Origin of the sequence: Micromonospora sp. DT31, from assembly GCF_049841795.1 — a bacterium.
GTDB lineage: Bacteria > Actinomycetota > Actinomycetes > Mycobacteriales > Micromonosporaceae > Micromonospora.
On the sequence record NZ_JBNCKZ010000020.1, the window covers coordinates 1 to 52861 of the forward strand.

Annotated in this window: 57 protein-coding genes, 29 tRNA genes and 4 pseudogenes (1 of these 90 cut by a window edge); 60 read left to right on the plus strand and 30 right to left on the minus strand. The window is 69.9% G+C overall.

Going from position 1 to position 52861, the window contains the following annotated elements:
- Positions 1–46 precede the first annotated feature (46 nt).
- From ACLQ2X_RS24290 to ACLQ2X_RS24325, 8 genes are all read right to left on the minus strand, one after another.
- The gene (locus ACLQ2X_RS24290) at positions 47–754 is read right to left on the minus strand and encodes a hypothetical protein (RefSeq protein WP_425683410.1); all 708 of its coding nucleotides are present in this window, start codon (positions 752–754) and stop codon (positions 47–49) included.
- Between the two features lie 16 nt (positions 755–770).
- The gene (locus tag ACLQ2X_RS24295) at positions 771–1991 is read right to left on the minus strand and encodes an MFS transporter (RefSeq protein WP_425683411.1); all 1221 of its coding nucleotides are present in this window, start codon (positions 1989–1991) and stop codon (positions 771–773) included.
- Positions 1991–3409, minus strand: coding sequence for an FAD-dependent oxidoreductase (locus ACLQ2X_RS24300; RefSeq protein ID WP_425683412.1), 1419 nt, complete (start codon positions 3407–3409; stop codon positions 1991–1993). The genes ACLQ2X_RS24295 and ACLQ2X_RS24300 overlap by 1 nt, the downstream gene beginning before the upstream one ends.
- Positions 3410–3484: 75 nt before the next feature.
- Complete coding sequence (locus ACLQ2X_RS24305) at positions 3485–3976, minus strand: GNAT family N-acetyltransferase (RefSeq protein WP_425683413.1); 492 nt, start codon at positions 3974–3976, stop codon at positions 3485–3487.
- Entirely contained in the window at positions 3976–4302 is a 327-nt protein-coding gene (locus ACLQ2X_RS24310) for an ArsR/SmtB family transcription factor (protein ID WP_425683414.1), read from the minus strand. The genes ACLQ2X_RS24305 and ACLQ2X_RS24310 overlap by 1 nt, the downstream gene beginning before the upstream one ends.
- A gap of 14 nt (positions 4303–4316) precedes the next feature.
- Positions 4317–5570: a M28 family metallopeptidase gene (locus tag ACLQ2X_RS24315; RefSeq protein ID WP_425683415.1), complete on the minus strand. Its 1254-nt coding sequence runs from the start codon at positions 5568–5570 to the stop codon at positions 4317–4319.
- A complete protein-coding gene (locus ACLQ2X_RS24320) occupies positions 5567–5827 on the minus strand; it encodes a hypothetical protein (protein WP_425683416.1) in 261 nt (86 codons plus the stop codon). Before ACLQ2X_RS24320 ends, ACLQ2X_RS24315 begins: the two co-directional genes overlap by 4 nt.
- A 15-nt stretch (positions 5828–5842) precedes the next feature.
- Positions 5843–5992 carry a hypothetical protein gene (locus tag ACLQ2X_RS24325; protein WP_425683417.1) on the minus strand — a complete coding sequence of 50 codons (150 nt, stop codon included), beginning with the start codon at positions 5990–5992 and terminating at the stop codon, positions 5843–5845.
- Positions 5993–6077: 85 nt separating this feature from the next.
- Between ACLQ2X_RS24325 and ACLQ2X_RS24330 the strand changes: the two genes are divergently transcribed.
- The 6 genes and pseudogenes from ACLQ2X_RS24330 to ACLQ2X_RS24355 form a co-directional block, all read left to right on the plus strand.
- Positions 6078–6455 carry an ArsR/SmtB family transcription factor gene (locus tag ACLQ2X_RS24330; protein ID WP_425683418.1) on the plus strand — a complete coding sequence of 126 codons (378 nt, stop codon included), beginning with the start codon at positions 6078–6080 and terminating at the stop codon, positions 6453–6455.
- 168 nt (positions 6456–6623) lie between these two features.
- Complete coding sequence (locus tag ACLQ2X_RS24335; protein WP_425683419.1) at positions 6624–7325, plus strand: helix-turn-helix domain-containing protein; 702 nt, start codon at positions 6624–6626, stop codon at positions 7323–7325.
- A 19-nt stretch (positions 7326–7344) separates the two neighbouring features.
- On the plus strand, positions 7345–7974 hold the full coding sequence (locus tag ACLQ2X_RS24340) for an arsenate reductase ArsC (protein WP_425683420.1): 630 nt from the start codon (positions 7345–7347) through the stop codon (positions 7972–7974).
- A 47-nt stretch (positions 7975–8021) separates the two neighbouring features.
- Complete coding sequence (gene arsB, locus ACLQ2X_RS24345) at positions 8022–9125, plus strand: ACR3 family arsenite efflux transporter (protein WP_425683421.1); 1104 nt, start codon at positions 8022–8024, stop codon at positions 9123–9125.
- A gap of 17 nt (positions 9126–9142) precedes the next feature.
- Positions 9143–9550 carry an arsenate reductase ArsC gene (locus tag ACLQ2X_RS24350; protein WP_425683422.1) on the plus strand — a complete coding sequence of 136 codons (408 nt, stop codon included), beginning with the start codon at positions 9143–9145 and terminating at the stop codon, positions 9548–9550.
- A 71-nt stretch (positions 9551–9621) separates the two neighbouring features.
- A pseudogene (locus ACLQ2X_RS24355) lies at positions 9622–10302 on the plus strand (NAD(P)/FAD-dependent oxidoreductase); the annotation flags it as partial.
- A gap of 17 nt (positions 10303–10319) precedes the next feature.
- Here the strand turns inward: ACLQ2X_RS24355 and ACLQ2X_RS24360 are convergent.
- Both ACLQ2X_RS24360 and ACLQ2X_RS24365 read right to left on the minus strand, forming a co-directional pair.
- Positions 10320–10583: pseudogene (locus ACLQ2X_RS24360) on the minus strand (NAD(P)-binding domain-containing protein); the annotation flags it as partial.
- Positions 10584–10628: 45 nt separating this feature from the next.
- A pseudogene (locus ACLQ2X_RS24365) lies at positions 10629–11796 on the minus strand (IS3 family transposase).
- A gap of 348 nt (positions 11797–12144) precedes the next feature.
- Here ACLQ2X_RS24365 and ACLQ2X_RS24370 point away from each other — a divergent pair.
- From ACLQ2X_RS24370 to ACLQ2X_RS24390, 5 genes and pseudogenes are all read left to right on the plus strand, one after another.
- The gene (locus ACLQ2X_RS24370) at positions 12145–12885 is read left to right on the plus strand and encodes a hypothetical protein (protein ID WP_425683423.1); all 741 of its coding nucleotides are present in this window, start codon (positions 12145–12147) and stop codon (positions 12883–12885) included.
- Between the two features lie 59 nt (positions 12886–12944).
- Positions 12945–13367 (plus strand): DUF4913 domain-containing protein, encoded by a 423-nt coding sequence (locus ACLQ2X_RS24375; protein ID WP_425683424.1) that lies wholly within the window; start codon positions 12945–12947, stop codon positions 13365–13367.
- Between the two features lie 238 nt (positions 13368–13605).
- Entirely contained in the window at positions 13606–14631 is a 1026-nt protein-coding gene (locus tag ACLQ2X_RS24380; RefSeq protein ID WP_425683425.1) for a hypothetical protein, read from the plus strand.
- A gap of 234 nt (positions 14632–14865) precedes the next feature.
- Positions 14866–15138 (plus strand): annotated as a pseudogene (locus tag ACLQ2X_RS24385) (XRE family transcriptional regulator); the annotation flags it as partial.
- A gap of 586 nt (positions 15139–15724) precedes the next feature.
- The gene (locus ACLQ2X_RS24390) at positions 15725–16333 is read left to right on the plus strand and encodes a hypothetical protein (RefSeq protein WP_425683426.1); all 609 of its coding nucleotides are present in this window, start codon (positions 15725–15727) and stop codon (positions 16331–16333) included.
- 235 nt (positions 16334–16568) lie between these two features.
- Here ACLQ2X_RS24390 and ACLQ2X_RS24395 read toward each other — a convergent pair whose 3' ends face one another.
- Both ACLQ2X_RS24395 and ACLQ2X_RS24400 read right to left on the minus strand, forming a co-directional pair.
- Positions 16569–16889: a LysR family transcriptional regulator gene (locus ACLQ2X_RS24395; RefSeq protein ID WP_425683427.1), complete on the minus strand. Its 321-nt coding sequence runs from the start codon at positions 16887–16889 to the stop codon at positions 16569–16571.
- Between the two features lie 144 nt (positions 16890–17033).
- Positions 17034–17495, minus strand: coding sequence for a hypothetical protein (locus ACLQ2X_RS24400; RefSeq protein WP_425683428.1), 462 nt, complete (start codon positions 17493–17495; stop codon positions 17034–17036).
- Between the two features lie 242 nt (positions 17496–17737).
- On the opposite strand from ACLQ2X_RS24400, the gene ACLQ2X_RS24405 reads away from it, so the two are divergent.
- From ACLQ2X_RS24405 to ACLQ2X_RS24435, 7 genes are all read left to right on the plus strand, one after another.
- Positions 17738–19693 carry a GTP-binding protein gene (locus ACLQ2X_RS24405; RefSeq protein WP_425683429.1) on the plus strand — a complete coding sequence of 652 codons (1956 nt, stop codon included), beginning with the start codon at positions 17738–17740 and terminating at the stop codon, positions 19691–19693.
- A 142-nt stretch (positions 19694–19835) separates the two neighbouring features.
- Positions 19836–20048, plus strand: coding sequence for a hypothetical protein (locus ACLQ2X_RS24410; protein WP_425683430.1), 213 nt, complete (start codon positions 19836–19838; stop codon positions 20046–20048).
- 130 nt (positions 20049–20178) lie between these two features.
- A complete protein-coding gene (locus tag ACLQ2X_RS24415) occupies positions 20179–20718 on the plus strand; it encodes a hypothetical protein (RefSeq protein WP_425683431.1) in 540 nt (179 codons plus the stop codon).
- Complete coding sequence (locus tag ACLQ2X_RS24420; RefSeq protein WP_425683432.1) at positions 20715–22595, plus strand: ABC transporter ATP-binding protein; 1881 nt, start codon at positions 20715–20717, stop codon at positions 22593–22595. The genes ACLQ2X_RS24415 and ACLQ2X_RS24420 overlap by 4 nt, the downstream gene beginning before the upstream one ends.
- Entirely contained in the window at positions 22555–23010 is a 456-nt protein-coding gene (locus ACLQ2X_RS24425; protein ID WP_425683433.1) for a S26 family signal peptidase, read from the plus strand. The genes ACLQ2X_RS24420 and ACLQ2X_RS24425 overlap by 41 nt, the downstream gene beginning before the upstream one ends.
- A gap of 368 nt (positions 23011–23378) precedes the next feature.
- Complete coding sequence (locus tag ACLQ2X_RS24430; protein WP_425683434.1) at positions 23379–23714, plus strand: hypothetical protein; 336 nt, start codon at positions 23379–23381, stop codon at positions 23712–23714.
- Positions 23715–23880: 166 nt separating this feature from the next.
- Positions 23881–24165 (plus strand): DUF4265 domain-containing protein, encoded by a 285-nt coding sequence (locus ACLQ2X_RS24435; protein WP_425683435.1) that lies wholly within the window; start codon positions 23881–23883, stop codon positions 24163–24165.
- Positions 24166–24525: 360 nt separating this feature from the next.
- Here ACLQ2X_RS24435 and ACLQ2X_RS24440 read toward each other — a convergent pair whose 3' ends face one another.
- The 4 genes from ACLQ2X_RS24440 to ACLQ2X_RS24455 form a co-directional block, all read right to left on the minus strand.
- Positions 24526–26265 (minus strand): PQQ-dependent sugar dehydrogenase, encoded by a 1740-nt coding sequence (locus ACLQ2X_RS24440; protein ID WP_425683436.1) that lies wholly within the window; start codon positions 26263–26265, stop codon positions 24526–24528.
- A 28-nt stretch (positions 26266–26293) separates the two neighbouring features.
- Positions 26294–27247 carry an SMP-30/gluconolactonase/LRE family protein gene (locus ACLQ2X_RS24445; protein WP_425683437.1) on the minus strand — a complete coding sequence of 318 codons (954 nt, stop codon included), beginning with the start codon at positions 27245–27247 and terminating at the stop codon, positions 26294–26296.
- A 570-nt stretch (positions 27248–27817) separates the two neighbouring features.
- Positions 27818–28069, minus strand: a complete 252-nt coding sequence (locus ACLQ2X_RS24450) for a hypothetical protein (RefSeq protein WP_425683438.1) — start codon at positions 28067–28069, stop codon at positions 27818–27820.
- A gap of 58 nt (positions 28070–28127) precedes the next feature.
- Positions 28128–28676 (minus strand): hypothetical protein, encoded by a 549-nt coding sequence (locus ACLQ2X_RS24455; protein ID WP_425683439.1) that lies wholly within the window; start codon positions 28674–28676, stop codon positions 28128–28130.
- A gap of 322 nt (positions 28677–28998) precedes the next feature.
- Here ACLQ2X_RS24455 and ACLQ2X_RS24460 point away from each other — a divergent pair, with 322 nt between their 5' ends.
- Both ACLQ2X_RS24460 and ACLQ2X_RS24465 read left to right on the plus strand, forming a co-directional pair.
- The gene (locus ACLQ2X_RS24460) at positions 28999–29667 is read left to right on the plus strand and encodes a hypothetical protein (RefSeq protein WP_425683440.1); all 669 of its coding nucleotides are present in this window, start codon (positions 28999–29001) and stop codon (positions 29665–29667) included.
- A gap of 346 nt (positions 29668–30013) precedes the next feature.
- Complete coding sequence (locus ACLQ2X_RS24465; protein ID WP_425683441.1) at positions 30014–30355, plus strand: hypothetical protein; 342 nt, start codon at positions 30014–30016, stop codon at positions 30353–30355.
- Positions 30356–30517: 162 nt separating this feature from the next.
- Here ACLQ2X_RS24465 and ACLQ2X_RS24470 read toward each other — a convergent pair whose 3' ends face one another.
- The 3 genes from ACLQ2X_RS24470 to ACLQ2X_RS24480 all read right to left on the minus strand — a co-directional run bounded on the left by ACLQ2X_RS24470 (position 30518) and on the right by ACLQ2X_RS24480 (position 32347).
- A complete protein-coding gene (locus tag ACLQ2X_RS24470) occupies positions 30518–30880 on the minus strand; it encodes a DUF4440 domain-containing protein (protein WP_425683442.1) in 363 nt (120 codons plus the stop codon).
- 209 nt (positions 30881–31089) lie between these two features.
- Positions 31090–31284 carry an IS3 family transposase gene (locus ACLQ2X_RS24475; protein ID WP_425683491.1) on the minus strand — a complete coding sequence of 65 codons (195 nt, stop codon included), beginning with the start codon at positions 31282–31284 and terminating at the stop codon, positions 31090–31092.
- Between the two features lie 94 nt (positions 31285–31378).
- Positions 31379–32347, minus strand: coding sequence for a zinc-binding dehydrogenase (locus tag ACLQ2X_RS24480; protein ID WP_425683443.1), 969 nt, complete (start codon positions 32345–32347; stop codon positions 31379–31381).
- Positions 32348–32647: 300 nt separating this feature from the next.
- Between ACLQ2X_RS24480 and ACLQ2X_RS24485 the strand changes: the two genes are divergently transcribed.
- Positions 32648–33604 carry a LysR family transcriptional regulator gene (locus ACLQ2X_RS24485; protein ID WP_425683444.1) on the plus strand — a complete coding sequence of 319 codons (957 nt, stop codon included), beginning with the start codon at positions 32648–32650 and terminating at the stop codon, positions 33602–33604.
- Here ACLQ2X_RS24485 and ACLQ2X_RS24490 read toward each other — a convergent pair.
- From ACLQ2X_RS24490 to ACLQ2X_RS24525, 8 genes are read right to left on the minus strand one after another with little or no spacing between them, the layout of a single operon-like run.
- The gene (locus tag ACLQ2X_RS24490) at positions 33529–34764 is read right to left on the minus strand and encodes a vWA domain-containing protein (RefSeq protein WP_425683445.1); all 1236 of its coding nucleotides are present in this window, start codon (positions 34762–34764) and stop codon (positions 33529–33531) included. The genes ACLQ2X_RS24485 and ACLQ2X_RS24490 overlap by 76 nt on opposite strands.
- Positions 34761–35522 (minus strand): SRPBCC family protein, encoded by a 762-nt coding sequence (locus ACLQ2X_RS24495; RefSeq protein ID WP_425683446.1) that lies wholly within the window; start codon positions 35520–35522, stop codon positions 34761–34763. Before ACLQ2X_RS24495 ends, ACLQ2X_RS24490 begins: the two co-directional genes overlap by 4 nt.
- A complete protein-coding gene (locus ACLQ2X_RS24500) occupies positions 35519–36388 on the minus strand; it encodes an AAA family ATPase (RefSeq protein ID WP_425683447.1) in 870 nt (289 codons plus the stop codon). The genes ACLQ2X_RS24495 and ACLQ2X_RS24500 overlap by 4 nt, the downstream gene beginning before the upstream one ends.
- Positions 36385–36957: a nucleotidyltransferase family protein gene (locus ACLQ2X_RS24505; protein ID WP_425683448.1), complete on the minus strand. Its 573-nt coding sequence runs from the start codon at positions 36955–36957 to the stop codon at positions 36385–36387. The genes ACLQ2X_RS24500 and ACLQ2X_RS24505 overlap by 4 nt, the downstream gene beginning before the upstream one ends.
- Positions 36958–36965: 8 nt before the next feature.
- A complete protein-coding gene (locus tag ACLQ2X_RS24510) occupies positions 36966–37832 on the minus strand; it encodes an XdhC family protein (protein ID WP_425683449.1) in 867 nt (288 codons plus the stop codon).
- Between the two features lie 11 nt (positions 37833–37843).
- Positions 37844–40234 carry an aerobic carbon-monoxide dehydrogenase large subunit gene (locus ACLQ2X_RS24515; RefSeq protein WP_425683450.1) on the minus strand — a complete coding sequence of 797 codons (2391 nt, stop codon included), beginning with the start codon at positions 40232–40234 and terminating at the stop codon, positions 37844–37846.
- Complete coding sequence (locus tag ACLQ2X_RS24520) at positions 40231–40779, minus strand: (2Fe-2S)-binding protein (RefSeq protein WP_425683451.1); 549 nt, start codon at positions 40777–40779, stop codon at positions 40231–40233. The genes ACLQ2X_RS24515 and ACLQ2X_RS24520 overlap by 4 nt, the downstream gene beginning before the upstream one ends.
- A gap of 2 nt (positions 40780–40781) precedes the next feature.
- Positions 40782–41654, minus strand: a complete 873-nt coding sequence (locus ACLQ2X_RS24525; protein WP_425683452.1) for an FAD binding domain-containing protein — start codon at positions 41652–41654, stop codon at positions 40782–40784.
- 116 nt (positions 41655–41770) lie between these two features.
- Between ACLQ2X_RS24525 and ACLQ2X_RS24530 the strand changes: the two genes are divergently transcribed.
- The 6 genes from ACLQ2X_RS24530 to ACLQ2X_RS24555 all read left to right on the plus strand — a co-directional run bounded on the left by ACLQ2X_RS24530 (position 41771) and on the right by ACLQ2X_RS24555 (position 46369).
- Positions 41771–42844: an XdhC family protein gene (locus ACLQ2X_RS24530; RefSeq protein WP_425683453.1), complete on the plus strand. Its 1074-nt coding sequence runs from the start codon at positions 41771–41773 to the stop codon at positions 42842–42844.
- Between the two features lie 103 nt (positions 42845–42947).
- Entirely contained in the window at positions 42948–43364 is a 417-nt protein-coding gene (locus ACLQ2X_RS24535; protein ID WP_425683454.1) for an SCO4402 family protein, read from the plus strand.
- Between the two features lie 304 nt (positions 43365–43668).
- Positions 43669–44145: a hypothetical protein gene (locus ACLQ2X_RS24540; protein ID WP_425683455.1), complete on the plus strand. Its 477-nt coding sequence runs from the start codon at positions 43669–43671 to the stop codon at positions 44143–44145.
- A gap of 267 nt (positions 44146–44412) precedes the next feature.
- A complete protein-coding gene (locus ACLQ2X_RS24545) occupies positions 44413–44943 on the plus strand; it encodes a hypothetical protein (RefSeq protein WP_425683456.1) in 531 nt (176 codons plus the stop codon).
- A 118-nt stretch (positions 44944–45061) separates the two neighbouring features.
- Positions 45062–45259, plus strand: coding sequence for a ferredoxin (locus ACLQ2X_RS24550; RefSeq protein ID WP_425683457.1), 198 nt, complete (start codon positions 45062–45064; stop codon positions 45257–45259).
- Positions 45260–45772: 513 nt separating this feature from the next.
- Positions 45773–46369, plus strand: a complete 597-nt coding sequence (locus tag ACLQ2X_RS24555) for a VanZ family protein (RefSeq protein WP_425683458.1) — start codon at positions 45773–45775, stop codon at positions 46367–46369.
- 301 nt (positions 46370–46670) lie between these two features.
- On the opposite strand, the gene ACLQ2X_RS24560 is transcribed toward ACLQ2X_RS24555, so the two are convergent.
- A complete protein-coding gene (locus ACLQ2X_RS24560; RefSeq protein ID WP_425683459.1) occupies positions 46671–46928 on the minus strand; it encodes a transcriptional regulator in 258 nt (85 codons plus the stop codon).
- A gap of 213 nt (positions 46929–47141) precedes the next feature.
- On the opposite strand from ACLQ2X_RS24560, the gene ACLQ2X_RS24565 reads away from it, so the two are divergent.
- The 32 genes from ACLQ2X_RS24565 (at position 47142) to ACLQ2X_RS24720 (ending at position 51240) form a co-directional block, all read left to right on the plus strand.
- Positions 47142–47417, plus strand: coding sequence for a hypothetical protein (locus tag ACLQ2X_RS24565; RefSeq protein ID WP_425683460.1), 276 nt, complete (start codon positions 47142–47144; stop codon positions 47415–47417).
- A 305-nt stretch (positions 47418–47722) separates the two neighbouring features.
- Entirely contained in the window at positions 47723–47854 is a 132-nt protein-coding gene (locus tag ACLQ2X_RS24570; protein WP_425683461.1) for a hypothetical protein, read from the plus strand.
- 73 nt (positions 47855–47927) lie between these two features.
- A tRNA-Trp gene (locus ACLQ2X_RS24575) sits at positions 47928–48000 on the plus strand.
- Between the two features lie 109 nt (positions 48001–48109).
- A tRNA-Pro gene (locus ACLQ2X_RS24580) sits at positions 48110–48185 on the plus strand.
- A gap of 1 nt (position 48186) precedes the next feature.
- A tRNA-Ala gene (locus ACLQ2X_RS24585) sits at positions 48187–48259 on the plus strand.
- A 128-nt stretch (positions 48260–48387) separates the two neighbouring features.
- Positions 48388–48461 (plus strand) — tRNA-Glu (locus tag ACLQ2X_RS24590).
- A gap of 89 nt (positions 48462–48550) precedes the next feature.
- A tRNA-Leu gene (locus ACLQ2X_RS24595) sits at positions 48551–48625 on the plus strand.
- Positions 48626–48630: 5 nt separating this feature from the next.
- Positions 48631–48706: transfer RNA gene (locus ACLQ2X_RS24600), tRNA-Thr, on the plus strand.
- Position 48707: 1 nt separating this feature from the next.
- A tRNA-Gly gene (locus ACLQ2X_RS24605) sits at positions 48708–48780 on the plus strand.
- 37 nt (positions 48781–48817) lie between these two features.
- Positions 48818–49261: an HNH endonuclease gene (locus ACLQ2X_RS24610; RefSeq protein ID WP_425683462.1), complete on the plus strand. Its 444-nt coding sequence runs from the start codon at positions 48818–48820 to the stop codon at positions 49259–49261.
- Positions 49262–49297: 36 nt separating this feature from the next.
- Positions 49298–49369, plus strand: a tRNA-Gln gene (locus ACLQ2X_RS24615).
- A gap of 4 nt (positions 49370–49373) precedes the next feature.
- Positions 49374–49451 (plus strand) — tRNA-Leu (locus tag ACLQ2X_RS24620).
- An 80-nt stretch (positions 49452–49531) separates the two neighbouring features.
- A tRNA-Met gene (locus tag ACLQ2X_RS24625) sits at positions 49532–49607 on the plus strand.
- 1 nt (position 49608) lies between these two features.
- Positions 49609–49692: transfer RNA gene (locus tag ACLQ2X_RS24630), tRNA-Leu, on the plus strand.
- Positions 49693–49763: 71 nt separating this feature from the next.
- Positions 49764–49839 (plus strand) — tRNA-Asp (locus tag ACLQ2X_RS24635).
- A 1-nt stretch (position 49840) separates the two neighbouring features.
- Positions 49841–49930 (plus strand) — tRNA-Ser (locus ACLQ2X_RS24640).
- Position 49931: 1 nt separating this feature from the next.
- Positions 49932–50008, plus strand: a tRNA-Val gene (locus tag ACLQ2X_RS24645).
- A 1-nt stretch (position 50009) separates the two neighbouring features.
- A tRNA-Arg gene (locus ACLQ2X_RS24650) sits at positions 50010–50082 on the plus strand.
- Positions 50083–50087: 5 nt separating this feature from the next.
- Positions 50088–50160: transfer RNA gene (locus ACLQ2X_RS24655), tRNA-Pro, on the plus strand.
- A 5-nt stretch (positions 50161–50165) separates the two neighbouring features.
- Positions 50166–50254 (plus strand) — tRNA-Ser (locus ACLQ2X_RS24660).
- A gap of 1 nt (position 50255) precedes the next feature.
- Positions 50256–50331 (plus strand) — tRNA-Lys (locus ACLQ2X_RS24665).
- Between the two features lie 3 nt (positions 50332–50334).
- Positions 50335–50407 (plus strand) — tRNA-Arg (locus tag ACLQ2X_RS24670).
- 9 nt (positions 50408–50416) lie between these two features.
- Positions 50417–50488, plus strand: a tRNA-Lys gene (locus ACLQ2X_RS24675).
- A gap of 2 nt (positions 50489–50490) precedes the next feature.
- Positions 50491–50566: transfer RNA gene (locus ACLQ2X_RS24680), tRNA-Met, on the plus strand.
- A gap of 2 nt (positions 50567–50568) precedes the next feature.
- Positions 50569–50640, plus strand: a tRNA-Val gene (locus ACLQ2X_RS24685).
- Positions 50641–50644: 4 nt separating this feature from the next.
- Positions 50645–50718: transfer RNA gene (locus tag ACLQ2X_RS24690), tRNA-Glu, on the plus strand.
- A 2-nt stretch (positions 50719–50720) separates the two neighbouring features.
- Positions 50721–50793 (plus strand) — tRNA-Asn (locus ACLQ2X_RS24695).
- Between the two features lie 43 nt (positions 50794–50836).
- Positions 50837–50908: transfer RNA gene (locus tag ACLQ2X_RS24700), tRNA-Val, on the plus strand.
- 20 nt (positions 50909–50928) lie between these two features.
- Positions 50929–51002, plus strand: a tRNA-His gene (locus ACLQ2X_RS24705).
- Positions 51003–51090 (plus strand) — tRNA-Tyr (locus ACLQ2X_RS24710).
- 1 nt (position 51091) lies between these two features.
- Positions 51092–51165 (plus strand) — tRNA-Arg (locus ACLQ2X_RS24715).
- Positions 51166–51169: 4 nt separating this feature from the next.
- Positions 51170–51240: transfer RNA gene (locus tag ACLQ2X_RS24720), tRNA-Cys, on the plus strand.
- 83 nt (positions 51241–51323) lie between these two features.
- Here the strand turns inward: ACLQ2X_RS24720 and ACLQ2X_RS24725 are convergent.
- The gene (locus ACLQ2X_RS24725; RefSeq protein WP_425683463.1) at positions 51324–52424 is read right to left on the minus strand and encodes a DUF4185 domain-containing protein; all 1101 of its coding nucleotides are present in this window, start codon (positions 52422–52424) and stop codon (positions 51324–51326) included.
- Between the two features lie 101 nt (positions 52425–52525).
- Between ACLQ2X_RS24725 and ACLQ2X_RS24730 the strand changes: the two genes are divergently transcribed.
- Complete coding sequence (locus ACLQ2X_RS24730) at positions 52526–52732, plus strand: hypothetical protein (protein WP_425683464.1); 207 nt, start codon at positions 52526–52528, stop codon at positions 52730–52732.
- Here ACLQ2X_RS24730 and ACLQ2X_RS24735 read toward each other — a convergent pair.
- Positions 52729–52861 carry the end of a hypothetical protein gene (locus ACLQ2X_RS24735; RefSeq protein ID WP_425683465.1) on the minus strand. It continues 509 nt past the right edge of the window, so only the last 133 of its 642 coding nucleotides appear in the window; its start codon lies beyond the right edge, outside the window; its stop codon occupies positions 52729–52731. The genes ACLQ2X_RS24730 and ACLQ2X_RS24735 overlap by 4 nt on opposite strands.

Genomic DNA, 52861 nt, shown 5'->3' on the forward strand with positions numbered 1-52861 from the left:
GCCCTACCCGCCGCACCCCACCAACGATGAGACGGCACAGATCCTGCTACCGCCAACCACGCACGAGGTCGTTAGTCTCGGGCTCCTTGCGAGGTATAGCAACCATGCCCTTCGCCGTCGTGTATCGATAAGCGATCACGGTGGGCACGACGTCTCGCAGTGGCAGCTCGTACTCGATGAGTAGCTCCCTGGAGGCAGGGTCATAGTGAGCGGCGGCCTTGCCTGTCAGGCCCTCCGGGTATCGCGACTGAGCGAGGACGTGTTGTAGACGCTCAACAAACGCGGGTGGTCCGCCGTTCGACAGAGCCGCCCTAAGTTCGAGGTCAGACTCGGCGGCCCGCTTGTTCCTCCCGGCTAGCAGCTGTGCGTACTCCGCAATCCTCGTGCTGACGGCCTCGGTCCGGAACTCGGCCTCTGCCATCTTCTGGGCGTGTGCCTCCCGCTCCGCCAGGCGCTTCCCGGCGGCTGCCTCCTGCGCCTTCTTGCGAGCGTCGGCAGCTAGGCGTCGTTCCTCAGCACGCTCGCGTTGGGCGGCCTCTCGCGCTGCTTTCGCCGCCGCTTGGTCGGCCAAACGCTTCGCCTGTACTTCATGCCTCAGGCGTGCTGCCTCGGCCTTCTTTGCCGCAGCCTCGGCTTGCTCAGCTTCGCGGCGTGCCTCCGCCTCCTGACGCTTTTGCTCGGCAACCAACTCGCGGTGCCAGCGCGCCTCCGCTTGCGCTTGGAGCTTCTTGGCCTGCTTGCGCGCATCGAGCATCTGAGCAATCAGGCCCTTACCGCATGCCGATGGCGGCCAGGGCGCAGCATGCGGCAATGGCGGTGAGCATGGGTGTGTATCCGGCGGTGGTGTGCAGGAGGGTGGCGGCGGCGGCGAGGGGTGCCGTGGCTTTGGCGATGGTGACGGGGGCGGAGAGTCGGCCGGAAATGGTGGCGTAGGCGGTGGTGCCGTACCGGTCGGTGAGTAGGGCGGGGGTGGCGAGGCTGGTGATGCCGAAGCCGAGTCCGAAGCCGATGACGGTGATGACCGCGCCGGTACGGGTGCCGGCGAGCAGCGGCATGGCGAGCACGGCGGCGGCCTGGGTGGTGAAGACGGCGGCGACGATGGTGGTGACGCGTAGGTGGCGGCGGACGGCGGTGAGGACGAGTCGTCCGGTGACGGACAGGACGCCGAGCAGTCCGGTCAGGGTGGCGGCGACGGTGGCGGGGTGGCCGCGGCTGGTGAGGTAGCCGATGAGGTGCACGGTCATGGTGCTGGTGGCCGCGCCGTGGGCGATCAGGGTCGCGGCGAGGATCCAGAACCGGGTGTCGCGCATCGCGGCCTGGGCGACGGCGCGCCGTTGGGCGTGCTCGGACCGCTCGGTGCGGGCGGGTGCCGTCGTTGTTGCCAGTCGGGGCCGGCGGATGGTGAGGGCGTGCAGCGGCACGGTGACCGCGCCGTGGACGGCGGCGAGGACGAGCAGGGCGCCGCGCCAGCCGAGGTGGGCGGCCAGGAGGCCGGTGAGGGGCATGAAGAGGGTGCTGGCGAATCCGGCGACGATGGTGACGGCGAGCAGGGCGGTGGGGCGTCGGTCGGGGGTGAACCAGGCGACGATGACGGCGAACGCGGGTTCGTAGAGGACCATCGCGCCGGTGATCCCGATCCCAATCATCACCGCGTAGAGCTGTTCGATGGTGTGCACCTGGGACCAGGCCACGAGGAGGGCGGTGGCGGTGATGGAGCCGGTGGTCATGAGGGCGCGTCCGCCGTGGTGGTCGAGCCACCGTCCGACGGGGATCGCCGCGAGGGCACCAGCAAGGACACTCGCGGTGAGTGCGCCGGTGACGGCGGTGGTGGAGGTGCCGAGGGTGGCGGCCATCGGGGTGAGCAGGACGGCGTAGGCGTAGTAGAGGGTGCCGTATCCGATGGTGGAGGTGACGGCGAGGGCGGCGACGATGCGCCGCCCGTGGTGCCCGCCGACGGCTGCGTCGGCGGGCACCGTGAGGGTGGTGGGCATCAGCTGGCGCAGCAGCCGCCGGTCTGCGTGTCAGCGGGTGCGGCGTCGAGGGTGAGCAGGCTCAACGGTGCGGCGAGTAGGCCGCCGGAGATGCCGGTGGCCAGGCCCCGGCCGGAGCTCTGGGCGGCCGGTGCCGGCCCGCAGCAGCTGTCGGCGGTGGTGGACTCGTCCGGGTTGCTGTTGCACACCCCGGTCTCGGGGAGGTCGAGTTGGACGTCGCGGGCGGCCGTCCAGTCGCCGGCGAGGGCGGCGACGACGGAGCGGACCTGCTCGTAGCCGGTGGCCATGAGGAAGGTCGGCGCCCGTCCGTAGGACTTCATTCCGACGGCGTAGTAGCCCGCCTCGGGGTGGGTGAGCTCGTCCACGCCGTGTGGGGGCACGGTGCCGCAGGAGTGCTCGTTGGGGTCGATCAGCGGGGCCAGGGCGCGGGTGGCGCCCATGACTGGGTCCAGGTCGAGGCGCAGTTCGGCGGCGATGGAGTGGTCGGGGCGGAAGCCGGTGGCCGCGACGATGCGGTCCACGGTGGTCTGCTCTTCGCTGCCGTCGGCGTGGCGCACGATCACGCTGACCCGGTCGTCGGTGGGGGTGAGGGCGTGCACGGCGAAACCGGTGAGCAGGCGGATCCGGCCGGCGTCGACGTGCGCGCGTAGCCGGGAGCCTAGGGCACCGCGTGCGGGCAGCGCGTCGGCGTCGCCTCCGCCGTAGGTGCGTGCCGGTGAGGTGGTGCGGATTGCCCAGGTCACCTCGGTGCCCGGGGTGGATTCGGCCAACTCGGCGAGGGAGAGCAGGGTGTTGGCGGCGGAGTGGCCAGCGCCGACGACGAGGGTGTGCCGGCCGGCGAAGCGGTCCCGGTCGGTCCCGAGGACGTCGGGCAGCGCGTGCTCCAGGTACCCGGCGACATCGCGCTCGCCGCGGGCGGGCAGTCCGGAGGATCCGAGGACGTTCGGGGTGCCCCAGGTGCCGGAGGCGTCGATGACCGCGCGGGCGAGCACCTCCTGGCCGTCGGCGAGGCGGATCAGAAACGGGGTCGTGTCGCGGCCGGCGGTGCGCAGCCGGTCCAGGCCGAGGCGGCTGATCGCCTCGACGCGGGCGCCGTAGCGCAGGTGCGGCTTGAGCTGCGGCACCTCCGCGAGGGGCTGGAGGTAGTTGTTGGCCAACTCGGCGCCGGTGGGCAGGACCTCCAGGTCGGGGGCGACCCACCCGGCGTCGTCGAGCAGGCGGCGGGCGGCGGGGTCGATGTTGTAGCGCCAGGGGGAGAAGACCCGCACGTGGCCCCACTGCCGCACGGCGGCGGCGGGGGTGTCGCCGGCTTCCAGGACGAGGAACGGTAGGTCACGCTCGTGCAGGTGCGCGGCGGCGGCCAGGCCGACCGGCCCGGCGCCGATCACCACGACGGGCAGGTCATTCAGGGCGTTCATCAGGTATCTCCTCTGTGTCGAGAGTTGTCGAATCAAACAGGTAGACGGCGGCCGTGCGGCGGGGTCGAGAGTTGGTCAGATGATGACGGGGCTGCGGCGCTCCAGCAGGATCACGTCGCGCCACCGGCCGTGGTGGCGGGCGATGCGCTCGCGCACGCCGATGACCCGGAAACCGGCGCGCTCGTGCAGGCGGAGGCTGGCGGTGTTCTCGCCGAAGACACCCGACTGGATGGTCCAGACACCGGCTGCTTCGGTGGAGGCGATCAGGGCGTCCAGCAGGAGGCGGGCGACGCCGCGGCCACGGGCGGCGGGGTCGACGTAGACGGAGTGCTCGACCACGCCGGCGTAGACCGCGCGGGCGGAGGTGGGCGAGACGGCGACCCACCCGATCACCGTGCCGTCGGCGGCGACGAAACGGTGCGCGGACAGTTTGCCGGCGTCAAATTGCGTCCAGGTCGGCGCCGTGGTCTCGAAGCTGGCGTCGCCGCCGTCGAGGCCGGCCTGGTAGATGGCGAGCACCCGTGCGGCGTCGCCGGCCTTCATGGGGCGAACGGTGATGTCGGCCATCAGCACGCTCCGTTCGGGTGGGGGGCGGGTCGGCCCATGACGACGTCGGCGGCGGAGGGGAAGCAGTCGACGCAGGCGTCGTTGATCCGGTAGTGCCGGGCGGTGCCGACCGCCTCGACGAGGACGAACCGCACCTCGGTAAGGACCTTCAAATGTTGGGAGACGGTGGACTGGGCCAGGCCGACGGCGGCGACGATCTCGCCGACGCTCATCGGTCGGGCGTGACGGGCGAGGTACTCGACGATCTGGACCCGGGTCGGGTCCGCGAGGGCCCGGAACCACGACGCGTACTGCTGCGCGGTGCTCCGGTCGAGCAACTCGTCCACAGCCCACCCCCCTTCTATCGCTTATCGCCGATTGACGATGAAAGTGTAGCGGGCGCGGAAGCGGCGAGGCCGACGGTCGCGACAACGAGGCGGGCGATCGCCTGCAGGGTGTGCGCGTCGACGCGGTCGGGGGTGTCGGCGGGACTGTGGTAGCCGGCCATGCCGGCGCCGATGCCCACCGCGGCGAGCCCCGCGGCGGCGTAGCGGCGGTTGTCGGAGGCGACCGGGCCGGCGGCGAGCGGAAGGCCGGTGTGCCGCCCGGCCTGGTCGAGCAGGGCGAGCAGCGCGTGGGCCGGCCCGCCGGCCTCGACCGCGGCGGCCTGGTCGAGCAGCCCGGCGCCGTCGACGTTGATGACCAGCGGCCGAACGTCGCCGGCGTGCAGCTGCTGGCTGTGGTGGGCCGAGCCCAGCGCACCGACCTCCTCGGCGTCGAGCAGCGCGACCGCCAGCCCGACCCCCGCGGGGCGGGCGGCGGTAAGGATTCGGGCGGCTTCCAGGACCACGGCGACGCCGCTGGCGTTGTCGGACGCGCCGGGCTGACGCAGGCCCGGATGGTCGCCGACGCCGTCGTAGTGGGCGGTCAGCAACACCTCGATCCCACCCGGCGCTGCCGCCGGGCACCTCGCGTGGATGTTGGCGCCGGTCACGTCGCGGCGGCGCAGCGGGGTGTTCGCACTCCACCAACCCGCACTGGTGGCGACGGCTAGGACGGCGCGGTGCGTGCCCGCGTCGAGGGTCAGGATGGGCAGCGGTCCTGGGTCCGGTCCGGCGAGGACCGTGTACTGCCAGCCGTCGGCGTCGACAGCCCGGCTCACCAGCAGACCCGCGGCGCCCGAGGCGTCGCGGGCGGCGTCGAGAGGGTTCCCGCCCGCGGGCACCACCAGCCACCGGCCGGTCGGGTCGCCGCTGCCGGCCACACCCAACGGGCCACGCCTGACCTCAGATCTGTCGGCTGAGGCGGGATGGACCGCGACCTCGCGGCCGAAGGTCAGCCGCGTCGAGGTGTCACCGTCGCCCCAGACGACGGTCGGCGCCGCGTACAGCTCGGGCACGTTGCGGACCGGGAAGTCATCAGTGTCGACCGCCGCGCCGAGGTCGGCGAGGTGCGCGACGAGCCAGGCGCGGGCGGCGGCACCGCCGGCCGTGCCGACCCGCCGGCCGGCGAATTCAGCCGAGGCGAGAGCAGTGACCGTGGCGGCCATCCGCTCTGCCGACACCAGGGGAAGTGTCGCGTCCAAGTGGGCGACCGACTCCGACGGGGCGGTCATCCGCAGCACCCCTGACCCGTCGTGACGGCTTCGGTCTTCGCCTCGGTGCCGCAGCAGGAGCCGGCCGCTTCGGCGGCCTGCTGGCTGCCGCAGCACGGTCCCGCCGTCGGCGACTGCCCGGCGGGCGGAAGGATCGAGCCGACCGCCTGCGCGGGGCTGCCACAGCAGGAACCGGAACCGGTCACGGCCAGGGCGGCGCCCGGATCACCGGCGAACCCGCCCGCCGTCGCGGGGCTGGTCTGGGTGCTCTCGCTCATTACACAACCTTTCGGTTACCGGGCGCCGATCAGGGCGTAGGCGTCGTCACGGACCTGGTCGAAGTGCCGCTGCGCCCGCTGCGCCGCGGTGGACACCCGCGCGCAGGAGTCACAGAACCGCGCCCCCGCCTGGGCTTTCGCCGTGCGTCGTGCTGTGCCGAACATGACGACTCCCTTTCCACGACGTCTGTCTTGACGTCTGTCGAATCAGAGAGTTGCACGCTGCTTAGACACGTGTCAACCTAGAGGCATGTCAAAGCAGGCTGCGTTGCTTCCCGTCATCGACCTCACCGCCGACACGCCGTGCTGCCCGCCGCTGGCGCAGAGCCCGGTGCCGGCGCAGACCGCCGCGGTGCTCGCGCCGGCGTTCAAGGCGCTCGGCGACCCGGTGCGGCTGCAGCTGATGTCGATGATCGCCTCGGCGAAGAGCGGGGAGGCGTGCGTCTGCGACCTGACCCCGGCGTTCGACCTGACCGGGCCGACGATCTCGCACCACCTCAGGACGCTGCGCGAGGCCGGCCTGGTCGACGCCGAACGCCGCGGCACCTGGGTGTACTACCGGGCCCGGCCGGCCATCCTGCGCCAGCTCGCCGGGCTGCTCAGCGTCGAACCGGCCGCCGTGGCCTGAGGCCTGGGCGGCGACCCGGGCGGCCGCAGGCAGCGCTGGCCGAACTGCAGTCCTACCTCAAGACCTGCTGCTGAACCGACCCCCGCGCCGAGGGGGCTGCGGACGCCTCGCGCCCGCCACCCAACCGTCATTTGACACTCCCGCGATCCCTCAGTAATTATTGAGTCAATGATTACTGAGCTTGCTTCCCTGCAAGGGCGCGCCCGGATCCACGCCGCGCTCGGCGACCCGGCGCGCCTGGCGATCGTGGACGCGCTCACCCTCGGCGACGCCTCGCCCGGAGAAATCGCCCACGACCTGCAGATACCGACGAACCTCGTCGCCCACCACGTCAAAGTCCTCACCGACGCCGGCCTCGTCGTCCGTGGGCGCTCCGAGGGCGACCGGCGCCGCACCTACTTGCGGCTGCGTCCCGAAGCCCTCACCGCACTGCACCCCGCGCCCCTGACCGGCGTGGGACGGGTGGTGTTCGTGTGCACCCGTAACTCCGCCCGCTCGCAACTCGCCGCCGCCCTCTGGTCCGAGCGCACCCACACCCCGGCCGCGTGCGCGGGAACACAGCCCGCCGAGCGGGTCCACCCCCGGGCCGTCGCCGTGGCCCACCGGCACGGTCTGGACCTCGACCCCAGCAGCACCAACCGTGTCGCGGACATCGTGCGCGACGACGACCTGGTCATCGCCGTCTGCGACAACGCCCACGAGGAACTCACCGCCCCCGCCCGGCCCCGCCTGCACTGGTCGGTACCCGACCCCGTCCGCCTCGACACCGACGACGCGTTCGAGACGGCATTCGCCGACCTCGCCGCCCGCGTCGACCGCGTCGCCCCCGTCATCACCCCCGCCATGAGCTCGCGAGGACCCCATGACTGACACTCACGCCCACCCGTAGATGTCCATCGACCAACAGCTCGCCCTGCGCACCGCCGCCACCCGCCTCGCCGAGGAGCTCACCGGCGTCTACGGCACCGAAACCATCGAGCGGTTCCTGCACACCAGCTACGACCAGTTCGCCACCGCCGGCAGCATCCCCCACTACCTGCCGCTGCTCGCCGAACGCTTCGCCCGCCAGCGCCTGCAGGCCCTCGCCCGCGTCGAGGGCCACCACCGCGACGGCCGCCCCGTCGCTCTGTTCCTGTGCACCCACAACGCCGGCCGCTCGCAGATGGCGTTGGGCTTCTTCACCCACCTCGCCGGCGACAACGCCGTCGCGTGGTCCGGCGGCAGCGAACCCGGCGCCGAGGTCAACCCCGCCGCGATCGCCGCGATGGCCGAGCGCGGCATCGACATCGCCGCGGAATTCCCCAAGCCGTGGACCGACGAGGTCATCCGCGCCGCCGACGTCGTCATCACCATGGGCTGCGGCGACGCCTGCCCGGTCTTCCCCGGCACCCGATACGAGAACTGGGACCTCGACGACCCCGCCGGACGCGACCTCGCCGACATCCGGCCGATCCGCGACGACATCGAACGCCGCGTCCGGCGCCTCCTCGACGACCTCCACGTCACCCACCCGGCATGACGGACCCGACCCACACCACCAGCGACCGAGAATTGACGGGAGTGCCCGTGAGCACCCGCACCACCCCTGACACCGACCCCGGCGAGAGCGCCGTCGTCGGCCGCCTGTCCCGCCTCGACCAGTTCCTCCCCGTGTGGATCGGCCTGGCCATGGTCGTTGGCCTGCTCCTGGGTCGGCTGATCCCCGGGCTGAACAGCGCCCTGGACGCGGTGCAGATCGGCGGGATCTCGCTACCCATCGCGGTCGGCCTGCTGATCATGATGTACCCGGTGCTCGCGAAGGTCCGCTACGACCGACTCGACACCGTCACCGGCGACCGCCGGCTGCTGATCTCCTCGCTGGTCCTCAACTGGCTCGTCGGCCCCGCCGTGATGTTCGCCCTGGCCTGGATCTTCCTGGCCGACCAACCCGCCTACCGCACCGGCCTGATCATCGTCGGCCTGGCCCGCTGCATCGCCATGGTCATCATCTGGAACGACCTCGCCTGCGGCGACCGGGAAGCCGCCGCCGTCCTGGTCGCCCTCAACTCCATCTTCCAAGTCATCGCCTTCGGCGTACTCGGCTGGTTCTACCTGTCCGTACTGCCCGGCTGGTTGGGGTTGTCGGGGGCGGAGCTGAACATCTCGGCCTGGGACATCGCCCGCAACGTGCTCATCTTCCTCGGCATCCCACTGCTCGCCGGCTACCTCACCCGCCGCCTCGGCGAACGCGCCAAGGGCCGCGCCTGGTACGAGGCCCGCTTCCTGCCCCGCATCGCCCCGGCCGCCCTCTACGGGCTGCTGTTCACCATCGTGATCCTCTTCGCCCTGCAAGGCGACGCCATCACCAGCCGACCCCTGGACGTCGTCCGCATCGCCCTGCCCCTGCTGGTGTACTTCGCCCTCATGTGGGCCGGCTCCTACGCCCTCGGCCGAGCCATCGGCCTCGGCTACGAACGCACCACCACCCTCGCGTTCACCGCCGCCGGCAACAACTTCGAACTCGCCATCGCCGTCGCGATCGGCACCTTCGGCGTCACCTCCGGCCAAGCCCTCGCCGGAGTCGTCGGCCCCCTGATCGAGGTCCCCGTCCTCGTCGGACTCGTCTACGTCTCCCTGTGGGCGCGCCGCCGCTACTTCACGTCCACGCCTTCCACTACGACAACCGCCTAACCGGTAAGGGAACCACCGTGAGTGACAAGCCCAGCGTCCTGTTCGTCTGCGTCCACAACGCCGGCCGCTCCCAGATGGCCGCCGGCTGGCTACGCCACCTCGCCGGCAACACCGTCGAGGTCCGCTCCGCCGGCTCCGCGCCCGCCGACACCATCAATCCCGCCGCCGTGCAGGCCATGCGCGAGGTCGGCATCGACATCACCGACCAGACCCCGAAACTGCTGGAGTACGCCACGGCGGAGTCGTCCGACGTCATCGTGACGATGGGCTGCGGGGACGCCTGCCCGGTCTTCCCCGGCAAACGCTACGAGGACTGGAAGCTCGACGACCCCGCCGGCAGGGGCGTCGACGCCGTCCGCCCGATCCGCGACGACATCCGCACCCGGGTGGAGAAGCTCCTCACCGAGCTGCGCCCGAGCGCCTGACGCCACCCTTGTCACCGCCCGCCGGGGCAGCCATCGGCGGGCGGTTCCACCCCTGTGAGCAGGAGTCCCTCGTGTCCGACCCGCATCCCCTGATCATCATCGGCTCCGGGCCCGCCGGCTACACCGCCGCCGTCTACGCGGCCCGCGCCAACCTCACACCCCTGCTCATCGAAGGCGCCCAGTCCGGTGGCTCCCTGATGACCACCACCGAGGTGGAGAACTTCCCCGGCTTCCCCGACGGCATCACCGGCCCCGAACTGATGGACAACCTGCGCAAGCAGGCCGACCGCTTCGGCGCCCAGTTCCTCACCGACGACGTCACCCGCGTCGACCTCACCGGCGACGTCAAGACCGTGTGGGTCGGCCAGCAGGCCCACCAGGCGCGAGCGGTCATCCTCGCCACCGGATCCGCGTGGCGGCCCCTCGGCGTGCCCGGCGAGACCGAACTGCTCGGCCACGGCGTCTCCTCCTGCGCCACCTGCGACGGGTTCTTCTTCCGCGACCAGGACATCGCCGTTATCGGCGGCGGCGACTCCGCTATGGAGGAAGCCACTTTCCTCACCCGCTTTGCCCGCAGCGTCACCATCATCCACCGCTGCGACACCTTCCGCGCCAGCCGCATCATGGCCGACCGCGCTCTGACCAACAACAAGATCACCATCGAGTGGAACACCATGGTCGAGGAGATCCTCGGCCGCCCGTCGACGTCGTCCGGCATGAACCGTGGCGGGCGTCGGGTGACCCAGGTGACCTCGGCGACCCGCGACACATCGGCCAGGATCTGCGCCCCCGAGTTGCCCCCACCGACGATGACGACCCGCTGCCCGCGGAACTCCAGCGGCGAGGCGTAGTCCACGGTATGCAACTGCCGGCCACCGAACTCCTCCCGACCTGAGACGTCCGGCCGGTACGGGCACTGCCACGTCCCGGTCGCGGAGATGACGTACCGGGCCGACCACGATTCGGAGTCGGTCTGCACCGCCAAGCGCGCACCCGCCGCCCGCACCTCCCGCACCCGGACCGGGCGACGCACCGCGAGGTCGTAGGGGTCTGCTGCACAGATAGGTGACAGTTTTAGTCACGCGGCCTGACTGGCCGGTGGGGTCATGATGGCCTCGTACTCGATAGGGGTCAACCGGGACAGGGATCGTTGGCGTCGTCGGCGGTGGTAGGTCCGTTCGACCCAGGTCACGATCGCGGTCCTGAGCTGCTGGCGGGTCGTCCAGGTTCGGCGGTCGAGGACGTTGCTCTGCAGCAGGCCGAAGAACGACTCCATGGCGGCGTTGTCGCCAGCGGCGCCGACTCTGCCCATCGACCCGGTCATGTGGTGCTGGTGGAGGGCGCGGACGAATTTCCGGCTTCGGAATTGCGACCCGCGGTCGGTGTGCAGCACGCAGCCGGCCACGTCACCACGGCGGGCTACGGCGTTGTGCAGGGCGTTGACGGCCAGCCTCGATTTCATCCGTGAGTCGATGGAGTAGCCGACGATCCGCCTCGACCACACGTCCTTGATCGCGCACAGGTAGAGCTTGCCCTCGCCGGTGCGGTCTTCGGTGATGTCGGCCAGCCACAACCGGTTCGGGCCGTCTGCGGTGAAGTCGCGGCGCACCAGATCGTCGTGTACTGGCGGACCGACCTTGCCGCCCTTGCCCCGACGCTTCTTTCTGCTGAACGCGCTGAACCAGCCATGCCAGAGCAGATTCTCCAGGCGGTGCGCTCGACCATCGGCTGGCCGGCGTCGCGGGCCTCATCGGCCAGGAACCGGTAGCCGAACTCCGGGTCGTCGCGGTGGGCGTCGAACAACGCGTCCGACCGATACACCGCAGCCAGTTCAGCGTCGCCGACCGGCTGGGCGAGCCACCGGTAGTAGGGCTGACGAGCGATGTTCAGTACCCGGCACGTCACCGCCACGGGGATCCCGTCGGCGGCCAACTCGCTCACGAGCGGGTAGAGCCTTTTCCCGGCAGATGCGCCTGCGACAAGTAGGCAGCGGCCCGACGCAGGACCTCGTTCTCCTGCTCCAGCAAGCGGATCCGCTTGCGCGCCTCCCGCAGCTCGGCCGACTCGCTCCGGGTCACACCCGGCTTGGCGCCGACCTCGACGTCGGCCTGGCGCAGCCACTTGAACAACGTCATCGGGTGGACCCCGAAGTCCTTGGCGATCTGCTCGACCGTCACACCCGGGTCACGGTCACGAGCCACCCGCACGACGTCATCACGGAACTCACGAGGGTAGGGCTTGGGCACAGCGACATCCTTCCAGCTCGCCCACAGGGCAAGCCATCTCAGATGTCACCTATTGGTGCAGCAGACCCCTTCAACATCCGGCGGTCCCGCTCTGCCGTGGAGTGGGTGTAGCGGTTCAATGTCGTTGTCGTCTGCTCGTGGCCCATCACCTCGCCACGTCGTTGATCGGTACGCCGTCGGAGGCCACGTTGCCGTGACCACCGTGCTGATTGCCGACGACGCCGACCCTCGCGGTGGTCTTCCTGCCCAGGCGGGACCGCGCCAGCGCCGGCCGGCGATGAACCTGCCGGGGTGGTCGTCCGTCATAGCGGTATGCCACCCAGACCCAGAACACCGGACGAGCGCTGGATGCGGTACGTCGCCGCCGACTTCGACCGGCTACGAGAATCTGGTTCCCAGAGCCGTCCCTCCTCCATCCGCCTCGGCCAGGCCGAACGGTATGTCGACCGGCTCGCCTCGCCGGACGGCAACCTGGAACCGAAGTGGCGTGACTACCTCCGCCGCTTCGTCCACCTTTTCCGGCCAAAGCGGGAGCCGATGGCGACCGCGCCCACGGGTGGCCTGGCCACGAGCAGTCCGGCCATGGAATATCACGGGCCGGCCATGAGCAGCCCGGCCTTGAACAGCCAAGCCAGGGGGCATCCCGGGGCGGCCGCCCAGCCCTTGTCCTGGACGGAGCGGGCTCGGCAGTACGCGCCGCAGATGCTGCAGGAAGCGCGGCAGCTCGACCAACTCGACGCCGCGCTGGTGGCCAACCCGCAGAACGACGCCTTCCGACGGCTGTTCTACGGCGGAAGGCTGGAGCGGACCAAGCACTTCCACGAGGACACCACCAGATCTCTGGAGAAGGCGATCCACAAGGGCGAAGAGCGGGTGGCGCAGCAGGCCTTCGACCAGCCGGTGCCCGCCGGTCCCGCCCCGGCACAGCCGCGCACACCTACCCTGCCGAGTCTCATCGCCGAGGCCGCGAAAGGGGACTTCGAGCGGCAACGCGCCGCACCGCGGAACGGCCGGCAGCCCGATGCTCGGTCGGCACGCCGGCCCCGATCCAGGCAGATGCCCCCGCCAAGAGGACGGGCACGGGGTTGAACCGGTGAGGGCGGCGGTCCGTTGTTCGGACGACACCGTCCATCGCAGGGAGCAGCCCGATGACCCAGGTAGCGAACGACCCCGGCATCCAGACGCCCGAACCGCCGCCGAAGGAGGACCTCCAGCCCCCGTTCATCCTCTACCAGGACGGACAGCGCTACGGCGAGACGCTCGACCGTCTCGCCGTCTGGGTGCACCACCTCCTCATTTCCGTGTACGCCCGGGAGGTCACCTCCGGGGCGCCGTGGTGCTCCCAATGGTGGCGCCACCCGGAGGCGGTGGCTCAGCTGCACGGCCTCTCCATGGCGTGGCAGGAGATGACCGGCGCCGACAGCAACCTGAGCGGCCCGGCCACCTGGCACCGTGACTTCCTGACGCCGGTGATGACGTCGCTGCGCGATCCGTCGGGGCCGTTCGCCGGGTGCAAGCCGGGTTCACATCGCGACAAGCAGCCACCACCGGTCGAACCGCTCGCCTTCTAGCCGGCCTCGCCGCTCGCAGCGGGTACGGCCGGCTCCCGGCGCGCCTTGATACGTCTCCCGGAATCGTGAACCGCCGCCATCGGTGATCCGTCGTTCAGGTGACCTACGGACTCGGATACCTCCGGGCTCTCGGCGGCTGCAAGCCGGACTCGTGTCGGCCGAAGGAGCCGCCGGCGGCAGGGCGGTACCCGGCTTGAGTCGACGTTCGATCCGTCCGCACCCTACCCAAGGAGCAGTCGTGGATCCCAATCAGCCGTACTACGATCCCAACCAGCCGAATTACGATCCGAACCAGTCGAATTCCTACGGATATCAGTCCTACGGGTCCTATCCTGAAACCTCTTATCAGGGTTCCCCGTACACGGTGGCATCAGCTGCATCGGCGCCGACCTACACGGTGGCATCAGTTGCATCGGCGCCGACCTACACGGTCGCATCAGAGCCGTACACGGTCGCATCAGCTGCACTGGCGATGCCGATGGGGAGGGCATCGACGAATCGGGCGATGGCGTTCAACGCGGTGCAGAACCAGGGGGCGCCCGGCACTGCCCTCAAGGCCCATATCTACATCAAGGACAAGAACGGCAACGAGACCGATTATCAGTCGGCGCCGTTCATGAGCGGCACCGAACCGAAGAGCGGCAGCCGGTACTCGACCTGGACAGGGGCCGGGAGCGAGGTCAGGAAATCGAAAAAGGACGCCGAGGTGCACGCCCTGGACTGGGCATACGACAAGATCTCCAGGTTGTCGAACAAGAAGGATATCCGGAGTATCCAGGTGGACCTGGTTGTCAGCAGTGGTACGTGCAACGAGTGCAAGGACAGGCAGCAGAAGTTCGTCAACGACGTGGCCAAGATGCTGCCGATGACAAAGAGTTCGAGGTCCGGGCAGTACCGCATCAAGTTGCAGTCGGCCTATGACAACAACAGGACCTACCCGGCCTCCGGTGGACGGCCGAACGCCCAGGGTGCGGCCACGACGACGTATGGATACGAAGACAGTGAGCTGCGTGTCAATGCGGCGGCTCTGAACGCGGGTACTCCATATCAACAAGCTCAGTACTTCAGCCGGCCGCACGCGCCCGGCAGTCCCTCCGGATTTGTGGCTCCGGGAAGCTCGAGCAGTGAACCGGTTGGCACGGAGCCGAGGACGGACCGGTACTCGCCCGACCTGTCCTCCGGGACGTCCTCCGGGAAGTCCCGGACCCCCTCCCCGCCGAAGTCGTACGCACCGTCGAAGGACGGCGGCGCCCGCCGCAGGTAGAACGAGTCGAGGGCGTGGATGCGGGGCTTTCCCGAGAGCCGGGCCCCGCATCCACGAGGCCGGTTTGGAGCGGGCCTACGACGGGGGCCACGCCGCACGGGACTGCCGCCGCGTGAGTGAACGGCCCGGCGGCCCGCCACGGTGACCGGTACTCCTGCTTGTGGGCAGTGATGATCACCGGCCGACGATCCCCGCGCACCTCGAAGGTGATGCGTTTGCGCAGGTCCTGCCCGGGACGGTGCGAGGCAGGCACGCCGCCACGACTCGGCGGTGATCCCGTCGAGGCCGCGCCGTGCACGCCACCTCATCGAGGTCGCTCGGGCGCATACGGCAAGGACGACAAGGAAGCGGCCGTGAAGACCCTGCGGCAGGCGTACGAGTCGGCGCCGGAGACGATCCGCTTCAACGGGTGCGCCCGCCAGGTCACGTTGGACCTGCTCGATGGCCGGACGCTCCACCCGTAACGATGCCTGTGACCTCGCGGTCAAGGTCGGGCTGCTCTCGTAATCGTAGAAGCCTTACCCATTCCGCTGCGCGACCGACCGTGGCTTCTTGCTCACGGGATGCGGCGGGCGGTGCGGGTATCACCTGGTCGCCGCGTCCCTCTCAGGTTGAGGGCAGGAGGCCGCCCTCATTCGCGAGCGAGGGAGGGTCCGTGCGGCGCGTCTGCCGCTGTGGAGCCGACCTGCCGTGCCGCGCCCGGCACCGGATTCCGATCAATCGTGGCCACTGGCCACGGGAGGGCGAGCAGTGACCAGCGGGCAGGAACAGGCGATCCTCGCGGTGCACGTCCGAGGGCTCGACGACATGTGTGTCGGCTGCCGAGCGTGGTGGGCGCGGCTCACGCCGTACCCGTGCTGGCAGGTGGATATTGGGCGACCAGCCGGCAGGCGCGGGCGATCACCGCGCGGTTCCACATTCACTAAGGCTCAGGGGAAGAAGGGCGGCTACGATTCCATCGAAACCAGCGGAGGTCGATTCTGGGGGCCTAACGCCGCCAAGGCTGGTCTCGCTGGTGTGGCAATCGGCCCAACGAGAGTCAACATTGCCGGCTACGGAGGATACAAATTCTGCTGATGGTAGTGTGGCGGCCATGAGCGACCTGGAGCGGATGAGCCAGGGCTCCTGTGCGGCAGCTCTAAGACGTTACGGATTTGTCGCCAAGAAGCGCGGGCTGTTGACGAAGTCGTTGGATGTCAAGGGGGTGACAGGATGGCTGGGCCTGAATGCCGCTACCTGGGATCTCCCTGCGAGTGTTGCTATCAACCCGGTTGTGGGGGTTAGGCACATTAGGCTTGAGAAGGCGCTGGTCGAATTGGCGGGCTGGCCGGCCCCGGTTGCCTGTCCGACCAAACCGCTGGGCTACCTCATGCCGCAGGGCACCTTTACTCAGTGGGACTTCGTGCGGGGGGCGGACTTGGAAACCGTTGCGGAAGAGCTAGCTGCCGCTGTCGCTGAGTACGGTATGCCGTTCGTGGATCAATGGTCGGACTGGAAGACGCTTTCCAGCGGATTGGCGAATCAGGAGAACAGCCTGTTGTTGCGGGAGCAGCGCAGTGTGGTGCTGCCGGTCGTCGCCATGCTAGACGGCGACGAGGCCGCAGCCAGAGCGATGGTGAGTGAAGAGTTGATCCGTGTGGGCGATGCCCCGGACTTCTACTCGCAGTCCTACCGCGAGTTCGCGAGGAGGTTATTCCCGTAGGACCTTCAGGTCGCGCGGGCGAGGGTCTGCCCAAGCGAGCGACGAAGGAGTCGTGCCGTTCTCCCACGGCCACTTCACCGCCGGCAGGTCGACCACGTCAGCCTGGCCGCCCCGACGGCGGCCAGCGGATGCCCCGCCGGCAGGGCCAGCAGCAGTTCCACGGTGTCGACCGTGCGGTAGGCCAGCGCCGGCTCGTGTACCGGCGGGCGAGCAGCCCGGCCACGTCCGGCGCGGTCTAAGCGCTCTCGGCGACCGCCCCGATGTCGGGGCGGGTGGCCCGGAGCCGGGGAACCAGTGCGTCCACCCGGCCACCGTCGACCGGGTGGACGCCAGCCGCAGCCGTCCGCCGCGACCGCGCACCAGGCCGCGGATGGGAGCGGGCGGCGGCGTTCACATCGGCGAACGGCCGGCTGGCCCCATCCGCGACCTGCGCGCCCACCTCGGTCAGCGTGCAACCGGGGCTGGTGCGGTGCACCAACGGCATGCCAGGCTGCCGTTCCAGGGCGCAGATCTGCTGGCTGAGCGCGGGTTGGGCGATGCGTAGCCGGGCCGCCACGCGGGAAAGTGCAGCACCTCGGCGAGCACCCGCGAAGGAGCGTAGCTGGCGGGTCACGTCCGCGCTGGCCGTCTCTTACACCACCAGCGCGGACGCGACCCAGTCCGGCCATTGCGCGGGCGAGCCGCCGGCTGAGCAACACCCTCACCATTCGCGCCACTCGTCAGTGAGTTCGGTCCGCGCGATGTCGCGGCGGGCGGTGAGAGCTCTGACATCAATGCCCGCATCTGTCAGGACGTCGTCGATGTACTGACAGAGCCCTTCGCGCTCGTCCGTCTCGATCCTTCCGTCCTCCTCGTTGATCGCGTTGAGAGCCATGACGCCCCGCTCGACCGATGCGACGATCTCATCATCGGACGGTGACGGCATCGGCATCGGCGGCATCCCTGGAAGCGCCTCGGGCCCGGACCGCGTGACGCTCCCGGTCCGGGAGAGCGAGCGAACGTCGGCTTCGTAGGCGTCCAGAGCCGCATCGACAGCAGCAATGAAGGACTCTGGCCAGAGGTGTACGGCGTAGGCGTCAACTTCAGCGAGGGCGCCTGCGGCAATGCGGCTCTTTTGGTCCCGTACCTCGCGGGCCCACTCCTCGGTGGGTCGTGTGAGCATGGCGCGCAGCCTAGCGATGGCATCTGACGGCAGGCCGAGTCGACCAGCGTAGGTGACGGCCGCGGTGGCGATATGGCTTGGTATCAAAGTCAGTCGCGACGTCACCGGAGGTGTGCGATTCTGGCGGCGCCCGCCGCTGACACCGGTGGCAGGGCGTACCGCCGCACAACCACGACGAGGAGTGACAATGCGAGCAGCTTCCACGTTCCGGACCCTTGACCGTCCTATCGTGGAGCTCTGCCTTGGCGTTGTTGAACCTCGGAATCGTCGCGCATGTTGACGCCGGAAAGACCAGCCTGACCGAACGCCTGCTCTACGAGGCCGGTGCCGTGTCGCACCTGGGCAGCGTGGACGCCGGCACGACGCGGACCGACTCGATGGAGTTGGAGCGTCGGCGTGGGATCACCATCCGGGCGGCGGTGACGTCCATCCGGATCGGTGACCTGGGCATCAATCTGTTGGACACCCCCGGCCATCCCGATTTCATCGCGGAGGTCGAGCGTTCGCTGGCCGTGTTGGATGCCGCCGTGCTCGTGGTGTCGAGCGTGGAGGGGGTCCAGCCGCAGACCGTCGCGATCTGGCGGGCGCTGCGCCGCATCGGCGTACCGACGATGTTCTTCCTCAACAAGGTGGACCGTCGCGGTGCCGACGTCGGCCGGGTGACGGCCGAGGTGCGCCGGCGGCTCGGCGCGCCTGCGGTCATGCTCACCACGGTCGTCGGCCAGGGTGGGTGCGATGCCCGGGTGCGAGCCGTGGACCTCGACGCCGAACCGGTGCTGGAGGCGGTGGCCGAGGTCGACGACGGGGTGGCGGCGCGGTGGCTGGCCGACGAGCCGGTGCGGGTCCGCTCCGTCCGGCGGGCGATCCGGAACGCGGTGCGCCGCGCCGAACTTGCCCCGGTGGCGTGCGGCTCGGCGATCACCGGAGCCGGGGTACGGCAGCTGTGCGACCTGCTGGCCGATCTGCTGCCACGCGCCGAGGAGCGCGACGGCCCGCTGGCCGGTACGGTCTTCGCTGTCGATCGGGACGTCCACGGCCGACGGGCCTGGCTGCGGGTGTGGTCCGGGAGTCTGCGCGTACGGGATCGGGTGCGGCTCGCCGAAACGCGCCCCCAGACGGTGACCCAGATCGCCGTCACCGAACCGGACGGCGTCGTGGTGCGTCCCACGGTGTCCGCCGGGCAGATCGCCGCGGTACGCGGCGTGTCGGCCCGGATCGGCCAGCACATCGGGGACCCGCCGCGGCGGCACGTCTACCGGTTTCCGCCGCCGACCAGGCAAGCCGTCGTCGAGCCCGTCGATCCCGGGCAGCGCCTGGCGATGTTCGCCGGGCTGGCCGAGTTGGCCGACGAGGACCCGTTGGTGGACCTGCGGCTCGACGAGCAGCAGGCGGAGGCGGTGATCCGCCTGCACGGCGAGGTCCAGAAAGAGGTGCTGGCCGCCCTCATGGCGGACCGGTACGGCGTTCGGGTGCGGTTCTCCGGGACGCTGACGGCGTGCATCGAGCGGGTCGTCGGCAGCGGAACCGCGGAGGAGCAGGCGCATGTGCGCGGCAACCCGTACCTGGCCGGGCTGGGGTTGCGCATCGAGGCCGCCCCGGTCGGGCACGGCGTCGAGTTCCGGCCCGGTGTCGAACTCGGCCGGCTGCCGCCGGCCTTCGTGGTGGCCACCGAGGAGGGCGTGCGGGCCGCGCTCCGACAGGGCCGGCACGGCTGGCCGGTGACCGACTGCACCGTCACCATGACGGCCTCCCGGTACTGGCCGCGGCAGAGCAAGCCGCACCAGAAGTTCGACAAGTCCATCTCGACGGTGGCCGGTGACTTCCGCAATCTCGCCCCGGTGGTGGTTGCCGCGGCGTTGCGCCGGGCCGGTACCCGGGTGTGCCAGCCGATCGAGCGGTTCGACGTCAACCTTCCGCAGCACGCGGTGGAGACCGTGCTGGCGTTGCTCGGCCGATCGGGAGCGGTCATCGACCACACCGCCGTCGCCGGTGGCTACCTCGAGGTGAGCGGCACCCTGCCGTCGGCGCGGGTGCCGCAGGTGGTGGCCACTCTTCCCGACCTCACCGGCGGCGAGGCCGTCCTGACCACCGCCTTCGACCACTACGCGCCGGTCACCGGCGAGGACCCGCCGACGTTACCCCGACGTGGGCCCGATCCGGGGGATCGGGAGGTGTGGTTCCGGGCGGTGCCGCGTTGAGGCGTGTCGGCTGGGCGCTCGGAGCTCACTCGCCTGCTCACGGGCCTTGTGACGGTTCTGTGATGGATCTGTGACGGCCCTGCCTAGCGTGTGACCCGCCCGGACCGGCGCCCCTGCCGGACCGCGCGGAAGGGAATGGAACATGCGCCTGACCCATGTCGTTGACCGGGCCCTACGCCTCGTCCTGCCGTCGACCACTGCCTCGGCTGCCTGCATCACCGAGGTCTACTACCAGTACCAGTACCGCAGCTGCTCCGGCGGCCAGACGAGGTGGCGGCGGAAGTGCGTCGTCCAGCCGAGTTGCAACGTCACCTGCGGCGCCTGGGAAAGGGTCTCCGGCTGCATCCCGGCCTGACCCGGTGGACGGTCGGCCCGACCCGCGGGGGTGGGTCGGCCGTCCTTTTCCAGGACGAGGCGGGGACTGACCCGCTTCGACGACTGTGTGAGTTGCTTCTGTCAGCCGTCCCGGTGAGGAGCCGAATCCGATGACCGCCATGGAAGCCGTTCTGGCCGCCTTCTGTCTGGCGAACCTTCTTCTCACTCTCGCCGTGGTGCGCCGGCTGCGCGTACACACGGAGCGCCTCGACCGGCTGACCGACGGGGAGCCGCCCTTGCTCCAGCCCGGTGACCCGGTCGGCGAGTTCGAGGTCCCGACCGTCGGCGGTTCGCTCGCCGCGGCGACCGACCTCGCCGCGGGCGGCCTGATCGCGGTCGTCAGTCCCGGCTGTGGCTCCTGCGAGGAGGCGGTTCCGGGACTCGTGGCGGCGCTCGCCGAGCCCGGGCGCCCGCCCATGGTCATCGTGGTCGCCGCCGAGCCGGTCGAGGCCGAGGCGATGGTCCGGGCGCTCGGCCCAGACGCGCCGGTCGTCATCGAGGCACCGGTAACGGGTGCGGTGCAGCGGGCCCTGGGTATCCGTGAGTATCCGTCGCTCGTGGCGGTCGCGGACGGCGCGGTCACGGCGCTCGGGCACGACGTCCGCGACCTGCCGGCCGTGCTTGCCGCGATTCCCCGGCCCGTCCGGTGAGCGCACTGCGGGAGGCGGCGGCCTGCGTCTGGGCATCCCTGCGCCTCGCCGCCCGAGGTGGACCGGCCCTACTGATCGGGTACGCGGTCGTCTCGCTTCTGTCGGGTCTGATCCCGGCAGCTCTGGCCCTGCTCACCCGGGCGATGGTGGACCGGTTGACGGCCGGCGTCGGCGTGCTGTGGATCGTCGTCGGGCTCGCCGCCGTCAGCCTCGCCGCCGCGGTGATTCCGCTGTGGACTTCGTATGCCTCCCAGGAGCTGGGCCGGCGGATCACCGTGGCTGCGCACGGCGAACTCTTCGCCGCCGTGAACGCACAACGCGGTATCGCACCCTTCGAGTCACCCGCCTACCTCGACCGCCTCCAGCTCGCCCGGCAGGCCGGCGACTACGCTCCCGGCGAGGTCGTCCAGAGTGTCCTCGCGGTCCTGCGCTCCGTCGTCATCGCCGCGACCCTGGTGTCCTCACTCGTGACGGTCAACATCTTCGTGGCCGCCGTCGTCGTGGTGGCAGCGGTGCCTGCCCTGATCGCCCAGCTCGCAATGGGCCGCAGCCGGGTGGCGATGCTCGCCCTGATCAGCCCGATCCAGCGGCGCCAGGGCTTCTTCGCCGGCCTGCTGACGACGGTGCAGGCGGCGCAGGAGATCCGCCTCCTCGGCACGGGTGAACACTTGCGTCGGCTGATGCTCGCCCAGCAGCGAGCCGCGATCACCCGGCAACGCGCGGTTGACCGGGCGCAGCTGCGGGTCCAGGCGGGGCTGGCCACGCTGGCCGCTCTCATCTCCGGGGGCGTGCTGGTGTGGGCGGTGCTCGCGGCGGGCCGGCAGGTGATGTCCGTGGGCGACGTGCTGTTGCTCGTCGCCGCGGTCGGCGGTACGCAGGCCGCGCTGACATCGGCGGTGGAGGCGATCGCCGCCGGCCACGAAGGGGTGATGCTGCTGCGGCACTACCGATCGATCGTCGCCCAACCGTCGACGCTGCCGGTGGTGGATCCGCCCGCCGAGAGCGTGCCGCACCTGCGCGAGGGCATCGAGCTGCGCGACGTGTGGTTCCGCTACGGTGACGAGCAGCCGTGGGTGTTGCGCGGGGTCAACCTGACACTGCCGGCCAACCGGTCCTGTGCCCTGGTCGGGGTCAACGGCTCCGGCAAGAGCACGCTGGTCAAGCTGCTGTGCCGACTACATGATCCGGTGCGCGGATCGATCCGGTGGGACGGGGTCGACATCCGGGACCTGGATGTCGACGAACTGCGGGCGCGCGTCGGCGTGCTGTTTCAGGACTTCATGCGATATGACCTCACCGCCGGGCAGAACATCGCCCTCGGCGACCTGACCCACGCGGACCCGGCCCGCGTGGCGGCTGCGGCCAAACTCGCCGGCATCGACGGTGCGCTCGCGGGACTCCCTCGGGGCTACGACACGCAGCTCTCGCGCACCTACCTCAGGGAGGAGGACAAGGACGACCCGGACAGCGGCATCGTGCTCTCCGGTGGGCAGTGGCAACGGGTCGCGCTCGCCCGTACGTTGCTGCGCCAGGACGTGGACCTCCTCGTGCTGGACGAACCGAGTTCTGGCCTGGACGCCGCCGCCGAGTACGAGATCCACCAACGGCTGCGTGAGCACCGGCGTGGACGCACGAGCCTGCTCATCTCGCACCGGCTCAGCACCGTCCGGGACGCGGACCTGATCGTCGTGCTCGCGGCGGGCACCGTGGTCGAGTGCGGATCGCACACCGAGTTGATGCGCGGCGGCGGGGTCTATGCCCGCCTGTTCACCGTGCAGGCGCGCGGATACCGCGACGACACGGGAGAGGACGACAATGCTGGTCACGCTGATGCTGATGTCGACGGCCCTGCCGATGATCTGGTGGCTGCGCCGTAGCCTCGTCGTCGTCTCGGTCACCGGCGAGAGCATGGTCCCCACGCTGTTCCACGGCGACTCGCTGCTCGTGCGGCGCGTCCACCGCGGTCGGGTCCGGCGTGACCGCGTCGTCGTGCTCGAACTGCCGAGGCAGCAGCCGGAGGTGGACGACCCGCCGGTGCCCGCGGGAGGCCCGGTCGAGTGGTCCGTCAAGCGGGTCGTCGGCCTTCCGGGCGACCCCACCGAGGCCATCGGTCGCCCCGGCGGCACCGTACCCGCCGGGTTCGTCACGGTCGCCGGTGACAACGCCACGAGGAGCTACGACTCCCGCCACGTCGGGCCCGTTCCCGTCGACCGCCTCCTCGGCGTGGTCGTCGCCCGCATGCCCATGGATCGTCGCGACGATGGCCGTACCGGTCGGCCCGTCCTGTCCTGACCGTCACCGCGCTGCGTCCTTCCGGCCGTGCGTCCCACGGGCCCGGGACTGGTCCGGGCCATCGAGGTTGAAAAGCAGCCGGACCGCCAGCCGTGTACGGCGGCGAAGGCTCCACGGCGGTGCGGCGGTGCGGCGGTGCGGCGGTGATCGCGGCGAGGACGGCGGATGCCTCCCGGTGCAGTTCGGCGCCGAGGTCTCGCAGCGTTGCCCGGTAAGCCAGGAAGCCCCGGTGCCAAGCCGACGAGAGCGATCGTCTCCAACCCGATGATGACCTCGTACGTGGGTCCATGGTGGACTGGTGTCACCGTCTGCGGGATCCCACCACGATCTCCGAGCCGTCGCAGGCCTGAGTCGAGGAGTGCCCAACAGTGGGCGACCGGATTCGCGAACTCCTCGACGCTGCCGTACGGGAACAGCTTGATGCCCACGGGCGGGTCCTGCCGCCGTGGCGGGCGTACCCACAGATCGAGCCGTTCAGAATCGGCTGGCGCATGGGCGACGGCGAGTGGTACCTGATGGTGTGGTGGCACTGGTGGGAGTCCGCGTCGATGGACGAAGGGGAAAGGATCGCCTACTTCCGGGCCGACGAGCCGCCACGCGAGTGGCTGAACTGGGCGGCCGAACAGCTCTGGCCCGGTGGCGACTTCGGTGAGGCGGGCGTACGCCGCCTGGCGGAGCACGGGATCGGCGCCGACGCCGGCTGATCGTCGGCTGCCGTTCATCGAGGTGTACGGGCACCGGTTGGGCATCGATGATCCAGCAGCCCTCCGTACGCAGGATGAGCCGAGAGAAGAAGACGGAGCCCTCGGTGACCGAACTCGCCTATGTGGTGCACGCCGAGCCGGCCGACCCCCGGGACCCCGCCGCAAGGTGTACGTCAGCGTTGCGCACAAGTTGCCCGGTCACGTCGAGGAGTTGTGGGTCACCGACTGCGGCGAAGGACTGGCCCGCATCGACTGCGTGCCGTTCTGGGCCGACGGCCTGGCCCGCCACGACGTGATGGCGCTCGACCCGGCCGGCGGGCCGATCCTGGTGCACGAACAATCCGGCCACAAGGTGCTCCGCACCATGTTCACGGCCACGGCGCCGCCCGGGCTCACCGACAGCCTGGTGGCGGTCGCGGAGTTCGACGCGATACCGCACGCACTGGGGTGATCGGATCGTTGTCTTCGACATCGCGCCCGACGTGGACCCGCAGGACCTGGTCAGTTCCCTCGACATCCTCGCGGCCGAGGGGCACCTGTTCTGGGAATGGGGCACCTGACGACAATGCAGCGCACGCCGGGGGAGGAGCACATGGCGAGAGCCCGCCGAATTTCTTCCTGGTTCGGGTTGTCTTGGAGTGACAAACCTTGATACCGGAACCCCGCCCCTCACTCCCTGATCAACACACCCCTTGACGAACCCCGCCCACACCCAACGGAACGGCGTTGGTATAGCCCGTACCGCTCGGAGGGTGCCCGCGCGACGCGGGCACCCTCCGAGGGCCGGCGGTGCCGGTCTCCCGGCTCGCCCTCAGCTCGTGGGGCCGGACGCCGCCCCACCGAGGGTCACCTTGAGGATCTTCTCGTTGCTGTTGTTCGGGATGCTGTCCTTGTCCCCGCCGGTGCTCGTGGTCAGCCACAGGTTGCCGTCGATGGTCGGTTCGACGGTACGCAGCCGGAAGTACGTCCCGACGAAATACTGCTGGAGGTTGGTGAGTGTGTTGCCGCTGATCTCCGCACGGTACATCCGGTTGCCGCGTAGGCAGGCGATGTAGAGCATGTCCCGGACGATCGCGATGCCGCTGCACGAGGCCTCGGCCACCGGGTACGTCCGGATCGGGGCCCTGAAGTTCGGGTTGGCGCAGTCGCCGGAGGTGCCCTCGCAGGCGGGCCAGCCGTAGTTGCCCCCCTTGACGATGATGTTGGTCTCGTCCATGGCGTTGTTGCCGAACTCCTGCTGGAAGAGCCGGCCCTGGGAGTCGAAGGCGAGTCCCTGCGGGTTGCGGTGGCCGTAGCTCCACACGTAGTTGCCGAAGGGGTTGTCCGCGGGCACGGTGCCGTCGGGGTTGAGCCGCAGCACCTTGCCTCCCAGGTTGTTGGTGTCCTGGGCCACGTCCGGGTCCTGTCCGTCGCCGGCGGCGGCGTAGAGCTTGCCGTCGGGGCCGAAGCGCAGCCGGCCGCCGTTGTGGTACTTGTTGCGCGGGATTCCCGTGACGAGTACCTGCTCGGTGCCGGTCTGCAGCGTGCCGTCGTAGCGGATGCGCACGATCCGGTTGTCGGTCGTGGTGGTGTGGTAGATGTACAGCCAGCGGTCGGTGGTGAAGTTGGCCGAGACGGCCAGCCCGAGCACGCCGCCCTCGCCGTTGGTGCCGGCCACGTTCGGCACGGTGCCGATGCTGTGCTTGTCGGTGCCGTCCGGGTTCATGGCGACGATGTCGAACAGGTCGCGCCGGCCGTAGAGGACCGTGCCGTCGGGCAGTTGCACCAGGCCCCAGGGCAGGTCCTTCTCGGTGGTGATCGCCGTGGCGCCGCAGATCGGGCTCGTGCAGCCCGAGCCGGTGTGCGCGGTGACCGCGGCGCTCGCCCCCGAGACATTGCCCTGGGCGTCCCGGGCGGTCACGGTGTACCGGTAGTCGGTGTCGGGCGTCAGCCCGGTGTCGGTGAACGTGGTCGCCGGCGGGTTGCTGGCGGTGCCGGTGGTGGAGCCGACCGCCGTACCGTTGCGCAGGATGGTGTAGCCGGTGACCGCGATGTTGTCGGTGGAGGCCGACCAGGTGAGGGTCACGGCCGTGCCGTTGACCGTCGCGGCCAGGTTGGTCGGCGTGCTGGGCGCAGACGTGTCCTGCTGGCAGAACGGCGGGGTGACCGAGAGCGTGGAGCTGGCCTGCGAGACGTTGCCGGCGGCGTCGCGGGCGTTGACGTACCAGCCCCAGGTGACACCCTGCACGACGCTGAGCGTGGCGGTCCGCGTCCATCCCGAGACCGAGGTGACGAGCTGGCCGTCGTGGTAGATGTCGTAGAAGGCGACTCCGACGTTGTCCCGGGAGGCGTACCAGGACAGCGTGACGGACTGGCAGGTCAGCCGGGTGCTGCGCAGGCCGGTCGGCCGGGTGGGCGGGCTGGTGTCGGCGGCGAGCCGGGCCGCTGGCCGGCTCCCGGTCGCCGGTGCGGCCGGCGCGGCGTTGGCGGGTACGCCGGTCAGGACGGTGCCGGCGCAGATCAGCAGGGCGAGCGGGACGCGGTGTCGGAGGTGGTGAGGACTATTGCGCATGGATGCTTTTCCTTTCCGGGGTTCTTGGTCAGTACGGGTAGCCGGGGACGTTGAGTCGCACGCTGTACAGGCCGGAGTCGTTCGTTCGGCCGGAGGTGATGTAGAGGGTCTGCCGGTCGGGTCCGCCGAACGCCACGTTGGTGGTGCCGGTGCCGCCGGAGCGGATCGTGCCGAGCTGCGCGCCGGCGGTCGAGTAGACGTGGATCAGCCCGTCCGAGCCGGAGGCCCAGTACACGTTGCCGGCGCAGTCGATGGTGACCCCGTCGGGACCGCCGAGGTAGTTCACGAAGACGCTGCGGGTGCCGGTGCTGCCGTCGGGCTGGACGACGTACTTGTAGATCTTGTTCTCGGAGTAGGCGCCCACGTAGAGCGTGCTGCCGTCCGGGGAGAGCGCGATGCCGTTGGGTTGCCGCAGCCGGTCGTCCACCAGCGACACCTGGCCGCCCGAGACGCGGAAGACACTGGTACGTCCGCTCATCTGGTCGGGTCGGTTGCCGCGCTGGAAGTTGGGGTCGGTGAAGTAGACGACGCCGTCGGATCGGACCGTGACGTCGTTGGGTGAGTTGAACGCCCGGCCCTGGTAGTCGGCGGCGACGGTGCTGCGGGCCTGGTCGCTCAGCCGGTATGCGGAGACGTTCCGCTGGTCGTGGGTGGCGGCGATGATCTGCTGGACGTCAGGGCTGAGCGCCAGGCCGTTGCTGCCGGCGTTGGCGATGAAGGTGTCGAAGATCGCCGGCGGGGTGAACCGGCGGATCGTGGAGGGCTGCACGTTGTTCGGCCCGGCGCCCGCGGCCATGTCGGACATCAGCAGGTAGCCGCCGTCGGCGATCCAGACCGGTCCTTCGAGGAACGAGAACCCGCTCTGGATCTTCGTCGCGGACACGGAGCTGGCCGGCAGGGGCGGGCCGTACCCGGTGCCGCCCGGGCAGACCCCGGGGGGCGCGCCGGGTGGGCCGGCGAGCGGGTTGGTGTGAACGTTCACATGAGCGGCGTGCCGAGGTGCCGGCGGTGCGGGTACGGCGCCGGCGGGGCCTGGTGCGGTGGTGAGTGCGAGGCACAGGCCGGTGAGTGCGGCGATGGTTGGACGCCGGGCCATCGGGTACTCCAATCGGGGTCGGTGAATGCGAGGCCCGTGGTCGCCAGTGAACTGGCCCCGGCCACCAACGCCTGCAATTGATCAGCATCGATGCATATGGACGCAGCTTAGGCGAGGAAGCAGCGCCCCGCATCAGTTCCCCACGATCACCTTCGGCACATGCCCCGAAGGCGCCCGACGACCTGGCCGGATCGGTGGGCCCGGCCAGCACCACCGAGACCGCCGACTTGCCCGCACGGGCAGCCAGTAACCAGTTTCCGAACGCCGATTTGCTCGGGATGGTCGCGGCGATCCCACGCCGGCGCAGATACTGCCGGTTCGCCTTGGACGTGTACGCCTTGTCGGCCGGGACCCGGTCCGGGCGGGTCCGCGGACGACCGGTGACCAGGCGGGGTACGCGGGTGGCGGCCAAGACTGGTCTGGTCGGCGAGCCCGCTGAGCCCATCAGCCGACTGCTCAGGTTCGAGGACCCCGCTTGTGCTTGGAGCGGATCGTGAAGGCGGCACGTCCGTGGCCGGGCGCACTGGACCGGCGCCGCGGCCTACGCGGAGGAAACCAGCGCAGGAACGGGATGTGGGACAGCAGCAGGGGAACCGCCACGACCAGGGTCGCGAAACCGGCGACGCCCAGCCCTCCCTGAATGCGGCCCCGGTGCCCGCTGAGCTCGTCGAAGTCGGTGACGAAGTCGCTCGGGTCGGCTGGGTTCACCCAGATCGACACCTTCTCGCCGATCGATCGGCACACCTCGACGAGGGGCCAAACCACATCACGCGAGCCCAACAGCATCACGGCGTACCAGGCGGTCGGATTGAGCCACTGATCCGCCGCTCACACCGAGGCCGCGCCGAGCCGCATGGTAGAAGCGGTCACGCCCCGTGTTGGTCTGCTGAATGAGTTCTGGCAGCGGTTCGGGGGTGTCCTCGACGCCACGGGCTCGGTGCTCGAGCCTCCATACAGCCTCTCGCCACTCCTGCGCTGCGGCAACGGTAGTGGCGTCCCCAAGCAACAGAAGCTTTTCCCATACGAGGGTGTGCCTGATGTCGGCGTCGGCGAGCCGAGGTAGCGCTTCGGCCTTGTCCAACCCCGAGCGGAATCTGTCGCCTGCCGCCGCGGCTAGAATGTTCAGCGATACCGCCTGGATCTCCTTCAGTACCTGCGAGAACTCGCTGTATGCCTCCAGTCGTCGTTCGTCCCATCGCACGACCTGACCGCGCTTCCACTGACTTCTGGTGGACAAGAAGGTTGCCAAGCCGGTAGCCAGGGCCCCGACGACGACGCCCAGCAATGCCGGCAGCTGTGAGACGAACCCGTCCATCGGTTCGAGGATGTCAGAGCGTGGCAACCTCCGCCTGGTGTCAGACTCACCGCCAACGTGAACCGCTGATGTCCTGCAGCTCCGGACGCCGTTGCGCCAGCATCGGTGCGCCCCTTAGCTAGCTCGGTGATCGGGCTGACGGCTGCCCGAAGGGAGCGGACGCGCGCTACGGCACGGGTGGCTCTTACGCGCTCTCCGCAACTCGCCGTCGAAGGTTGTAGACGTAGTCCGCACACGATCACCGGCTTCCGGACCGGTGATTCGGTTGGGCGTGAGTACCCACGCGGCGGGCACTGTCGGTGGCCGGCTCTATGGTGCCGCCATGACGATCAGAGACGGTTGGATCTCGTGCGATCTCGGCAGGTTCCGCAGCCACGAGTTCGATTCCGCCACGTACAGCGGCAGCTCCCAGACGGCGCTGCCGGCGCTTTCCCTCGGGCATCCAGGTGGTCTGCACAGCTGGATGCGGGAGTTGGTGCCACTCGGTGAACGCGCTGCCGGTCAGTACGGCCTGGACACACTGACCCACGGCGCGCCCGTGTCCGAGAATGTGGCGGCCTTGCCGGAGCAGTTCGTCGCGTTCATGGCTGATCCGGTGCTGCGCGATTCGGTGCCGACCTGTACGTCGTGTTACTGGGCTTCCGACCTTCCGTGGGCGCCGAGCCCTGTCCACCATGGCGCGCAGCTGGTGCGGTTCCTCAACGACCAGCAGGGTTGTCTGTTCTGGTATCTGCACCTGCTGCCAGACGGCCACCACGAGGTCCTGTGCGGTGCCGAGGCGTACGACCTTCGGGTGGTCCCCCAGGAGGAAGCGCATGAGGACCTGGTGCGGGTAGCCGACGACTTCGACCGGTTCATTGCCCGGTTCTGGATCGAGAACCTTGCCTGGTACGAGGTGGTGGGACAGGAGCGATCCGATGAGGATCTCTCCGAACCGGTCTGGGAGTACGTACGCCAATATGCGTCTGCGGACCCGTCGGCCGTTGGGTGACCAACAATCGGCGCGGTGGCGGCTGGGCTGGCACCACGCCTTCGTCGTCATCCTGCCGCTACCACCAGCGCACGCCCTGCACTGGTCGACCTGGCGACGGGGCATCCCGAGCCCGAGCCCGACGATCCCACCATCAACGCAGATACGCCAGCCGAAAGATCGGGTGACGTTGGAGTACTGGGCCGTCAAACGCCACCAAGCGATGACCAAGGTAAACCAACAGGACTAGCTGAACGACAGCTCAGCGCCTTGATGGGTTAGGTATCTGGGTTGGTGGGCGACGGACGAGTCGATTTGTAAGTCGGGTATTGGGTCAGGTGCATACGGGGCGCCCAGGATGAGGACGGTGGTTGTGGTGGCGACAGGACTCGACGAGGCTGTTGCGCAGATCCGAGCCAGCGGCGGCTACCGCAGCCTGGTCGTGGGATACCGCTGCGATTCCGTCGGGTTGGTCTTTGGTCTGTTGGTTCTGGTGTCGACGGTCGTTCGCTCCCTACCGGTGACGATGACGTTGTTCGCCATGGCAGCGCTGGGGATCGCCGTCGGCGTGTGTCTCTGCTGGGCGGGCGTGATCAAGCTGCGAGTCGACCGGTTGATGCCGCACGGCGGAACCGACCGTCATCGAGGCCTGATGCGAGGACTGTGGCGAGACGTGATCAGGCCAGTGCAGCGCAACCGGCATAAGTAGAGGAGGTACTGAAACGCCCCGGGCCGCGGACGCAACCTGCTCTCTCTCAGGCCGGTATGAGACGGCCGGCCGCCGTTCTGTCCTCCATCGGATGATGGGCGACAGTCGTCCGCTACCTGATCTGCGACGTTCGCGGGGATCACGGCACCTCGAATGTGCTCGTCACATGCCGGCAAGAGAGCTGAACTGGATGCCGGCGAGCCGCCAGCCATCGGGCAACTCGATCCAGGTTTGGCTGACGCGGACGGTCAGGGCCATGTCTTGCCCGCGCCAGGTCGAGTTGCTGCGCTGCACGCACCGGACGATGGCCGCGTGACCGTAGAAGGAAACCTCTACTTCGCCGCTCTCCAGGCTGGTGTAGGCGAACTCGGTGAACTTGCCGATCCACTGTGCCTTATCAAGCACATAGCCCTGCTCGCCGATGGACCGAAAGTCGTCGGCCAGCAATGCGTTGAGCGCATCAGTGTCGGCGCGCAGCTCGGCCTCGTCGAAGGCGCGTTGGAGCCGATGGACGTCGGAGACCACGGTCAGATCCTGCCCGATCGTCCGCTCCGGTGGAAGCCGACCCCGCAAAAGCCGCTGGAGGACACGGCCAGCCGCCGCACCGACTGCCGACTGCCTGAGGTTCCCCGGTTTGCCGGAGGGGATAGTCAGCCGAGGTCTTCTGGATGCGGCGGGTGTTGTACTGCGCCAGTTCATGCGCAGGAACGCGCCTTGCAGGCCGGGGGTCCGCATCAACCGCTCGACCGCTTGCGGCCGACGTGCCGGCCTTGGCGGCGCAGCATGGCGTGCACTCGCGGACTGCCGTAGGTGCCACCGGAGACGTCGTGGATCTCGGCGATCTCCACGGCCAGTTCGGCGTCCTCACGCCGCCGACCCGACGGGTTCGCGGCCTGGGCGAGCCAGTCGTAGTAGGTGGAAACGGTGATGTTGAGGACCCGGAGCGCTCATCGGGGTACTTCTTCGGTGCTGCCACGGATGACTCCCTTCAGCTCCATCGGAGCATGATCGAAAGCCTCCGAGCTACCCGGGGAACCTCAACAGTGACTTGCCCACCGTTGTGCGTGCGGCAAGTGCACGGTGGGCATCAGCGGCCTGCTCCAGCGGGTAGGTGGCGCCGATCGCCGGCCGCAGCCGTCCCTCCGCAGTCCGTTTCAGTGCAAGGCCCAGCAGTTCGCGCACGGTTTCCTGGTTCGGGGGGCCGTCCAGTAGCGGAGTGAGCACCCGTATACCGCGGCGCGCGGCCGACTCTGGGTCCGGTGCGGCGAACCCGTCGGCGGTGCCGTAGGTGACGAACCGGCCGCCGTCGGCCACCGTGTCCAAGGCGGCCGTGCCGAGCGGGCCACCCGCCCCGTCGTAGACCAACGCCGTACCGCCACCGGTCGCCTGCCGCACCCGGCGGACCCAGTCCGACCGGGTGTAATCGACGGCAGCCTCCGCGCCCAGGTCGCGGGCCAGTGCCAGTTTGACGTCGCTGGATGCGGCGGCGATGACCCGGGCGCCGGCATCGACGGCCAACTGCACCAGCAGCGAGCCGGCTCCACCGGCAGCCGCTGAGACCAGCACCCATTCTCCCTTCTCCGGCCTGCCCAGCCGGTCCAGGTTGAGCGCCGTCACGCCGTCGTGTACCAGCGCGGCCGCCGCCTCGATGGCCAGTCCGTCGGGCACCGGCATGATCTCCTCGACGTCCGCGACGATCCGTTCGGCGTAACCGGTGCTGGTCCGTACGACCACACGCCGACCGATCCATGCCCGGTCCACCCCTTCGCCGGTCTCCACCACCGCCCCCGCTCCTCCGCCACCCGGCACGTACGGCAACGCCCGCGGGAAGAAGTCCTGGCCCCAGCCGCTGCGCAGCAGGGTGTCGAGGAAAATGACGTCTGCCGCAGCCATACCGACGACGACCTGGCCGGGCCCGGGTACCGGGTCGGGCAGTTCCACGGGGCACAGCACCTCCGGACCACCGAACACGGCCACCTGGATTGCGCGCATGGGTAGCACCCCTTACATGAGACAGCGTCCCGGCCAGTGTTCAAGCTGAAGCTTGGTTGAGGTCAAGGCACGTGCTGAGATAGGGAGAAGCAAGGTCACCACGACCGAGGCGCGGTATCCCTTCGCGGTGCTCTGCCGGAGCTGACGCTCGACCTGGCGGACGTTCACCCGGGCGTGCCGATCAGGTCGCTCCACGGTGCATTGTCGCTGGCGGCGGGGCGGCCGGCGGGGAATGATCGGGGTACACCGCGGGCTGCGCGACAGCAGTCCACGGCGCAGCAGAAGGGCGGGTCGACGCCGATGACTCCGACGCAGCTACGGGCCTACGTCGCTGTGGTCCGGCTGGGATCCGTCAAGCAGGCCGCCGCGCAGCTGGAGGTCTCCGAGTCGGCGGTCTCGCTGCTCATCGGCCAGCTACGCAGGGAGTTCGGAGATCAGTTGTTCACGCGGACGGCGGCGGGGCTGGCCTTCACTCCCGGCGGGTTGCGGCTCGCCAGCCGCGCGGCCGAGATGCTGGGCCTGCAGGACCGTACGGTCCTGGAGGTCAGTTCGGCGGCACACGGCCGCCGGTTGTTGCGCGTTGCCGCATCCAGCGAGTTCGCCGAGTTCGCCGCGCCGAGGCTGATCGAGCTGTTCGCCAGACGCGCCGCCGACCTCGACATCGAGCTGAGCGTCTGCGACCCCCGCTCCTTCGAGTCGCTGCTGCTGACCCGGGCCGCGGACATCGCGATGGGGCCGTTGCCGCCGGTGGCTGATCCGGCGATCTCCTGCCGGCCGATGATGAACTACCGGCTTGTGACGGTCGTCGGCCCGGATCATCCGCTGGTCGGTGTGTCGGCGTCGCCGGGGCAGTTGCGTGACCAGACCTGGCTGCTCGGGCCTTCGGCCACCAACACGGTGGGCGCTGTCCCGGCGATGCTGCGCCGGCTCGGTGTGCCCGAGGAGCGGCAGCAGATCTTCCAGAGCCACGCGGCCACGCTGGGTGAGGCCCAGCGTGGCCGGGGGATCGCGCCGGCGCTGTCGTTCACCGTCGCGCCAGACGTCCGCGGCGGCCAACTCGTGGCGTTGTCCGGGCCGCACGTCACGGCCGAGGCGGTGTGGCATTCGCTGGTACTCGTGACCCCCGGCACTCCGTCCGCGGCAGCCGAGCTGTGCCGCTTCGCGTCGACGCCCCGGGCGATTCAGGCGATGATGCGCGGCGTGGGCGTCGCGGTGAACCGTTTCCGGCCCTCGGTGCACGTCACGCTCTGGAGTTGACCGGCGGCGTCCAGCAGGTCCCGGAACGTCGCGGCCGGCAGGAGCCGGTCACAGTAGGGCAGGGCTGCGGCCATGCCCCCCACCAGGGGAGCGAAGCCGGGGGCGCCGGCTCGCGGGTTCAGCCAGACGATCCGGTGGGCGCGGCGGCTCAGCCGCGCCATCACGGCGGCGAGTTCGGCCGGCGGGTCGCTGTCCCAGCCGTCCGAGCCGATCAGCACCACCGCCCCGCGTACCGCGTCGCCGTGCGGGGACGCGAGCAGCGCCCGCAGGTTCGTCGCGATGCGCGTACCCCCGAACCGGTCGGTCACCGCGGCGCTGGCATGCGCGATCGCCGCGGACGCCGACGTGTGCCGCAGCGCGACAGTGAGCCGGGTGAGCGTCGTGGCGAAGGCGAACACCTCCGCGTCGGTGACCACCGCGAAGGCCCGCAGCAGGTGCAGGTACGCGTGGGCCTGGGCCCGCATCGACTCGCTGACGTCGCACAGCAGCACGACCCGGCGCGGTCGGCGTACCGGCCGCTCGCGGACGACCTCGACGGGCTCCCACGCGGTACGACGGGCACGGGCGATCGTCGGACGCAGCGCGACCCGCCGTCCGGCCGGGCCTACGGCGTGCCGCCTGGTGCGCCGGGACGGCCAGCGCGCGACGGCCTCGCGCAGGGCGTCGCCGAGCAGTTCGACCTGGGCGCCGTCGAGGTCGTCGAACGGCCGTTCGGCGAGCCCGGCGAGGGCGCTGGGCCGTCGCTCGGGCAGCCGCACCCCGGCATCGGAGGGCTCCTCCTCGGCGACGGGCGCCGGCAACGTCGCCCACGGCAGCCCGCCACCCTCACCGGTGTCGTCGGTGTCGGTGGGCACCGGCAGGTGCACGTCGTCACGGGCGCCCGGCGGGGCCGCGGGTCGGGCGAGCGGCAGCGGCGGTGCGTCGACGAAGACAGCGGCGAAGACGCGGTCGAAGGCGGCGAGGTCGGCGTGCCGCCGTACGAAGCTGATCCGGGCGGCCCAGTAGAGCGCGGTCGTCTCCCCGGGGGTCCACGCGGCGAGTGCCCGGACGAAGTCACCGGCCTCGGTGAGCCCGGCGGGCACGCCGGCCCGCCGCAACCGGCTGGCGAACGCCATCGCGAACGCCGCGCGGTCGGTGCCACGCAGCAGACCGGCGTTCACCGCCGGGCGACCCGCCAGGCGATCACCGCGCCGACCACGACGATCCCGACGAGCGCCGGCACGAGGCGCTTCATGACGGCACCGCCGGCGATGTCGAGCAGGTCCAACGTCTGCGGCTCGGCGACCGGCTCGGCGCGGGCGCCGGCCGCTGGCCGACCGGTGGACGCCGACGCGACCACGGGGGTGCCGGCCGCGGTGGTCCCGGGCGGGGTGGCGGACGGGGATACGGCGGGCGAGGCGGCGGCCGCTGCGGGCTCGGACGTGTCCGGCGGGGTGGTCGGGTACGGGCCGCCAGCCGTGCTGTTGCCGGATTCATCGGCCGCCAGCCTTGCCTCGAGGTTGGCGACGAACTGGGCGAGCAGCCTGCCGGACACCTCCTTGATCATGCCGCTGCCGAATTGGGCCAACCGCCCTGAGATCTTCAGATCGGTGTCCACGCTGACGACGGTGCGCTGCTCGTCCGGCCGCAGGTGGGCGGTGACCAGAGCGGACGCGTTGGCCGCCGACCGTCGGTCGCGGCCCTTCGCGTCGATCACCCCCCGATACCGCCCGTCGTCCTTCTCGACGAAGCGTGCGGTGCCGGCGAACTCGGAGACGACCGGCCCGACCTTGACCTTCACCGTGCCCTGGTGGACGTCGCCGTCGACGCCGGTCAGTTGGGCACCCGGCAGGCACGGCGCGATGCCCTCCAGGTCCGTGAGGATCGCCCACGCCCGCGCGATCGGGATGTCGACGGTGAACTCGTTGGTGATCTTCATGCCGGCCTCTCCTGGTGTACGCCGAGCGCGGCGGCGACGGCGGCGCGGTCGTCGGGGGTCTTGGCGATGGCGCCGATGGTCTGCACGACGTCGTCGGCGGCGAGGTCGGCGGCGCCGAGCACTGACAGTGCGGCGACCCAGTCGATGGCCTCGGCCATGCCGGGTGCCTTGTCCAGGCCGAGGGCGCGCACGTCGCCGATGAAGGCGGTCGCCGTGCGGATCAGCCGCTCGGTCGCGCCCGGCACGGCGCGCCGGACGATCTCGGTGGCGCGGCCCGGCTCCGGGAAGTCGATCCAGTGGTAGAGGCAGCGACGGCGCAGCGCGTCGTGCAGGTCGCGGCTGCGGTTGGAGGTGAGCACCACGACCGGCGGCGTGGTCGCGGTGAACGTACCCAGCTCGGGGATGGTGATCCCGGACTCGCCGAGGAACTCGAACAGCAGCGCCTCGAACTCGTCGTCGGCCCGGTCGATCTCGTCGATCAGCAGCACCGGTGGGACCGGTCCCGCGTGGCGTACCGCCCGCAGGATCGGCCGTTCCTGGAGGAACTCCGCGCCGAACAGGTCGGCGTCGGTGAGCGAGTCGTGCCGGACCTCGGCCAGCCGGATGGCGAGCAACTGCCGCTGGTAGTTCCATTCGTACAGCGCCTCGCCGGAGGTCAGGCCCTCGTAGCACTGCAGCCGGATCAGCGTCGTGTCCAGCGCCCGCGCCAGCGCCTTCGCCGCCGCGGTCTTGCCGACACCGGGTTCACCCTCGAGCAGCAGCGGCTTGCCCAGCTCCAGGGCCAGGAAGACGGCCATCGCCATGCCGTCGTCGGCCAGGTAGTCGACGGCATCGAGCCGGCGCCGAACGGCTAGGGGATCCTTCACCGCGACTCGCCCGCAAGGAGCCGCCGGTAGTCCGCGCGGGTGTCCACGTCGATCGGCACCGGCCCGTCCACAGGAATCTCCGTGACCGGATACCGACCGGAGTGCAGCAGCTTCCACACCGCCTTGTCACCGTGCAGGACACGCAGCTCCGGCAGGACGTCACGGGCGAACCAGAACGGGTGCCCCGGGCCGTCGACGTACCGGCACACCGCGAGCGGGGTGGTCGCCGCCGCGACCCGGCGCACGTCGGCGGCCCGTACGCCGGGCTGGTCGCCGAGCAGGAGCACGAGCCCGTCGGCGCGGGGGTCCACCGCCTGCGTCGCGGCGCGGATCGACGATCCGCAACCCGTGCTGAACTCGGCGTTCTCGACAACCTGGACCCCGGCCAGGTCCACCCGCTCGCGAACCAGGTCGGCGGCGCCGCCGAGGGTCACCAGCAACTGGTCGAAGGCGCACGAGCGGGCCAGGTCGAGGGTGGCGTCGAGCAGCGTCCGCCCGCGGTACGGCAGCAGCTGTTTGGCCTCGCCGAGGCGCACGGACGCCCCGGCGGCCAGGACCAGGCCCGTCACGAACACGGCTACGCCGCCACAAGCCGGTCGAGGCAGCCGGGGCAGCAGAACCAGTGGTCCGTGCCGTCGATCCGCACGTGCGGGGTGTCCGGCCCGACCAGGACGGTCATCCCGCACACCGGGTCGACGGCCTGCTGGGGGAGCGCGACGGGCGCGGCGGGGGAGGAGGTGAGGCCGTCCACCCGGAGCGCCCGCACCACCTCGGCCATGACCGACAGCGCGATCTCCTGCGGTGAGCGCGCCCCGATCTCCAGTCCGGCCGGGGTCCGGACCCGGGCGCGCTCGGCGTCGGTCAGCGCCAGCTCGTCGAGCACCGCCGCGCCGCGGGTACGGCTGGCGACCAGCGCGATGTGGCCCACACCGGCGTCCAGCGCGGCACGGATGGCGCCCTGCTCGCCCTTGCCGAGGCCGGCCACCACGACCGCGGTCGCGCCGGCGTGGTCACCGGACGTGGCCACCTCGAAGTCGAGGAAGGCGGCCAGGGTGGCCACTGCCGCACTGATCGGCGTGTCGCCCACCAGACCCAGCACGGGCATGGGCAACACCGGGCGCAGGAAGATCTCGAGCGCGCCGCCCGAGTGGCACGGGTTGACCACGACCCGTGCCCCCGGGGTGTCGGGAAAGGCGGGCGCACCGTCCGGCAGGACCCGCAGCAGCAGCGCGCTACCGTCACGAAGGGCGTCCAGGGCGGCCGCCCGCACCGAGTTCTCGGCGCACACCCCGCCGACGAAACCCTCGATGGTGCCGTCCGGCAGGATCACGGCGTCGTCGCCGGGCCGGGCCGACGTCGGGTCCTGCGCCCGGACCACTGTGGCGTGCACGAACGGCGCGCGCGAGACGGTCAGATCACGCGCGCGGCGGGCAATCGTCGTCATGGCCACCTCCCCTAGATCGGCGGGCGGGCGTTGCCGCGCATCGCGTCCCAGACGCGCGACGGCGTCAAGGGCATGTCGGCATGCCGTACGCCGAAGGGTTCGAGGGCGTCGACGATCGCGTTGACGATCGCGGGCGGGGACCCGACGGTGGCCGACTCGCCCACGCCCTTCGCGCCGATCGGGTGGTGCGGGGACGGGGTGACGGTGAAGCCGGTCTCCCAGTCGGGCACCTCGAGCGCGGTCGGCAGCAGGTAGTCCATGAGCGACGCGCCGAGGCAGTTGCCGTCCTCGTCGAACGCGATCATCTCCATGAGGGCCATGCCGACCCCGTCGGCCAGCCCGCCGTGTACCTGCCCCTCGATGATCATCGGGTTGATCCGGGTGCCGCAGTCGTCGACGGCGATGAACCGCCGCACTGTGACCTGCGCGGTGCCGGGATCGATGTCCACCACGCAGATGTACGCCCCGTGCGGATACGTCAGGTTCGACGGGTTGTAGCAGATCTGCGCCTCCAACCCACCCTCGATGCCCTCGGGCAGGTCGCCGGCACCGTGGGCCCGCATCGCGATGTCCTGGATCGTCACGGTCTTTCCCGGGTCGCCCTTGACCCGGAAGGAGCCCTTGTCCCACTCCAGGTCGGCGACCGAGACCTCCAGCATGCCGGAGGCGATGATCCGGGCCTTGTCGCGGACCTTGCGGGCGACCAGGGCCGCCGCGGCACCGGAGACGGGGGTGGATCGGCTGCCGTACGTGCCGAGACCGAACGGTGTGTTGTCGGTGTCGCCGTGCACCACGTCGATGTCGTCCGGCGAGATGCCGATCTCCTCGGCGATGATCTGCGCGAACGTCGTCTCGTGCCCCTGGCCCTGGGACTGCACGCTGAGCCGGACCACGGCCTTGCCGGTCGGGTGCACGCGCAACTCACAGCCGTCAGCCATGCCCAGGCCGAGGATGTCCATGTTCTTGCGAGGGCCGGCGCCGACGGCCTCGGTGAAGAACGCGATGCCGATGCCCATCAGTTCGCCCCGGGCCCGCTTCTCCTGCTGCTCGCGCCGCAGGTCGGCGTAGCCGGCCATCTCCATCGCCAGCCGCATGGTCGGCTCGTAGTCGCCGGAGTCGTACACCCAGCCGGTCTTCGTCGTGTACGGGAACTGCTCAGGCCGGATGAAGTTCTTCAGCCGCAGCTCGGCCGGGTCCATGCCCAACTCGTCGGCGAGGCAGTCGACGATCCGCTCGACGAGGTAGACGGCCTCGGTGATGCGGAACGAACAGGCGTACGCCACACCGCCGGGCGCCTTGTTGGTGAAGACCGCTGTCATCTTGCAGTACGCGGCCTCGATGTCGTAGCTGCCGGTGAAGACCCCGAAGAAGCCGGCCGGGTACTTCACCGGGGCGGCGGTGCCGTTGAAGGCGCCGTGGTCGGCGAGGACGTTGGTGCGGATGGCCAGGATCCGGCCGTCGCGGGTCGCGGCGATCTCACCACGCATGATGTAGTCGCGGGCGAAGCCGGTGCTGATCAGGTTCTCGAAGCGGTCCTCCATCCACTTCACCGGCTTTCCGGTGACGATCGACGCGACGATCGCGCAGACGTATCCCGGATAGATCGGCACCTTGTTGCCGAAGCCACCGCCGATGTCCGGCGAGATCACCTGGATCTTGTGCTCGGGGATCCCCGCCACCAGGGCGTAGAGGGTGCGATGCGCGTGCGGCGCCTGCGTGGTGGACCAGAGGCGCAGCTTGCCGTCGACGGCGTCGAAGTCGGCGACCGCCCCACACGTCTCCATCGGTGCCGGGTGCACCCGCGGATAGACCAGGTCCTGGCTGACCACGACGTCCGCCCGGGCGAACACCGCCGCGGTGGCCGCCTCGTCACCTGTCTCCCAGTCGAAGCAGTGGTTGTCGGTCTTGCCCTCGAGGTCGTCGCGAATCACCGGGGCGTCCGGCTCGAGCGCGCGGCGGGCGTCCACGACCGGATCGAGGACGTCGTACTCGACGTCGATCAGCTCCAGCGCGTCCCGCGCCGCGTACCCGTCCTCGGCGACGACGAACGCCACCTCCTGACCCTGGAAGCGCACCTTGTCGGTGGCGAGCACGGCCTGCACGTCGTTGGAGAGCGTCGGCATCCAGGCCAGACCCTGCTCGGCCAGCATCGCCCCGGTCACGACCGCCGTGACGCCGGGTGAGGCCTCGGCGGCGCTCGTGTCGATGCTCAGGATCCGCGCGTGCGCCACCGGCGAACGGAGGATGGCCAGGTGCAGCATGCCGGGCAGCCGGACGTCGTCGACGAACCGGCCACGACCGCGTACGAAACGCGGGTCCTCCTTCCGCAGCATGCGGCCGTATCCGACCGGCTTCTGGTCGTTGTCGTGGAAGGTGTCCACGCGCTCGTGCACAGTCGTCATACGACGCTCCCGGCGGGCTGGCCGGCGTCGGAGATCTCGCCGGCTTCGCGTGATTCGGTGGTCTCGGTGACCGCGGCGGCCGCGTTGGCCTCGTGTACGGCGGCCCAGCGCACCGAGCGCACGATGGTGGCGTAGCCCGTACAGCGACAGATCTGGCCGGAGATCGCCTCGCGGATCTCCGCCTCGGTCGGGTCCGGGTTGCGGTTCAGCAGTGCGCGGGCCGTCATCATCATGCCGGGCGTGCAGAAGCCGCACTGCAGGCCGTGGCATTGGATGAAGCCCTGCTGGACCGGGTCGAGCTCGGCACCCTTCGCCAAGCCCTCGACGGTACGCACCTGGTGGCCGCCGGCCATCGCGGCCAGCACGGTGCACGACTTCACCGGTTCGCCGTCGAGCCAGACCACGCAGGTGCCGCAGTTGCTGGTGTCGCAGCCCGAGTGCGTGCCGGTCAGGCCCAGCACGTCGCGCAGGAAGTGCACCAGCAGCAGGCGACCCTCGATCTCCCGGGTGACCTCGACGTCGTTGACGGTCATGGTGACCTGCATGCTCAGCTCCTCGCCCGTTCCACGGCCCGGCGCAGGGTCCGTCTGGTCAGCTCGTCGGCCAGGTGCCGCTTGTAGTCCGCGCTGCCCCGCTGGTCGGTGGTCGGATCACAGCTACGGGCGGCGACCGCACCAGCCTGCTCGAACAGGCGCTCGCTGGGCTCCTGCCCGCGCAGCGCCGCCGAGATCTCCGGGATGCCTGTGGTGTTCGGGCCCACCGCGGCCAACCCGACCCGGGCGTCCCGGATCACGCCGCCGTCGAGCCAGACCGCCGCGCCGGCCGAGACCACCGCCCAGTCGCCGGCCCGGCGCTCGACCTTCTCGTAGGCGCTGCCGCAGCCCGGCCGCACCGGCAGCCGGATCTCGACCAGGATCTCCCCGTCGCCGACGGCCGTCTCGTACGGCCCGACGTGGAACTCCTCCATGGACACCACCCGTTCGGCGCCGCCCGGCCCACGGATCACGCAGCTCGCGTCCAGGGCGGTGCAGACCGCGGACAGGTCCTCCGACGGGTCCGCCTGGCACAGGGAGCCGCCCAGGGTGCCCCGGTTGCGCACCACCGGATCGGCGATCACCCGCTCGGCGTCGGCGAAGATCGGGAAGGCCGCCGTCAGGGTGGCGGACTCGAGCAGTTCCCGGTGCCGGGTCAGCGCACCGATGCGCAGCTCGCCGGGGCCCGCCTCGATGTAGCCGAGCTCATCGTGCAGATCGTTGATGTCGATGAGATAGTCGAAACTGGCCAGCCGCAGCTTCATCATCGGCAGCAGGCTGTGCCCGCCGGCGATCAGCCGTGACGTGCTGCCCAGCCGTTCCATCAGGCTGATGGCGTGGTCCACACTGGTGGCTCGTTCGTATTCGAACGGGGCCGGCACCTGCATATCGCACCTCCGGAAGTCGTCAATGTGGTGCCGGCGCCTGCGGAAGTCAACGCCGACCTAAGCAAGTCCTTAGGTCGGCGTTGACGGTGCCGCGGCCGCTCACGGATCGTGCGCCCATGCGAGACATCGTCGACGGGTTGACCGCATGGCGTGCCGCCGACGTCAGGTTCGCCGTCGCGACAGTCGTCCGGACCTGGAAGTCGGCGCCCAGACCGCCGGGCGCGGCCATGGCCGTCTGCGCCGACGGTGAGGTCGTCGGCAGCATCTCGGGAGGGTGCGTCGAGGGCGCGGTGTACGAGCTCTGCCGGGAGGCGATACGCACCGGCCAGGCACGCACCGAGACCTACGGTGTCGGTGACGACGACGCCTTCGAGGTGGGCCTGACCTGCGGCGGCACCATCGAGGTCCTGGTCCAGCCGGACGTCGTGCTGACCGAGCCCGACGCGGTGCTCGCCGCGATCCGCGCGGGTGCGCCGGTGGCGACGGCGTCGGCCGGGAGGGCCCAGATGGTGGTCTGGCCCGACCGGGTGGCCGGCACGCTCGGCGACGCCGACCTGGACCGCGCGGTAGCGCAGCAGGCCGAGGGCATGCTCGCCCTCGGCACCACCGGAACCGTCCAACTCGGTACGCGCGGGCAGCAGCGGCACGACGAGGTGTCCGTCTTCGTCCAGTCCTACCTCCCGCCACCACGGATGATCGTGTTCGGCGCGATCGACTTCGCCGTCGCGGTGGCCCGGATCGGCCGCTTCCTCGGCTACCACGTCACGGTGTGCGACGCCCGTCCGGTGTTCGCCACCCGCAAGCGCTTTCCCGATGCCGACGATCTCGTCGTCCAGTGGCCGCACACGTACCTGGAGTCGACGGCCGTCGACGAGCGCACGGTGCTCTGCGTCCTCACCCACGATCCGAAGTTCGACGTCCCGCTGCTCGAGGTCGCCCTGCGCACCCCCGCCCGCTACATCGGCGCGATGGGCAGCCGCCGCACCCACGCCGACCGGCTGTGCCGCCTGCGCGAGGCGGGTGTGGACGAGGCCGCCCTCGCCCGGCTTGCCTCGCCGATCGGGCTCGACCTGGGGGCGCGGACGCCGGAGGAGACCGCCGTCGCGATCGCCGCCGAGTTCGTCGCCCTGGCCGCGGGAGGCTCCGGCCGACGGCTGACGGACCTCGACACACCGATCCATCACCGCTGACCGACATGCGGCGCAGGGAGCTCGGCGGATCGGTCCGCAGCAGGCCCGCGGCATCCGTGCCGCCGCCAGGGCCGGCGGCCGCCGTTGACCCGCAGAAGGCATCATGGAACTGGTCACCGCACCCGCCCGCAACGACCGGATCGGCAGCAGCATGTCCACCGTCGCCTGGCCCGACCGCAGGGCCGACATCGTCAACGCCCTGCACGTCCTCGCGACGCTGCGCCCGTACGAGCCGACAACCTGGCCCGGCCTGAGCGAAGCCGTCCACTGGCTCATCGACGACACCTTCTGGGACCAGCGTCACCCCCGCGACGACATCGGCACCATCCTTACCGGCGCGGGTGAGGCCGACGCGATCAGTGCGACACTCGAACCCTTGAGCGCCGTTCTCGACGAACTCGGACCCACCGCCTCCGACGACGACTACCTCACCCACCCCCGATGGCACGAGGTCACCCACGCCGCGACCGGCACCCACCAGCTCATGACCGGTGAAACACCGACCCGGCCCCGGCGCTGAACGGACGAGCAGAAGCCACTGCGCGGAACGCGCCCGGATATGATCTCGCCCCGTCCCACCCGAGCGCTCAAGGTCGTCTCGGTCTCCGGGGAGGATTAACCCGGTCAACCATGGTTGCGATGTCGAACCGGTCGTCCACCATTTCCTACGACGGCCGGCGAGCCAACCGCTACAAAGGATGAAAAGGGGCGCATTCGATCCGGTTCGAATTCTTGGACCGGCACCAGGGCCTTCCGCCAGTGTGGACGTAACCCGGCGGGACGGCCGCCAGTGGACCGGAAGGAACCTGATGGTGCGACTTCGAATGAACATCATGGCGGCGGTGACGCTGTTGATCACCGCGTTCTCCGCCCTGTTGGCCGTTCCGGCCAGCAGCGCGGCAGCGGCGGCGGCCTGTGCGACGGACATCAGGTCCGCCCAGTACGTCACCTATCGGGGACAAGCCTCCGATTCATCTTTGGGTGCGGTGCAACTTCGCGAGGACAACTGCGGGAACTACTGGGCCTACGTCCAGATCTACGGCGGCGCCTTGACCTCCAACGAGTACGCACAGGCCTGGGTCAGCCGCTGGGACAACGGGGTCCGCACAGCGATCTACTCCTGCGACTCGCCCGGAGGCAACGGACACGTCAAAGCCGGTGAGACCACTTGTGTCACCCCGAAAATCCGGAGCAGGAACTCCTCATCGTTGTTCATCGCCTCCGCGCACTACTACCACCGCACATCGTCGACGGGTCCCTGGATCGACGAATACTGGGGACAGACACCAGCAGTGCGCTGAGGGCAGCGCGTCAACGACGCCGAGTGCGCCCTGTCTGCCCGTGGTGGGCGGTGAAGCCACCGCCCGCGAGTACGGCGACCACGTTGTCGTGACGGCGAACACGCGGGCGGGTGCGCGTCGGCGGGCGAGTCAAACCGAAGGAGGCCCTGCCCAGCACTTCAGCTGGTCAGGGCCTCCTTCGAGGCTCCTGACGGAACCGAACCGTCGACCTACGCTTACCGAACGTCACGGTCGACGGGAGTGTGGATATATCTAGGGTTCGGGCGGGTGGAGCCGCGTCGTGCGGCGCGGCAGTTCGTGACGGGGCTGCTGGCTGACCCTGACCGGATCACCGCTGACCTGCCGGGCTGGGCGTGGCAGCGCCGCAGCGCGGGCGGCGTCACGTTCACCATCATCGAGCCGGACACCACGCGCGACCCGGGGCAGATCGACGCTTTCATCGAAGATCACGGTGGCGCTGGTGTGCAACATGTCGCCTTCCGCACGCAGGACATCGTGGCGGGGGTCCGAACCTGCGCCGCCCAGGGCGTGCCCTTCCTGTCCACGCCGGGCGAGTACTACCAGGCGCTGCCGGAGCGCCTCGGCCCACTCGGCGTGCCGGTGGAGCAGCTGCGCGAGCTCAGCATCCTCGCCGACCGGGACTATGTCGGCGTCATGCTCCAGATCTTCACGGCTTCCACCCACCCGCGACACACGCTCTTCTACGAGCTGATCGAACGGCGCGGTGCCCGTAGCTTCGGCACGAACAACATCAAGGCCCTGTACGAGGCGGTCGAGCGTGAGCAGGCCAGGGCGTAGGCCTGACGGGCGTCAGCCGACGATGGCGGCCGTCGTGCCGATCCCGTCGTCCCCGCCTGGGAAGGGCCGCCCTTGGCCTCCGGGCGCCGTCCGCCAACCAGCGGTGGAGGAATCGCCGATGCGAGTGGAATTCGACGAGCCGAGGTGCATCGCCGCCGGTCAGTGTGTCATGGCCGCGCCGGACGTCTTCGACCAGCGCGACGAGGACGGCGTGGCGATCGTCCTGGACGCCACGCCCGGCCCCGATCAGCATGAGGGGGTGCGACAGGCCGCGGCGGTGTGTCCCGGTCTGGCGATCCGGCTGGTGGAGCAGTGAAGGAAGTCCTCGCGACCGCGGCCTCCGTGGCCGACCTCGGCCCCCGACGCCGCCGCGCGGAGCGTCGCGCGCCCTGACGGCAACGGGTGCCCGGCCCACGGCTCACCGCCGGGCAACGGCACCGGCGTCGTCGAAGTGGCCCCGAGAAGACCCGAACTACCGGCCGACGGCCATCGTGGAAGCCTCGCGGGGGCCCGCCGAGATCGTCACCTCTGACGGCCGGATCGATGCGCGGCCCGCCACGATCGTCAAGTATCGGCGCCCGCAAAAGGTCGACGGTAGCGTGAGAGACGTGGTGAGGCCCGGGTGGGCGGTTGAGCGGACGCCCCGCGGGGAGACATGTTCTGATGTTCTCCACAAATGGCCCGTGCCGGCCTGCCGGGGCGGGCATACTCCGCCGCGGTGTGGCATGGTCCGGGCGACTGCGCGTCACGCCGGGCTGTGACCGGAACAGCCGGCCGTCCGTCGGGACGACCGGGGCTGATCCGCGGTCGCACAGGAAGTGGAGATGGGATGGTTGCTGGCTGGCACGGCTGGTTCGGTACGTTCACCGGCATTGCACTGCTCGCGGCGGTCGTACTGCCGTTGGCCGCGCTGGTGGTATGGGCTCTTGCCCGCCGTCGCGTCGCCGCCGGAGTCACGCCGGCATGGGCGTGGCGGATGTCCCTGGCCGAGGTCGGCATGGTCTACGGGACGGTGCCATGGGTATGGATGACGATGCTGCCGGACGGTCCGGCGGGCGCCGTCGCAGCCGATCGCATCATCCTGGTACCAGGGCAGGATCTCCTCGCGATCTCTGCGGCCGGACCGCTGAGGCTGGCGGGTCAGGTCGTCGTCAACCTGCTGGTGTTCGCGGCGCTGGGGTTCTTCGCTCCGCAGCGGTTCGCGGTGCTGGCGTCGGTGCCGCGGATCCTGGCGCTCGGCGCGGGCTGTTCGCTCCTGGTCGAGATGGCGCAGCACATTCTGCTGGAACGAGTGTCGTCCGTGGATGACGTGCTGCTCAACGCCGCCGGCGCCGGGCTGGCCGCGCTGACCTCGCGCCGCTGGTGGCGCGCTCGCGCCGCCGTGTCGGCGGATCAGTCTCGATCAGTCACGGCACCGGGACGCTGAGCGATTGCCGGGCGACGAGCCCGTCCGAGAGCGACGGTCTGCGAGAGCACGCCCCGCCGGTCATTCTCCGCCATCCACGGCCTGGCATCGACCGCGTAGTAGTAGCCGTGGCCGAGGACGACAAGACCGCCACCTCGTACCGGGCCACCGTCACCGTCGTCGGACCACTGCAACGGCAGTTGGCAGGGACAGCCGCGTCATCGGGAGTGGCAGACGCGCTCGGTGTTGGCGTCACCGGTGGGGCCATGCCCAGACGCGACCCGTCCCGGACCTCATCTGCGGTGGTCATGGAAGCCCGCTGTCACCGCCGGCGCATGACCGCGTAGACCATCCTGCTGCTCGCGAACTCGGAGACAGTGATCAGTTCCCAGCCGAATCGTTCCAGCACCTCGGCGGCGGCGACCGCCTGCGTGACCTGATCACCCCCCACCCCGCGATGCGACAGCACAGTGAGAAGCCGATACGGGTAGACGTGCAAGTCGACACTGCCGCCAAGGACCGCGTCGGCGGTGACCGTTCTCGTGCGGGCTATCTGTTCCGGTGTCTCACGGGACGCCATACGTGAACCCTATCCGTCACGTGGACGGACAGCCGCACCCGGGACAGCGGATATGTTCGGGTGGTGTTGCCCGGGGCCGTATTTGTCCGGCCATGGATGATCGACTTGGGCACCTCGCCGAAGTGCGCGAACGCCCGCCGGTGGCACTGCCCAGAACACCGATGGGCAGAGATGCTGAGGCGACAGGCGGGATGGCTGGACGACGCAGGCCGGGTGGTCGAGGCGCTGGCGCTCGGCGAGGAAGCGATCACAGTCGCTCGCGAGGCCGTCGCCCGCAACCGGGCCACCAATCTCAAGATCTTGTCGTATGCGCTTGAGGAGCAGGCGGCGCGGCTCGAGAAACTGCCCCGTCCCGGTACACCGCAGGCACGCCGCCACGCCGCCACGCCACACTCCGGCAAGAAGAAGGTACGCAGGGCAAAGGCGATGGCGCGGGAAGCGCAGGAGTTGTGGGCGGAGTACCAACACGGCGATTCCGCCTCCGGCTGAGCGAAGCCACCGCGTGCTTCCTCGCGCCACACGTTGCCGCCCAGCGGTGTCAGGTCCCCCGCTGGTGCGCGCCAAGGGGCCGGCCGTGGCCTCCAGCGTAGATCACAAAAAAGTTGATCTAGGCGAGAAGCCCGCTCAGGTAAGCCCCACCTGGTGACTGAGGATGGCGAGGAGTAAAGCGGTGATGCCCTTGGCGCGTCACTCACGGCGGCATGAAGGTGGCTCGGAATATCCGTTGCCATCCTGTCGGCACAGCGCTTACCTTGAATGAGCAAGGCCAACCGGACCAACCCGAGGAGTTCCCCGTGTCGCAGTACTTCTTCACCGAATCCACGCGGTTCATGCCGCGCGGCGGTGTCGTGCTGCCCTCGGTCGGGCGAGCCCATGACCTTTGCCTGAGCGAGCAGAACTGGAAGCCGGGGTGGCGGCGCGAATAGCGCCAGCGCAAGCTGCGAAGCCGCCCACCCCGCCAGGGAGAGGGCGGCTTTTTCGTTACCCGAACAACTTCATAGGGGTGTAGCTCAACTGGTAGAGCACCGGTCTCCAAAGCCGAAGGTTGCAGGTTCGATTCCTGCCGTCCCTGCTTCTCGTCCCGGCCGCGGCCGGCGGCGTTGTTGATTCTCAACTCCACAGTGGATGGCATTGTTGGACCCCCGGCCGGCGCCTGTACGGGCCGGTCGGGGGCATCACCTCCGGGACGAGGGAGACGGTTGACCCGCTCGCTTTGGGAGCGAGAGACACGGGGTTCGACACCCCGGTCCCGGACCATGGGGTTGTAGCTCAGATGGCAGAGCGTCGGCGTGGCACGCCGAAGGCCGAGGGTTCGAGTCCCTCCTTCTCCACGTACCGATGCCCTCCTGGCGTACCTGGCAGCGCACGGGGGTGAAATCCCCGAGGACTCCGTTCGAGTCGGGGGGAGGGCACGTTGGCGGGGTCGTTGGCGCGCGACCGCGATCCCCGCCAGTTCCATGGGCCGTTGGAGCAAGCTGGCAGCTCACCTGGTTCTCAGCCAGGAGGTTACGGGTTCGAGCCCCGTACGGCCTACGCCCGAAATGCCATGCGGTCGTGGTGAACTCGGCGGACACGTCGGTCCTCCACACCGAAGAAGCGGGGTCGGTGCCCGCCCGGATCACGCCTCGGTAGCCCAACTGGTAGGAGGCAGCGCCGTCAAACCGCGCACAGTGCGAGTTCGAATCTCGCTCGGGGCACTCACGCCGTCGTAGCTCGGTTGGTAGAGCAGCGCCATGGTAGGGCGCAGGCCGCCGGTTCGATCCCGGCCGACGGCCCCACGCGGACGTAGCGCAGTTGGTAGCGCGTCACCTTGCCAAGGTGAAGGTCGCGGGTTCGATCCCCGTCGTCCGCTCTCACGATCACCGGCCACAACAAGAAGGGCGGGCCCGGTGGACGCCGTTCTCGTCCTCAATGCCGACCTGGGACCGCTGCACCGGGTCCCGATCAAACACGCGATCCGGATGCTCATGCGCCAGGTCGCCGAGATCCACGAGGCCGAGCCCGACCGGCTGATCGGCATCTTCCCGGTGCCCCGGGTGCTGCGCCTCGTCCGGTACGTCGTCACCCGGTGGCGCTACACCCACGGACCGGCCTGGAGCAAGGGTGCCGTGCTGCGTCGCGACGGCCACCGGTGCGGCTACCGCGCCGCGCCGGCAACCACGGTCGACCACGTCCTGCCCCGCTCCCGCGGCGGGCGGAACACGTGGCAGAACACGGTCGGCGCCTGTTACGCGTGCAACCAGCGCAAGGCGAACCTCACTCCCGCCGAGGCGGGCATGCGGTTGCTCCGGCAGCCCACGGTTCCCTCCTGGTCGAACATGATGCAGCGCTGATCTGGGCCGGCGGGCCCGCGGCCCGCCGGCCACCCTTCCCGGGTGGTCTAGTCGGCATGACGCCGCACTCTGGATGCGGAGAGCTGGGTTCGAATCCTGGCCCGGGAGCCCTGCCCTCGTAGCCCAACGGTAGAGGCACGGTCGTGAGGCGGCCGACAGGTGGCGCGTTCGAATCGCCCCGAGGGCACCACGCCAGCGCAGCACGACAGGCCGTGCGCCCGTCTCGTAAGCGGGAGGATCCGGTTCGAGGCTTGACGTTGGCTCTTCCTCGTCGACGTAGCTCAGGTGGTAGAGCGGCCGGCTCATAACCGGCAGGTCCCCGGTTCGACACCGGGCGTCGGCACCACGCGCTCGTGGTGGAACTCAGGTAGACACGCCGGCCTCAGAAGCCGGTGCCGAGAGGCGTGGGGGTTCGACTCCCCCCGAGCGCACGTAGCAAGACCATGGGGTCGTCGCTCAGTTGGTAGAGATCCGCGACGACGCCTTTACGTCAGCCGGCCGAGCCCTGTCGGTCCAGCGGAGTGGACGCCCGCCTGTCGAGCGGGAGAGCGCCGGTTCGAATCCGGTACAGGGCGCCACGGGGAGGTGGCCGAGTCCGGTCGATGGCAGCGCGTTGCTAACGCGTAGCGGGTCACACCGCCGCAGGTTCGAATCCTGTCCTCCCCGCCAGGTCGTCGTAGCTCAGCAGGTCGGAGCGCTTCCCTGACAAGGAAGAGGGCGGCGGTTCGAGCCCGCCCGGCGACACCACGCCCCCGTGGCTCAGCGGATAGAGCACTGGATTACGGATCCAGGGGTCGCGCGTTCGAATCGCGCCGGGGGCACGTATCGGGATGTGGCGCAGTCGGTAGCGCGCCGGTCTCGGGGACCGGAGGCCGTCGGTTCGAGCCCGGCCATCCCGACTCGTGGTGGGGCCACCCGACAGGTGACGGGCGCCGCCTCGAAAGCGGACAGGGCCGCAAGGCCTTGGGTGTTCGACTCCCTCCCTCACCGCCATGCGCCGGTAGCTCAGAGGCCAGAGCTGCGGACTCTTAATCCGTAGGGCGTGGGTTCGACTCCCACCCGGCGTACCACTTGCCCCGCTAGCTCAGCGGATAGAGCACCGCTCTCCTAAAGCGGGTGCCGCTGGTTCGAGTCCAGCGTGGGGCGCAGCACGATGCCGCCGGCGCCTGATGGCCGGGCTCCGGACTTTTAATCCGGACTGCGGAGGTTCGATTCCTCTCGGCGGCACTTGCGGGGTAGAGGAGTTCGGTCGTCCTCGCCGGCCTCATAAGCCGGAAATCGCGGGTTCGAATCCCGCCTCCGCTCCCGCCGCGGTAGCTCAGCGGGAGAGCAACGCCTCGACAAGGCGTAGGTCGCTGGTTCGATCCCAGCTCGCGGCACAGACGCGCGTTCGGTTATGGGTAGGCCCCTAGCCTTTCAAGCTGGTGAAGCGGGTTCGAGTCCCGCACGCGCGACCATTCCGGCGTCGCCCAATCGGTAGGGCAGCGGACTGTTAATCCGTACAGGTACTGGTTCGAGTCCAGTCGCCGGCGCGATGGAGGGGTCCCGGGTTCGAGTCCCACCCCTTGCGTGTACGCCCGCGTAGCTCAACGGGAGAGCACCTGGTCCACACCCAGGGGGTAGGAGGTTCGACACCTTCCGCGGGCACTGGCCTTCGGGCCGAGGTTGTGGCTGTAGCTCAATGGCAGAGCGCCGGGTTGTGGTCCCGGAGGTGCCGGGTCAGTACCGGCCAGTCACCCCAGTGGGTGCGCCACCGATGGAGAGGTGGGGCGGCCTGTAAAGCCGTTGCGTTCAACGCTCAAGGGGTTCGAGTCCCTTCACCCGCACCACGCCCCCGTAGCTCAGCGGATAGAGCACCAGCTTCCGGAGCTGGGTTGTCGGAGGTTCGAGTCCTTCCGTGGGCGCCTTGGTCGTGTGCCCGAGTGGTCAGGGAGCGGTCTGCAAAACCGCGTACGCCGGTTCGAATCCGGTCACGGCCTCGACTGCCATCCACTGCGGACAGCGAGCGGAATGCCGATCGGAAGCGGGACCACTGCGCGACCGGCACCGCCTACGGCACCACTCACACCGAGCCGGCGAACTGGCTGACGTGGTAGGCGGTGCTGCGGTTGTCCGGCGTCCTGGTCCACTTCGAGACCATCAGGTGCAGGTCATTGGCCCGCCGGCTGGACCACGGGTGAATGAAACCGCCGTACAGGCCGGGCTCCTGGAGGGGGGTGACCTGGATCTTCTCGTTCGTCCAGACCTGGTCCGGGCCGGACGCGGTGCGGGTCACGATGCACCCGATGCTGCCGTTGAGATAGGACATCACCCAGGTGCCGTCGGCGAGCCGGCGCACCGACGGCTCGCCGAAGCGGCCCGTCAGAATGGGCGTGCACGGGCGACCCCAACCCCAATTGCTGCCGTTGTAGCCCCAACCCTCGTACGACTCGGGGAAGAACAGGCGGTCCCAGCGCACCCGGCGGAGCATCATCGGCCCGGGCTGGCGACCCGCGCGCACCGAAAAGACGTACACCCAGTCACCGTCGCGCTGCATCGTCCACATCTGGAACGGGTCGGTGTTGGTTCCGTCGTTCCACCACTTCAGCGGCGTACGGATGAAGTCGTTGCCGTTGTCGCTGTACGCCAGCCCGGCATAGCGAGTCCGCCAGTACGGTGCGCCCCAGTTCTCGATGCTCATGTACGACACGATCTGGCGGCGGGTCTCCGGGAAGGAGATGCCGTCGCTCGGAATGACCGTCACCTCCCAGAGGCCGTCGATGCCGATCCCGTTGTGGCCGTTGCGCATCAACTCTGGGGCGCGGCCGTTACCGGCGACGCGGGCAGCGCTGTCGAAGACGATTCCACCGGCGGCGCCGGGGTGCACGGCCGATCGCAGCATCACCGGTGAACGCCAGTCGTTGGGCACCGGCGGCCCCTCCGGCCACGGGGTGTTGAAGGTGTCACCAAAGAGGTAACCGATGGAGCCGTTCTCCAGTACGTACGGGATACCGAGGTCCGTGCCCGCGACCTGCCACCTGTGGTTGGTGTCGAGGTCGGCGCCGGTGAGACGTTTGCGCCAGGTGGCGGCGTGAGCCGTACCGGGGGCCAGGGCCGGTGCGCCGACCGCGGCCACGCCGGCGGCGGCCATGGTGCCCAGAAGTGAGCGGCGGGTGATCGTCATGACCGTCCTTAGTCGCGGGTGGAGGCGATCTCAAGGGTTCCCAGCGGCGGAAATCGATTTCTCTGGAAGAAAAAGTTACGTCCATCGATAGGATTGGTCAAGTGCCCCGACACGGGAACCCACCCCGAGTAACTGCGGAGCGACAGTCGGTGCAGGCGGGTCGCGCCGGCGGAACTCGGTGGGCGCCCGGCATCGAACTGGCGCAGGCGTCGTACCAGGAGATGCTGCCGCCTGCGGCGGTGCCGGGGCTCGGTGTCCTCGTCGTCGCCGCCCTCATCGGCGGGTTGGACACCGGCCGCATCCGCTAGTCCTTGATCGCACGCATCAGCATCTCGCTGGCCTCCCCGGCGGCCAGGGCAGTGGCCCGCAACCGCTCAGACTGGTCGGCGAGGTGTGCCTGCCACTGGGCCAGGTGCTCGTGTGCGCTCCGGGTGGCG

Coding starts and splice junctions, on each gene's coding strand:
- ACLQ2X_RS24290 (WP_425683410.1), bottom strand. CDS start 754: ATGCTCGATGCGCGCAAGCAGGCCAAGAAGCTCCAAGCGCAAGCGGAG.
- ACLQ2X_RS24295 (WP_425683411.1), bottom strand. CDS start 1,991: ATGCCCACCACCCTCACGGTGCCCGCCGACGCAGCCGTCGGCGGGCAC.
- ACLQ2X_RS24300 (WP_425683412.1), bottom strand. CDS start 3,409: ATGAACGCCCTGAATGACCTGCCCGTCGTGGTGATCGGCGCCGGGCCG.
- ACLQ2X_RS24305 (WP_425683413.1), bottom strand. CDS start 3,976: ATGGCCGACATCACCGTTCGCCCCATGAAGGCCGGCGACGCCGCACGG.
- ACLQ2X_RS24315 (WP_425683415.1), bottom strand. CDS start 5,570: ATGACCGCCCCGTCGGAGTCGGTCGCCCACTTGGACGCGACACTTCCC.
- ACLQ2X_RS24320 (WP_425683416.1), bottom strand. CDS start 5,827: ATGAGCGAGAGCACCCAGACCAGCCCCGCGACGGCGGGCGGGTTCGCC.
- ACLQ2X_RS24325 (WP_425683417.1), bottom strand. CDS start 5,992: ATGTTCGGCACAGCACGACGCACGGCGAAAGCCCAGGCGGGGGCGCGG.
- ACLQ2X_RS24330 (WP_425683418.1), top strand. CDS start 6,078: ATGTCAAAGCAGGCTGCGTTGCTTCCCGTCATCGACCTCACCGCCGAC.
- ACLQ2X_RS24335 (WP_425683419.1), top strand. CDS start 6,624: ATGATTACTGAGCTTGCTTCCCTGCAAGGGCGCGCCCGGATCCACGCC.
- ACLQ2X_RS24340 (WP_425683420.1), top strand. CDS start 7,345: ATGTCCATCGACCAACAGCTCGCCCTGCGCACCGCCGCCACCCGCCTC.
- ACLQ2X_RS24370 (WP_425683423.1), top strand. CDS start 12,145: ATGCGGTACGTCGCCGCCGACTTCGACCGGCTACGAGAATCTGGTTCC.
- ACLQ2X_RS24375 (WP_425683424.1), top strand. CDS start 12,945: ATGACCCAGGTAGCGAACGACCCCGGCATCCAGACGCCCGAACCGCCG.
- ACLQ2X_RS24390 (WP_425683426.1), top strand. CDS start 15,725: ATGAGCGACCTGGAGCGGATGAGCCAGGGCTCCTGTGCGGCAGCTCTA.
- ACLQ2X_RS24400 (WP_425683428.1), bottom strand. CDS start 17,495: ATGCTCACACGACCCACCGAGGAGTGGGCCCGCGAGGTACGGGACCAA.
- ACLQ2X_RS24410 (WP_425683430.1), top strand. CDS start 19,836: ATGCGCCTGACCCATGTCGTTGACCGGGCCCTACGCCTCGTCCTGCCG.
- ACLQ2X_RS24415 (WP_425683431.1), top strand. CDS start 20,179: ATGACCGCCATGGAAGCCGTTCTGGCCGCCTTCTGTCTGGCGAACCTT.
- ACLQ2X_RS24425 (WP_425683433.1), top strand. CDS start 22,555: ATGTCGACGGCCCTGCCGATGATCTGGTGGCTGCGCCGTAGCCTCGTC.
- ACLQ2X_RS24440 (WP_425683436.1), bottom strand. CDS start 26,265: ATGCGCAATAGTCCTCACCACCTCCGACACCGCGTCCCGCTCGCCCTG.
- ACLQ2X_RS24455 (WP_425683439.1), bottom strand. CDS start 28,676: ATGGACGGGTTCGTCTCACAGCTGCCGGCATTGCTGGGCGTCGTCGTC.
- ACLQ2X_RS24460 (WP_425683440.1), top strand. CDS start 28,999: ATGACGATCAGAGACGGTTGGATCTCGTGCGATCTCGGCAGGTTCCGC.
- ACLQ2X_RS24480 (WP_425683443.1), bottom strand. CDS start 32,347: ATGCGCGCAATCCAGGTGGCCGTGTTCGGTGGTCCGGAGGTGCTGTGC.
- ACLQ2X_RS24485 (WP_425683444.1), top strand. CDS start 32,648: ATGACTCCGACGCAGCTACGGGCCTACGTCGCTGTGGTCCGGCTGGGA.
- ACLQ2X_RS24495 (WP_425683446.1), bottom strand. CDS start 35,522: ATGAAGATCACCAACGAGTTCACCGTCGACATCCCGATCGCGCGGGCG.
- ACLQ2X_RS24510 (WP_425683449.1), bottom strand. CDS start 37,832: ATGACGACGATTGCCCGCCGCGCGCGTGATCTGACCGTCTCGCGCGCG.
- ACLQ2X_RS24515 (WP_425683450.1), bottom strand. CDS start 40,234: ATGACGACTGTGCACGAGCGCGTGGACACCTTCCACGACAACGACCAG.
- ACLQ2X_RS24520 (WP_425683451.1), bottom strand. CDS start 40,779: ATGCAGGTCACCATGACCGTCAACGACGTCGAGGTCACCCGGGAGATC.
- ACLQ2X_RS24525 (WP_425683452.1), bottom strand. CDS start 41,654: ATGCAGGTGCCGGCCCCGTTCGAATACGAACGAGCCACCAGTGTGGAC.
- ACLQ2X_RS24530 (WP_425683453.1), top strand. CDS start 41,771: ATGCGAGACATCGTCGACGGGTTGACCGCATGGCGTGCCGCCGACGTC.
- ACLQ2X_RS24535 (WP_425683454.1), top strand. CDS start 42,948: ATGGAACTGGTCACCGCACCCGCCCGCAACGACCGGATCGGCAGCAGC.
- ACLQ2X_RS24540 (WP_425683455.1), top strand. CDS start 43,669: ATGAACATCATGGCGGCGGTGACGCTGTTGATCACCGCGTTCTCCGCC.
- ACLQ2X_RS24550 (WP_425683457.1), top strand. CDS start 45,062: ATGCGAGTGGAATTCGACGAGCCGAGGTGCATCGCCGCCGGTCAGTGT.
- ACLQ2X_RS24555 (WP_425683458.1), top strand. CDS start 45,773: ATGGTTGCTGGCTGGCACGGCTGGTTCGGTACGTTCACCGGCATTGCA.
- ACLQ2X_RS24560 (WP_425683459.1), bottom strand. CDS start 46,928: ATGGCGTCCCGTGAGACACCGGAACAGATAGCCCGCACGAGAACGGTC.
- ACLQ2X_RS24725 (WP_425683463.1), bottom strand. CDS start 52,424: ATGACGATCACCCGCCGCTCACTTCTGGGCACCATGGCCGCCGCCGGC.